Origin of the sequence: Akkermansia sp. N21116 (assembly GCF_029854705.2) — a bacterium.
In the GTDB taxonomy this organism is placed as follows: Bacteria; Verrucomicrobiota; Verrucomicrobiia; order Verrucomicrobiales; family Akkermansiaceae; genus Akkermansia.
Genome location: NZ_CP139035.1, coordinates 1,038,085 through 1,095,755, shown reverse-complemented (window position 1 = coordinate 1,095,755; position 57,671 = coordinate 1,038,085). Strand labels below are relative to the sequence as shown.

Sequence of the window (57,671 nt, the reverse complement as noted above, 5' to 3'; positions counted from 1 at the left end):
ACTTCGACGTACCCGTCATCGCCCACGAAGCCGGACAGCGCTGTATGTACCCGAACTTCGACGAAATGAAAAAGTACACGGGAGTCCTCCTGCCACGGAATTTTGAAATCTTCCGCGAACGCCTCGCCGACAACGGCATGCTGGGACAGGCACAGGAATTCTTTGAAGCCACGGGAGCCCACACCGTCCTGCAATACAAGGAAGTCGTGGAAGCCCTTTTGCGCTCCTCGAAATCCGGCGGCTTCCAAATGCTTGGGCTGAACGACTACCCCGGCCAGGGAACGGCTTTCGTCGGCATTCTGGACTCGTTCTGGGAAAGCAAGGGGCTGATATCGCCGGAACAATTCCGCGAATTCTGTGCGCCGAGCGTCCTTCTCTGCCGCATCCCCCAGCGCGTCTATTCCCAGGGAGATACGCTCGAATCGGAACTGGAAGTTTATCACTTCGGCAATACCCCGCTGCCAGCTAACAAACTTGCCTGGCAACTCACAGGACAGGACGGAAAAGCCGTCCGCGAAGGCACTCTGGACATGAAGGAGACGCCCTGCTCGACGGTAGATCCCATCGGTAAACTTTCCATCCCGTTGGAAGGAGTGGCTGCTCCCGGCAAATATACTCTGAATGTCAACCGCGAAGACGGCCTGCGAAACTCGTGGGACATCTGGGTTTATCCCGCCTCACAGAAACAGGAAACAGCCGATAATTTCGTCCTGGCCCGCTTTTGGGACGATTCCGCCAGGCAGGCGCTCGCCGACGGTAAAACAGTCCTTCTCGTACCCAAGGACATCAAGGGACGCAAGACGAAGTTCTCCAGCTTTTTCTGGAATCCAATCATGTTCCGATGGGATCCCTTCATTATCGGAACACTGATTCACAAGGACAACCCAGCCTTCGCCGAATTCCCGACGGAGAAGTACGCAGACTGGCAGTGGTGGGATATCCTCAACAACGCCCACGCCCTTGATCTCACGGATGCCCGTGCCCTGACTCCTGTCATCCAGAGCATCGATACCTATGAATTCAACAGGAAACTCGGTATTGCCTTCGAAGCCAATGTCGGCAAGGGCAAACTATTCGTCTTCTGCGTCGATATCGACAAAGACATGGACAAACGGCCAGCCACGCGCCAATTACTCCATTCCATCCGGCAATACGTCGGCAGCGACCGTTTCTCTCCTGCCTCGGAACTAAGCATCGCCCAGCTCGACTCCATATTCGGAGATCCCCATATCAAACCCGCCGACCAGAAGAACGACGAAACAACCCGCCGTTTCCACAACAAATAAACACTTCTCCTCTTTTGGGTTTTCCTCCCATCCGGCAGAAAAAACAGGCTGGATGGGAGGATTTTGCATTCATGTGAAAATAATTGGAACATACAAACGTAGTCTGTTCATATGAAAGTTCTATGCTCACTCATCACTGCCCTAGCCGCCATTCTCTGCTGCCAGGCTGAAACGGATCGCGTACCCAGCTGGGAACCTGGCGTGTCTATCCCCTTAAACAATCAGGATCTGGAAGAAAACATTGCCTGGGCGGGGGAAGCCGGCTTCAAATGGCTGGAACTTGACATGACTCCCTGCGACATCGACGACCAGGCAACCGTCCGTAAACAAATCGATACCTACGCGAAAGCTGCCAAACAAGCCGGTTTAAAAATCTGGTCAATCCACATTCCGTTCGGTCCCGACTTCGACCCCTCGGAAACGGATCAGGCCAAACTCGAGAAATGCGTCTCCAACATCATCTCCTCTCTGGAACTGGCCCGCCGCATCGGTCCTTACCACAAGGCTATCCTGCATCCCAGTTTTGAACCTATTCCCGCCGATAAGCGGGAAGCCAAACTCCGCCAATTGAAGAAGACCCTGCAAACCCTGGCTCCCCAGGTTGAAAAGGACTATCAGGTACGCCTCGCCATCGAGTGCCTCCCTCGCACCTGCCTGATCAATGACTCCGCAGAAGCAACGAAACTGTTCCAAGACAATCCTTTTATCGATAACTGCTTCGACGTCAACCACCTCTTGAAAGAAAACCAGGAACATTACGCAAAAGTCGTGGGGAAGCGCATTGCCACCCTCCACATCTCCGACTATGACCGGATCAACGAACGCCACTGGATCCCCGGCAAAGGAGTCATTCAATGGGTTCCCCTCATCCGGCAACTTCAGGAGGACGGCTACCAGGGGCCCTTCATGTTCGAGGTCACTACCACTCCGTGGAAAGACAATATGAGGCAGTTCTACATCGACCTCATCCAATCCTGGGAAAAGATCAAAAGCGATTGTAAAAACGCAGACTAGGATTTGGCTTGCCTCGGAATCGGCATTCCCTCTATTCCGGGCTTGACCACGACTTGTTCTCAACAATGGAAAAGCCCCGTCAGCCATTAGACTGACGGGGCTTTATAAATGGTACTTGGACCGGGACTCGAACCCGGGACCAATAGATTAAAAGTCTACTGCTCTACCAACTGAGCTACCCAAGCACTGGTGCCAGAAGCGGGAGAAAATAAATACCGGAATGGGCTATTTGGCAAGCATTAATTGTTCCAAACCAAAAAAAATCCGGTCATTCGTCTATCAGTCCGCACTTTTCCCGCCATTCCGCAGGGATGCGAGTCGGTCGTCCGGCAGGCATACGGACAAGGGCAAGTTTCTGGTGAGCTTTGACAAGCAGAGCCCCATCGGAGGTTCGTCTCATCTCGAAATCGCACCAGAAGGACGCTTTTTCCATAGCACTAACCCAGCCTTTGGTCTCAATGGTATCTCCCATGACTCCGGGACGGATGTAATCAATCTCATGCCGGACAACGACGGTAAAAGTTTGTTCCTCCCCCAAGTCACGGTAATTCATACCAAGAAGGCTCCCCAGCTTGGTCCGGCATTCTTCGATCATGCGCAGGTAGGCGAGATTGTGAACGACCCCTCCACAGTCGGTATCGTAAAACATGACTTCATTCCGCGTCGTCAGGTTAAGAGGTTCCCTGTTCATCTATTCATCATGACCTTCAGAGTCCGGTGCGTCAATGCAAAGTCATGTGTTAACCGTCCGGGCAACAGTCAAGACGCCGACGCAACGGGCACGGCCTTCTTTTTTCAATACGCGGGAACACACGTCCACGGTACTCCCGGTCGTCATGATATCGTCGATCAAGAGGACAGCGCGGTCTTTGACGAGTTCCTTGCGCAGGACGGACGGGCGCATGTGATAGAGCTCCTGAACGTGACGGAGGCGCTCCTTCCTGCCGAGGCTCGCCTGACTGACGTTATCTTTCCCTCGCATCAGGGCATCCAAAACCGGCAGTTTACGAAGGCGGGACAAGATCAAGGCCAATTCTTCCGCCTGGTTATAACCGCGTTTTTTCAATTTCCTGCGGTGAAGGGGCACAGGCACCAAAAGCCAGTCTTCCCCTGCCAGACGGTCGTCGCATGTGTGCCATAGATCGTCAATCAATCCTGCCAAGGTTCCGGCAAAATGAATTTTCCCGGCGTATTTGAAGTCGTGAAGGAGGCTCCTGAGGTGATCCTTGTTCAGGCAAGCGGATCTGGCAAAATCGTAGTGGACTTTGCCGCCTCCGCAATACGGACAGTTGCCGACCTCTCCCACGGCCCCGGCAAGAGGCTCCCCGCAACGAGGACAAATCGGAGCCTCGACCATAGACAGGGAAGCTCGGCAGGAAGAACACAGACACGTCCGATGCAGAGGACCGTCGCCGCATATGGCACAAACCGAAGGAAAAAACCAACCGCAGACATCCTGCCAAATCCCGTCCGCCCATTGCATGAATACGCCCTGAGGCATCATTCCAGACTGCCGAAAAGCTAATATTCGTCGTCTTCCACGGCAGCAATCCCGGTGCTATCGTGCGTGCCGGGCATGTCTTCGAGAAGTTTGTCGATCTTCTCGATAAATTCCCAGGGACAACGTTTGCGCTGGTATTTTCGCCATAGAATATCACGCAGGGTCTCCCAATGTTCCCGGGTCATTTCTACGGGAACCCACTCGACGTCGTCGCGCAGGGAGCGACCGACTTTCGGAGAACATTCCAGCGTCCATTTCCCGGCGTGGTGGCAGGCACGGTAAACAAATACGCCGTCTTCCGTCCTATCTTTCCATGTGTGGGCTTCCATGCAGACACTTTGCGTAGCAAATGCCGTTTGGTAAAGAGGAATTTTTGCTGGGCAACGGCAACGGTTCACGGCAGGATACATTCCGCCATGACAGATGATGAAATGATTTCCTGCAAGGAACCCGCCAGGCAACTTGAACGCCTGCGCTCCATCATGAAACGTTTACGCGAGCCCGGAGGATGCCCCTGGGATGCGGAACAGACCCACGAATCCATCATCGGTGAGATGATTGAAGAATCTTACGAAGTCGTCGATGCCATCCAGCAAGGTGACTGGAATCACCTAAGGGAAGAATTGGGAGACGTCCTTCTCCAGGTGGTTTTCCACGCACAAATCGCCCGGGAGGACGGATTGTACGATCTGGATGACATCGCCTGTGAATTGAATGACAAGCTCGTCAGACGCCATCCCCACGTTTTTGCCGCCAGCCAGGTCCGCGACACGGATGGAGTGTTAACGCAGTGGGACCAGATCAAGCGCCAGGAGCGCAAGGCGGAGAAAGCACACTTCCTCGACAGCGTCGGCAAGGGACTTCCCTCCCTTCTGAAGGCGAAAAAGCTGCAAAAGAAAGCCGCCAAAGCCGGATTCGACTGGCCGGACACCGACGGTGTCATCGCTAAAATCCGGGAGGAGCTGGCCGAAAGCGAAGAAACCCTCGCCTATCCCGACGATGACCCCCGCGTTCAGGAAGAACTGGGAGACCTTCTCTTCTCAGTCGTCAACCTGTGCCGCAAGCGCGGTGTCGATCCGGAAATCGCCCTGACATCCACCAATCGTAAATTCGAGACCCGCTTCAACCTCATGGAGGATGTACTCAACGAACAGGGAACGCCTCTCGGAGAGGCGGACCTCGACACTATGGAAGCCTGCTGGCAACAGGTTAAGAAAAGCCTGCGTTCCTGAAATACCGGGAACATTCGGGGTTGCCGCAACGCGTGCGACACCCCATGGAAAAGAGTGGACTCAGCCCTTCAGTTCATCGTTCGGATCCTGCCAGACCGGATCATAGCCTTTGGCATAGTTGAAGAGATGCTTATGCATGTATTCCATGAACTCCTCCTTCTGAGCCGCAGAAAGACGAGACCAAATAGCCACGTTCAGGGCGCGTGTCACCTTCTGCATCATCTTGAGGGTCAATTGGCGGCCTTGACGGGCACGTTGCACCTGCTTATGAGTCAGCTGCTCAATGGAAGCCGTCACAAGATCGTGATTGTCGAGCCCCCACTGCTGCATGAGCAGGAGCAAGGGCTGGTCTCCATGGTTACGTTCCACCTCATTCATTTCGTCTTCCATGCCCGCTAAGTGCCTGAAACCGCACGAATGATCAATCCCGAATACGAACGTGAACGCAATTTTTTCCGCCAGAGACCCCGTCAGCAATTCAACAAGCCGCAACGGATATTTGACTTACCAACAAGACATCGTTACCCATAGCCAGTGTAATTGCCTATGACGCAGGACCCTTCCACACCCCAACCGGCCCGTTTCCCATCCTTTCCGAGAGGAATTTGGGCAGATGTTCCCGATGTGCAGTGGAATGATGCTACATGGCAACTGCGTCACAGCATCCGCACCCTCCGCCAACTGGAGGAACTCCTGCCGCTGACGGACGACGAACGTGCGGGCATCCTGTTTGCCACCCACTCGCGCCTGGCATTGTCCATTACGCCGTACTTCTTTACCCTCATCGACCGGAATGATCCGGAGTGCCCCATCAGGAGGCAGGTTATCCCCCGCGTGGATGAAGCCATCGCCGATCCTTCTGAAATGGAGGATCCCTGCGGCGAGGACGATGACATGGTCGTACCGGGACTCGTTCACCGCTATCCGGACCGCGCCCTGATGATCGTCACTGACCGTTGTGCGTCCTACTGCCGCCACTGCACCCGTTCCCGCGGAGTCTCGGGAGTAGGTCCCGACCACCTCTCTCTGGATCTTTCCGCAGCACTGGATTATCTACGCAGGACTCCCCAAGTACGCGACGTCCTGCTTTCCGGAGGGGACCCCCTCCTTTTGCCGGAAGAAAAACTCGATGCCATCCTGACGGAACTTCGTGCCATCCCTCACATTGAGTTTCTGCGCATCGGTTCCCGCGTTCCGATTTTCCTGCCCCAGAGGATTACGCCATCCCTGTGTTCCATGTTCAAGAAACATGCACCGCTGTTTATCTCCATCCACACCAACCACCCGCGCGAATTGACGGCGGAATCGCGCCGGGCAACCGGCATGCTCGCAGATGCCGGCATCCCTCTGGGCAACCAAAGCGTCCTTCTACGCGGCATCAACGACACGCCGGAAATCCAGATGGAGCTCGTCCACAAACTCCTGATGTGCCGAGTCAAGCCTTACTATCTCTACCAGTGCGACCTGATCAAGGGATCCTCCCATTTCAGGACTTCCCTTCAGACCGGCATCGATATCATTTCCCGGCTGCGCGGTTACACAACGGGTTACGCCGTTCCGCAATATGTCATCGACGGTCCCGGCGGGGGGGGAAAAATCCCCATCAACCCCGACTACATCCTTGACCGAGATGCCCGGGGCATCTCCCTGCGCAACTACAAGGGAGATCCATTTTCGTACCCCGAGCCAATGCCCCACTCCAAAGATGAACGGCAAAAGCTCATCCGCAACATTCTCTCCTCTGCAACCGCAAGTCTCGACCCGGAATAACACCCCATCCCAACTTCCGGGAATTTCCTTATTGATCATGGAGGCGGGACGTGATTGAATGCGCCTTTGTACGGAACAATGATCGTTGACAAGGAAGCGCTATTAGAATGGAAAGAACGAGCCCTCCAGCAGCCTGACGGCAAGGTGGCTCTTGACCTTGAGGCTGACAGCCTCCATCGCTATCACGAGAAACTCTGCCTGATTCAGTATGCGGACAGTTCCTACTCGTGTATGATCGACCCCCTATCGATCGAAGACATGCTTCCCTTCTCCAACTGGCTGAAGGAAACTACCGTCTGGATGCATGGAGCCGACTACGACATGTCTCTCTTTCTCCAGGCCTGGAACACGCTTCCAGCCATGATCCTGGATACCCAGACTGCAGCCCGGCTGCTCGGTTTCCGCCAGTTCGGCCTTGCCGCCCTCGTGGAACATTTTTACAACGTCAAACTCAGCAAGTCCTCGCAAAAAGCCGACTGGGGCAAACGTCCGCTCCCCCAGAACATGCTCGATTACGCCCTCAACGACGTCAACTACATGCTCGACATGGCAGGCAAGCTCACTGCAGCCCTTCAGGCAAAAGGACGCTACGAATGGTTTTTGGAAACATGCCGCCACGATATGGATCGTGCTTTGGAACGCTTCAAAAGCGGCAACCCGGAACCCTGGCGCATCCAGGGATGCGGAAAACTCAACCGTCGCGGTCTCGCCGCTCTGCGCGAACTCTGGCAGTGGCGCGATGCGGAAGCCTCCGTCTGGGACAAACCCAGCTTCATGGTCTGCTCAAACGCCGACCTGATCCGCTGGAGCCAGGAACTCCAGAATCAAAGCCCCGTCCAGCCACACCCCCGCTTCCACAGCCACAGGAGAGCCCGCTTCATCGACGCCGTTCAAAAGTTTTACCTCCTCGACGAGGATGAATACCCGCAGCGAATCTTTGCCCCCCGACGCCAGAAATGCGAACAATTCGACGCCCGCCTGGAACGCTTGATCGCCAAACGCAACGCCGTTGCTGAAAAACTTGATATCGAGCCGTCCTTCATCGCCTCGCGCTCCATCCTGGAAGCCATGGCGGACAATGAAGACAACGGAAAAAAAGCCTTGCTTAACTGGCAATTGGAAGTCCTGGGATACGCTCCGACTGCCGTCGCAGCCTTATAAAAATTTACATCACAACAGCATAAAAAACTTGACCAACGAACCAGAAAAGGATATGCGGTTCGTCCATTCCCGACCAATCAGTAAAAGGAAGAACTAATCATGCGTGAAGTTACCGTAAGAAAAGGAGAACCTATCGATCGCGCTCTCAAGCGCCTCAAGACCAAGCTCGACGTTGAAGGCATTCTTGACGAGATGCGCCGCCGTCGTGCTTTTGAAACCCCTATGGATGAAAAACGCCGCAAGGCCCGTTCCGCTGCCAAGCGTTACAAAGTGAAATGGCGCTTCAGCAATCGCGAAGAAGCCCCCGCCGAATCCGAAGCTCCTACCACCCCCATCGAAGGTTAAATCCGACTCTGGTCGGGAGAACCATCCCGCCTTACAGGCAAAAATTTTACGAGGATACCGTTTCGGCGGTGTCCTCGTTCTGTTTTTTGTCTCCGCCTCTATAAATCCATCTTTGTCGTCAATATGATGAGTGACAATCCGGCAACCTACACAACACCGCCCGACCACATCCATTTCCTGGCCAAGAGACTTTTCGGAGAACAGGGGGAGATCATTGACGGAGCTATTGCCTATATTTCACCCGGGGGAGGAGGCCCCCATACGCCGCATACACACCTCCACTCCCACCTGTTCATCGTTGTTGACGGCACAGCCACCATCCTCTTGGACGGGAAGGAAACCATCGTCGTCCAGAATTCGTCTTTCACCGTACCGGGGCACATCCCTCACTCCATTTGGAACCGGACCGACCGCCCCCTCTCCATGATCGGCATCTCCATCCGTCAGTAAAACTGAAATATGCTTCCTTTCCACAGAGAAGGGAATCGTTCTTGACTGCCTCGCCCATTCCTTTCACCCTTCTCGGGAATCTTCTTTTCACTGCCATGACCCATTCCGCTCAGCTTTTCCAACGCGCCAAAGCCGTCATTCCCGGCGGCGTCAATTCTCCTGTCCGCGCTTTCCGCAATGTAGACGGAGATCCGTTTTTCGTACGCTCCGCAAAAGGATCCCGCATCACGGATGCCGATGGACGGGATCTCATTGATTACGTGGGCACCTGGGGACCGGCCATTTTGGGCCATGCTCCTCAAGCCGTCCTCGACGCCGTCCACCAAGCTGTCGATCGCGGATTGGGCTACGGTATCCCCACTCCCATCGAAGTGGATATGGCGGAGACCGTTACCCGCTGGTTCCCCTCTGTCAAAAAAGTACGCATGGTCAATAGCGGGACTGAAGCAACCATGTCTGCCATCCGTCTGGCACGCGGCTATACCGGACGCCGTAAAATTCTCAAATTCGAAGGTTGCTACCATGGGCATGTCGATTCCCTTCTGGTTTCCGCCGGTTCCGGCGCCCTCACCTTCGGCGAGCCCGACAGCGCCGGTGTCCCTCGCGAGTTCGCACAGTTGACCCTCACAGTTCCCTACAATGACCGGGAGGCCGTCCGAGACGCCTTTGTCCGGTACGGCGACGACATTGCCGCCATCATCGTCGAACCCTTCCCGGGTAACGCAGGTTTCTACCTGCCTCGACATGGATTTCTGGAATTCCTCCGTACGATCACGGAAGAATACGGTACCGTTCTCATTTTCGACGAGGTGATGACCGGCTTCCGCGTCGCCCCCGGCGGAGCCCAGCAAATCCACGGAATCACGCCCGATCTCACCTGCATGGGCAAAGTCATCGGCGGAGGGCTTCCCGTCGGCGCCTTCGGAGGCCGAGCGGACATCATGGACTGCATTTCCCCACTCGGCCCCGTGTACCAGGCAGGAACGCTCGCCGGTAATCCTGTCGCCATGGCCGCCGGGCTGGCCCAGCTCCACGAACTGGAACGCACGGACGGATATGTGCGCCTGGAACAACTGGGAGCCAGGCTTGAAGCAGGTTTCAAGAAAGCCATGCAGGTAGCCGGACGTTCTTTCACCTTCCATCGTTCCGGCTCCATGTTCTGCCTCTTTTTCACCGACAGACCCGTCCTGAACCTTCAGGATGCCATGATGGCCGACAAAGCCATGTACAAAAAGTACTTCTGGAACATGCTCGAACAAGGGATCTACATGGCCCCTTCCCCTTACGAGACAGGATTCATCTCCCTTGCCCATACGGAAGAAGACATCGACGCCACCTGCCGTGCGGCCGAAATCGCCCTCAAGGCACTCTAATCCTCTAAAAACTTTGCTGTTTCGGCGTATTTCAGTCAAATTTTTTAAAAACGGGCTTGCCTTATCGCCTGAATAAGTGCATCCTGCGCGACCGCAAGACGCGCTTGAATCTGCACGTATCATTTTACAACGACAATATCATGAGAAAGTACGAAGCTCTTATCGTTTTCAATATGAAGGGATCCGAACTCCCGGTTGAAGAACTTATCAAGAACATCGCCAGCGAAATGACTTCCCTGGGGGCTCAAATCACCGATACCCAGAATGTTGGCCGCCGCGAATTCGCTTACGAGTCCGACCACCTCAAGGCCGGTCAGTACGTCACCTATACCTTCGATGCCGAGCCCTCTGCCATTCGCCCCATCCGCGAACACCTCCGCATCAATCCTGTCGTCCATCTTCAGTACTACAAGGCTCTCTGATTTTCAGGGCGAGACCCTGCCGAGGCGCCTTGCCAAGCCTAGCTTTTTAACCGTTCTGTGGTTTGTCCGCAGAACGGTTTTTCTCGTTTACAAACACGCGGCGTTTCAATTCCCCAAATTACAGGTATCCGTCCGGAGTAAATATAAGTACCACGCACCACCATAGCTGGCAGTATCTCCCCTGCCTTATGGCATCCCATGACGGCGTTTCATCCAAATCCCCTTGAACCGGGCCGGCAAAGCCGGTCTTCCCTGCCGACGCCCATGGACAATCAGGATCATCAGATACAATCCTGCCATCACAGCCATGCAAACCGGCATCATAGCATCGGAAAACTGCTCCATCATGGATGACGTCCCCATCGGACCGGCAAGGCTTCCCACCGTGAAACTCAGCAACAAGGTCTGATTCATCGGCACAAGGTATTCCTTGGGAAGACGGTCGCAACCAAGAGTCAGCGTTACCGGATAAAGGGAAAAACTCGCACATCCAAGGATGACCAGCGCTACCCCCAGCCAGATGTCCAGGGCCAAAAGAAGGCACGCCGCAATAATCAACCAGGATTGCAATTTCAACACATAGTACCTGCCCTTGACGTCAGCCATGCGCCCGAAAGGCCATTGTCCGACAATGCCGGCACCAATCAGCAACGCCATCCAGTATCCGACCCACGTGTTGGACATCCCTTTGTGGACGAGAAAGAGCGGCATCAATCCGTAGATCGAACCCAGAACAATACCGGAAATAACGCTTCCCAGTACACTCAGGCGAGGACGCTTGCGAAAAAGCATCGCCCATATCGTAGCGAAAGGCCTCGGAGGATCCGGAGGACCGCAGCGCAACACCACGATAGGTAACAGGGAAGCAACTCCAATCGCAACGATCCACAAAGACGCCCGCATCCGGTCGTCAGGCAGTACCGTTACCAGCAACTGTCCCAATACCGTAGCTATATAGTAAACCACCATGTAAGCGGCCAGAAGACCTCCCCGCGTGCTGTTTGTCCCCAACCGGAGCAACGCGCTTTCTACAACAACCCATACCAAAGCACAGCTAATGCCCGCAATAAAGCGGACTGACATCCAGCCGGCCAGACCGCCAACGGGAATGAGGCACGCCGTCGACCCCAAGCAAAGGAGACAGGAAATCACAAAACTGGTCTTGTAGCCCATCCGGGGTATCATCTCCCCAGCAAGCAGCGTCCCCGCCAAGTTGCCAACAAAAAACGAAGCGCTTACCATACCGATCAGCCAGGTCGGAATGGAATCATGCGATAGCCATAGAGGAACAATCGTGTTCAGCGTCGCAAAAACAGTTGTCAGAAACAACAGCCCCGCCAAAAGCAGCACAACTTGGTGGATCAAAGATTTCATGAAACGGTGCGGGGCAAAGTACTCTGACGCATCAACCTCAGCAAATGCGAATTCCGCCATCATGACACCCTTAGTCATAAGAAAACGTCTTAAATCGTCAAAAGTATAAATTTTGGGCTGTATTCTGCTAAAAAAAGTCTATGATAAATGCCCAGTTTCCATGAAAAAAGCAATTGTTCCCATTCTTGCCCTGATCACCGGTCTTTTTTTAACCGGGGCTTATGCGGAAGCCTCTTCATCCGTCGTCTCCCTGATGAGCTATAATATCCGGAATTGCCGGGGACTCGACAACAAAACGGAACCCTCCCGTATTGCCGAAACAATCAAAAAGGCCAATCCCGACGTCATTGCCATTCAGGAACTGGATTGCAAAACACAGAGGAACGGTCAACGGGACTTTCTGCAGGAATTGGCGGAACAAACCGGTTTGCATCCCACCTACGCCAAAGCCATCGATTACCAGGGAGGAGCCTACGGCATCGGCGTTCTTTCCAAGGAACAACCGCAAGGCGTACGGCGCATCCCGCTGCCTGGACGTGAAGAGAAACGCGTTCTGCTCATCTTGGAATTCAAAGACTTCGTCCAGTTTGCCACGCACCTATCCCTGACGCCGGAAGATCAGAGCACGTCACTCCAGATAATAGCCCGCGAAGCGGCAACGTACGACAAACCCGTCATTTTCTCGGGAGACCTGAATCTGCACCCCGGCTCGCCCCAAGGAAAAGAACTCACCCGCCACTTCACGATCCTCAATTCCACAGAGGTTCCTTCCTTCCCGGCCAACGCCCCTAAAGAGCTTATCGACTACATCTGCTGCTTTACCCACAAAGACGTAACCTGCAAGGTCGAATCGACAGAAGTCATCACCGAACCCGTGGCATCGGATCACCGTCCCGTACTCGTCAAGGCCACTCTTTCCCACACCCAGCCATGAGCGATGGATCAATCCAGGCTTTGGAAATTGTCTTCCATGGAATCGTTCAAGGAGTAGGATTCCGCTACACCTCGTATGAGATAGCGCGTTCATTCCCGGAAATCAGCGGCTGGGTACGCAATGAACCCGACGGCACCGTTCGCATGTTCGTCCAAGGTCCGGAAACGGCCCTGTCACAATATCTGAGGCAGCTGGCAACTGAATCCCGCCTGGCTCGCCTCATTGACGATATCGTCCGTCATCCAGCCATGCCCGATGCCTCACTGACCCACTTTCGCATTGAAAGGTTCTAACTTTTGATTTTACACAACATTCAGGACCTTCATCCCTCCTTGAACCTAACGAACTCTAATCGATCCTATGAACACTGAAGAAAAATTCGACAAGTACGTATTGCACAGCTATGGGAGATTTCCCATGTCCATCGTTCGCGGAGAAGGCTCCCGACTTTGGGACAGTGAGGGCAAATGCTATCTTGATTTTTGTGCCGGGATCGCTGTCTGCGCCCTGGGGCATTGCTACCCAAGTGTCACAAAAGCCCTTCAAAAACAGGCTGAAACCCTCGTTCACTGTTCTAACCTCTACCGTATCCCCCAGCAGGCCGATCTCGCTGAATTCATTGTCAACAAGTGCACGCAAACTCCGGGCAAGGTCTTCTTTTCCAACAGCGGCGCCGAAGCCAACGACGGACTAATCAAAACTGCACGCCGGTATGGCCATCGCAAACCTGCGGACGACGGCTCGCCCCGGTATGAGGTCCTCACCTTCCACCAATCCTTCCACGGGAGGACTCTCGGCAGCATGGCGGCAACTGGACAAGCAAAAATCCAGAAGGAATTCGACCCGATGCTCGCCGGTTTCCGCTACCTGCCCTTCAACGATCTCGAAGCCGCCCGCAATGCCATCCGCAAGGAAACCGTCGCCATCCTGCTGGAACCCGTCCAGGGAGAAGGCGGAGTCAACCCTTGCACCCCCGAGTTCCTCGAAGGGATTTCCGACCTCTGCCGGGAACATGACCTGCTCCTACTCATAGACGAAGTCCAGTGCGGCTTCGGACGCTGCGGAGACATCATGGCTTGGCGGGCCGTCAACCCCGATGTCCGACCGGACGGAGTCTCCTGGGCCAAGGCTCTTGGGGGGGGTGTCCCCATCGGCGCATTCTGGATCAGTGACCGCATCATGGACGGAAAAGGCACGGAACTCTCCTCCATCATGGATCCCGGTTCCCATGGTTCCACTTATGGAGGCAATCCCCTTTGTTCCACGGTGGCTCTTACCGTGCTGAAAGAAATCATCGGGCAAAACCTGCCCGAACGGGCTAAAAAGCTCGGAGATGAAATCCGCCATGAAATCGAATCCTGGAACTTGCCCATTATCACGGAAAGCCGGGGGCTCGGACTACTCATCGGCATCGGCTTGAACACGGATATTATCCCCGCCGAAGAAGGCAAAACACCTGCGGCCATCGTTGTCGAAGCCTTGCGAAAAGAAGGACTCCTCTCCGTTCCGGCCGGTCCCAGTACCGTACGCCTTCTACCGCCTCTCAACGTCACCGACGACGAAGTGGAGCAAGCTCTATCCATCATCCGGAGAACACTCAAACAATTCGGTATCTGATCTCATCTAAACTCAACGCCCCAACCCTCCATGATTGACGATCCTATGGTTCAACTCCCCGGAAATCCCGTCCGCCAGTTCTCAGTCATGCTCGACAACAGGGCTGGCACGTTTTCCGCCCTGCTCTGCCTGCTGGAATCCCACGGTATCCTCTGCCTGGGATGCAGCACGGTAGACAGCCAGGAAGTCACGATCATCCGCATGATCCTCAGCGATCCGGAACATGCCGTTGCCCTGTTTCTGGAACGTGGAATCGGTTTCACCTCCTGCGAAATGATTGTCGTGGCTCTCCGCCGGGGAGCAATCGATCTCCGTAACTGCCTCGAATCCCTGTTCCGGGCGGAAACAAACGTCGATTTCCTCTATCCTTTACTCCCCTTCAGGGACGGAACTTCCATGGTTGCCATCCATGTAGAAGACCCCGTCTTCGCCCGTTCCACGCTTAATACAAGCGGTATCCGAGTCCTCTACCAGGAAGATCTTTCCCGCTGAATGTCTGAAAGGCCGTTCAAGAATAAACATTGACCCATGAACACAGACATCATCCATATTCCTTCCCGCCATCGATTCGAGCTCCATCAGGAAGATACCACTGCCTTCGTGGAATACGAAATCGGCCATGGCTATCTGGACATTGTCCACACATTGGTTCCTCCCCCCCTGGAAGGCAGGGGCATCGCCGCCGACCTCGTTAAAGCGGCATACGACTATGCCCTGGATCAAGGACTTCTTCCCTACGGTTCCTGTTCCTATGCAGCCATATGGCTGAAACGCCATCCGGAATATATCGCAAGCCGGTAAACTTCCTTTAAAAAATTACCCGTATAAAGTTACGGTATCTTGCAAGGTACCACGGTGAATGTACGTATTATTACTTACATTTTACCCTTCTCTGGAACCCCGCCGTAACTATGAAATTTTTCCCATCCGTCCTTGCCATCATCACCTCTTGCACCCTTTTGCTTCCGGCACAGGCAGAATCCGCTCCTTCCCAGTGGACGCTCGACGGAGACTCTATAAGCCTCGCACCGGAACCCGGTCGAAAAGACCACTTTGCCATGTCCGGCAGGTCTGTCGATCTCATTCTGGAATGGTCTGTCGGAGAAGACGGTTCGTTCAATTCCGTTCAATGGATCCGCTGGCCTATGCTCCGAACCATTCCCAACAACACGCATGCTTCCTTCAATATGCGATTCAAGGAAGCTCCGGAGGCGCGTCCGCTCATTGACGGCAAAACACTCAGTCCCGGCAAAGTCAGCCAAACGCGTATCGACGGTATCTTTTCCGTCACATCCAGCCATCCGGAAGGTATTGCTTCGACACGCACAATTCTCCCCGCTTCTTCCGCTCCCGCCGTCATTGAGATCATCGAATTGCGTAACACGACCAACCGCAACATCCTCCTCAGCATCCCTGCCTGGCGTAAATCCCAGGACAGTCAACCGGGAACACGCGGCATTTACAAAGTTGAAGAATCCCTCCTGGGAGAAGGAGAGTTCACTCTGGCGCCCGGAGGGAAACGCATCTACACACTGGTTCGGGCGGCACGACTGGCAGAAGAAGCCCCCTACTGCGACAATCCCGAATCGGAACTGGCCGCCCGCCGCGCTTTCCTGGATGAAATGAGAAAATCCCTCGTCCTCAAGACTCCGGAACCCATCCTTGACGGCATGTTTCAATTTGCCAAAATCCGTGCCACGGAGAGTATCTTCAGCACACGCGGCGGCCTCATGCACGGTCCCGGAGGATATAACAAATTTCTGGCCGCCATCTGGACCAACGATCAAGCGGAATACGTCAACCCGTTCTTCCCCTTTCTGGGCAATATGCTAGGCAATGAAAGCGCCATGACGTGCTACCGCATGTTCGCTCAATACATGAATCCGGAATTCAAAAGCATTCCCTCCTCCATCATCGCCGAGGGAGACGGCACTTGGAACGGAGCCGGAGACCGTGGAGACCAGGCTATGCTCGCCTATGGAGCGTCCAGGTTCGCCCTGGCTTCCGGCAACAAAGGCTGGGGGAAGGAACTCCTCCCCCTAATCGACTGGAGCCTGGAATACTGCCGCCGCCATAAAACACCGGAAGGAGTCGTTACTTCCGACAGCGACGAACTGGAAGGCCGTTTTCCCAGCGGCAAGGCCAACCTTTGCACCAATATCCTCTACTACGACGCCCTCATCACCGCAGCCAACCTTTGGAAAGCCATCGCCCCATCCTCTCCCAAACCGGAAGAATACAACCGGGAAGCAGCCGAACTCAAACAAGCCATCAAAAAATACTTTGAAGATACCGTAGAAGGATTTGCAACCTACAAATACTACGAGACAAACGATGTTCTACGAAGTTGGATCTGCATGCCTCTCGTCATCGGCATGGATGACAGAGCCGAGGCAACTGTCGATGCCCTCTTCTCCCCGCGCCTCTGGTTCGGCAACGGCATGCTGACCGCCTCCGGCACCACAACCTACTGGGATCGCTCCGCCCTATACGCGTTCCGAGGGATTTTCGCCGTCGGCCTACAGGATCGGGCTCTGCCCAAACTCCTCGACTATTCGCGCGAACGACTTCTCGGTAAACACGTTCCCTACGCCATTGAGGCTTGGCCGGAAGCCAACCAAAGCCACCTCTCCGCGGAAAGCGGCCTCTACTGCCGTATCTTTACGGAAGGACTCTTCGGCATAACTCCGACAGGATTCCGGAGTTTCTCCTCCCTGCCTCGCCTGCCCAAAACCTGGAATAAAGCTGCATTGAGCAACATCAAAGCCTTCGGCTCATCCTTCAATATCGCTCTGGAACGCACCAAGGACGGCATCCGAGTTCTTGTTTCAGATATGAACGGTACCAGTCTCTACGATCAAACCAGGAAGGAAGGAATCCCTCACTCCATCACCCTCCCCTAGGACATTACACACGATGTCCTCCTCTATTCCGCTCTCCGATAGAAAACTCCACGCCGGCATGAACGACAAAAATACGCAACAGACATCCAGTCAACAACGTCTTCTTTCACTAGATGCCTTACGCGGACTCGACATGATGTGCATCATCGGTCTGGACGCCATTGTGCACGCATTGGCCCCCGTTTTTCACGGAGCCTCCGCCATGACTACATTGGCTACGCAATTCCGGCACTGCCACTGGGAGGGTATCCATGCCTACGACCTGATTTTCCCACTATTCCTATTCATATCCGGCATCTCCATGGCCTTCTCCATCCGGAAAATGCACCAAAACGGAGCCTCGCGAAAAAAGGCCTCATGGCACCTCATCAAACGTGCCCTCATCCTGGCCTGTCTCGGCATCATCGTCAACGGTCCTCTTGAACTTCCCTGTTCAGACTGGAGATTTGCCTCCGTCCTCGGCCTCATCGGCATTGCCGGAGCATGCGCCGGACTCCTTGCCCTGTGGGTGAAAAAAATACCGTGGCTTGCAGGCATTCTCGCCGGCATCCTCGTCCTCATCGGTTGCCTCCAACTCAACATAGGCACCCTTGACCGCGAAGGAAGCATCAACGCCATCATCGACCGGGCTATTCTTCCCGGCTCCCTCCACGGCGGAGTCATGGATCCCGAAGGCATCCTGTGCATTGTCTCCGCCATCGCCGTAGCCCTGGGTGGCTACCTCGTAGGCAACTTCCTGGTCAACTCCTCAGCAAAGCCCGGTAAGAAAGCATGGAGCCTCCTCGGAGCCGGAGCCGTCTGCCTGATCGCCGGTTACGCCATGCATTGGAGCTTCTACCCGGCGATCAAATCCATCTGGTCTTCCAGCTTCGACCTAATCGCCAGCGGCTGGAGCCTTCTTGCCTTCGCCACAGCCTATTTCCTCTTCGACATCCTGAAATGGCACAAACTAGCCTACCCCTTCAAAGTCGTCGGCATGAACGCCCTCTTCATCTACCTGGCCCAGTCTCTTGTCAACTTCAACTCCATCGCCAACCATCTATTCATCGGCATTGCCGATATCTGGCCCGCAATGAAATGGCCCATCCTCTCTCTCGCCACCTTCCTCATCAAGTGGCTCATTCTCGCCTGGATGGACAAAAGGAAGATCTACATCAAAATCTGATCATCTCCATATTTCAATAGCTACTGTTTACTTTGCCCATCTTTTCAGCCGCGGAAAATACTTTCTCATTTCAGCAATAGCCTCGTCTTTTGAGAGTTGAGTACCACTGGAAGCGTTAAACTCATCAAGATACTTGATGCAATGTTCGATCATGCCTTCCATGGAACAATCCTGCACAAACTCTCCGTCTTTGTAGCAATAGCAGCAATAGTCCCGATTGGCGGAACTGTCTTTATCCGTTCCGAACTGGTCGGCAGAATGCATGGGCATTCCGCAACTCTGGCAGAACAGATTCAAATACTTCTGCCCCTTCATAAACACATTATCAATCCAGTACGTCGTTGCTTCCGGCGTAAATTTAAGCACGCAATACTCAGGATCTTCCACACCACGGGGGAAATGCTCAAGCATCCAGTCCCCCCAAAGCGAACGCTTCACAGCCTCATCCGCCACAATCTCCATCCTGCCCGTATAAACGATACTGTCGCCGCCATGCACAATCGAAATCCCGGCCTTGGGATTAGCCTTGAAGTGAGCCGTTTTTGCAGAACTGGCTCCCGTTGACACATAAATCGCTCCATCCTCAACCTTCAGTTTCACCATGGCAACCGGACGCGGATAGCCATTTTCGTCAATAGATGCCACCGTAATAATCTGAGCCGCCGCAACGATCTGAACCGCCTTTTCTTCAATATTCATAATGGGATGAGGGTAACAGTTCTCACCAACTCATGGCAACCACGAATTGGTGTATAGTTTGTCGACCATAAAAAAAATTGGCATTTAACAGTAAGTTATCGAATTAGAAAAATCTTGTTTTTACAATCGATATTTTTTAAGTTCGCTTGTCTATACAATCGATGAAATTAAATTTCTTCTAATCCTATTGATTTCAAGTATTTATACGTCGAGTCGTAATATTCTGGTTTGCGCGTGTGATCTTCCAGATCGCCATGTGGCACTACGATAACCATCCCTTGCCGAGCACGAGTCAGCAGAACTCGATAGGCATTCTTTAGGTACATCTTGCGATCCTCTTTCTTAATATTTTGCCATTTGTTACCCACAAATGAATATGTCCCCCAATCACCATGCTTAAAGCGAAAATCTCCGTCCCATACGACACAAGTATAGTCCAATTCCAAACCTTGAATATCAAATTCCGTTACAACATCTTCCATGCAATATGATGAACGGATGTCTTCTCTATCAGATAGGAACCAGTGCACAGGATCAGGCTTCACACGTACATCAATTGCCAATGGCCGCAAACGATAAGCCTGTGACGAAACGATAATACCATAACGTTCATTTCCTCGAGCACGCTCCTTGATCCATCGTTTGGCTTTTTTGACATCACGTGTCAACACTATCGGATATTTAGTTAGCTCTTTGAGTGTCTCCGAAGCCCCCTCCTTGTCCATATCCAAAAGCTGATGTACAAACAGCGATAGCTTTTCGGCTCTAAAACTGCGTAGCGAAACGGCTAGATGTAGTTCATCAGTTATATATACATTTGGATGATCAGCAAGTAGATTCAACGATTCGCCTTCCGCATACTCTTTGTCCGTCAAACGTGAAGAGATATGCACGTGCCAATCTTTGAAGTGATTATTTATTGATGCTATCCACTCGCTAATACCTGCCTCACCTGTGTTGATCTCCTGACCGCCACCAACAAGGCAAACAATCAACGCCCAATCTTTGTGGCGATCCATACACGAAATCAAGAACTCCGGCTCGGAATATGGGAAGCCCAGACGATTCTTTTTACGGCGCATAAAGTCAGCCGTCATATCTTTGGTCCAAGCACGTTGCGCCTCATCGAAAATCGCTATGTGGTCAATCGGAGCGTATGATTTATCTCTATTTTTCTCGCTCCGAAAATACTCCAAATCGGCAACAATCTCACCATTCTTAATAATTGTACCCTCCAAACAAGCATCACGGAAGTGGTGGACATTCTGAATAAAAGATTTTACCTCTTGCTCTACCTCTTTTTTTGTACACTTCTCACCTTTCTCTTTGAGTTGACGAATCTTATCACGAGTCAATGCCTCAACCAAAATTTTCACTAATGGGCCATTACCCGACAGATAGACCGCATTTACACCCTCTTTACTTGCACTTTGAGTCGATATGTTGAGCCCAACAAGTGTTTTGCCTGCTCCGGGCACCCCCGTAACAAAGCATATAACCTTATTATGTTCGGCCTTAGCCCGCTCAATTACCTTAAAAATATAATCACTCGTATCAGTGAGATTATCTGCATCGGAGCGTGAAATATCCTTCACTGAGTGGTTTTTATAGAGAGCCTGTGCTGCCTCAATAATTGTTGGCGTTGGTGCATAACGACTAATACTCCACAAATAGTTGTCTATGTATGTCGGAGGGAAAACCAATTGCGACTGTCGAATAATGGTTGCTATATTGTCGCCATTACTCAATATTGGACGTACTATTTGGTCATCATACTGAAAGAGTAAAATATCGTTCTCCTTAGCATTTGTAGAAACAAGAATCGGAATAATTGGTAGGTGATGACTCTCCTCGTGAAAGTATTTCAAATCGAGTGCATAGTCCCAAACCTGATTAATATCTGCCCCAGTAAACTCCTCGGATCCAACCTTAAATTCCACCACAAACACAATCCCATCAATCAGCAGCACGGCGTCGATACGTTTCCCCATACGAGGAATTGAATATTCAAAGAATATATCACCTGTGAATCCGGTAAGATGCGTTTTAAGTATTTTTATCTGCTCCGCCCAGGCTTGCTTTTGAGTATTGAGCAAATCTCCACGCCCAACAGCAGTCAATTGTAACCAAATCGCATCAAGCGGTTGATTAAGGAATGCTGTTATTGTATTGTGGTAGTAGTGACGCATATATTATTAATTTTCTAATCTTTAAGCGATGAAAAAGCTACTAGCATTATTGGCACTATCGTGTTAATGTCTCACTTCTGAAGCTGAATATATTTTGCGAAAAGTGCAGTACTTAACTTTACCTAAACATCCTCGTGTATTGCTAATCGCGTTTACTTGAATCCTTTTTCTTCTATGTCTTCTTATTATCCTATCCATCTTCATTATAAACAAGCTTACACACCAAGGCACACGATAGGAAGTTGTTATTGTAGCGAGACAGAAGGGTGATAATGGATCACTTCCCGATGCAGAAGGAGGAGAAAATGGCGCCTAGGATATCTTCGGTATCGACGCGACCAGTAAGTTCGCCGAGGGAATCGAGGGCATCGCGCAGTTCGACGGCTGTGAATTCGGGGCTGTCTCCGGCCAACAGGGAGGATTCGGCGCGGGCGAGGGCTTCGGCACTGCGTTTCAGGGCGCTTTGGTGGCGGGCATTGATGGAGGCCAGGCCTGCGCCTTCAGATGATGGGAAACGGTCGGCGAAGGCTTGCCAGAGGGCTTGTTCCAAGTCGTCGCGGCCCATGCCGGAGGTGCAGGAGAAACGGACGCCCGGCACGCCGGACCATGCCGGATCTTCCGGAAGGTCGCACTTGTTGAGGACGAGGATGCGGGGGATGCCTTCTCCGCCTTGCACGATATCAGCTGTGCTTGCAGGACGGGAGGAATCGACGACTTCCAGAATCAAATCTGCCCCAGACACGGCGCGTCCCGTGCGCTCGATACCGGCGCGTTCGATGGCGTCGGTGGATTCGCGGACGCCAGCGGTGTCGATGAGCCGCAGGGCAAGGCCGCCGACCTGAATGGATTCTTCGACGGTGTCGCGCGTTGTCCCCGGCACATCGCTGACGATGGCGCGTTCGTAGCCCAGCAGGGCATTCAAGAGGCTGGATTTGCCGACATTCGGTTCGCCGACGATGGCAGTGCGGACTCCTTCACGGAAAAGCCGCCCCTGATCGGCGGTGCGGAGCAGGCGTTCCATGCCTTCGCGGATTTCCTTCAGGCTGCCCGTCAGGGAATCAACGGTATCGGGGGATATATCTTCGTCCGGGAAGTCGATGTAGGCTTCGACGTGGGCGGTCACGTGGATCAATTTGTCCATCATCGCTGTAGCAGCGAGCCCGATGGCTCCATCCAACTGCTCGCGAGCCGCCTTGAGGGCCAGGTCACTCCCGGCGGAGATTACATCCATGACGGCTTCCGCCTGCGTAAGATCCATCTTGCCGTTCATGAAGGCACGGCGGGTGAATTCTCCCGGTTCGGCGGGAATGGCTCCACAGGAGTACAGGCGTTCCAGCACGCGGCGCGTTACCAGCATGCCGCCGTGGCAGGAGATTTCAACGAGGTCTTCTCCGGTGTAACTGGCAGGCCCACGAAACCAGACGGCCAGCACCTGATCGATAGAATCGCCCTGTTCATCGCGAATATCCGTCAGCATCACGCGGCGGGCTTCCACCTGTTCCGGCAGGCGGGCACAGCGGCGCAATACGGCAAGGCTATCGCCTCCGCTCATGCGGATCACGGACAGGGCTCCCTGCCCAACGGGGCTTGCCAGTGAGGCAATCGTCGATTCTCCGATCATGATTCAGGATTCTACGGATTCAAAGAAACCACCGCCCAGTACGCGGCCTCCGTCGTAGAAGGCGCATACCTGTCCAATGGCAAGGGCTCGCAACGGGTGGTCAAAGGTCAATTCTACACGGCCTTCTCCGATGTACACGCAAGTGCAGGGTTCGGCTTTGGCGCGGTATCTCGGCTGGGCAAGAACGCGTCCGGGCAGAGGCTCCCGCGTGTTTTCGATGCCGCTGACGATGGCCTTCCGCGCGTACAATCCCTGCGTGGCTACGTCTTCGTAGCCGACAATCAGGCGATTGTTGGCGACATCCTTCCCCACGACAACATAGGCCACGCCTTCCCTGGGTGAAGCAACGCCATGGCCCTTGCGCTGGCCAATCGTGAACAAATGGAGCCCGCGATGGCGCCCCATCTTCTTGCCCTGCGTATCGACAATGTCGCCGGGCTTGTCCGGCACATAGTGTTGCAGGAAGTCGCTCATCTTCACCTGGCCAATGAAGCAAATGCCCTGGCTGTCCTTCTTGCGGGCAGTCGGCAGACCGTACTTGAGGGCCAGTTCCCGCACCTGAGGCTTGAGGAGATCTCCCAAGGGGAGGCAGGCCCGTTCAATCTGCTCCGGACGCATCAAAGAAAGGAAGTAGGATTGATCCTTGTTGGGATCCCGACCGCGCAGCAAATCAACCCTGCCGTCGGAACGGACGGCACGGCGGGCATAATGACCGGTCCCTATCATTTCAAAGCCCTGTTCGAGAGCATAGTCCAGAAAGACCCCGAACTTCATTTCCCGATTGCACAAAACATCCGGATTGGGAGTATAACCCGCCCGGTAGCCTTCAATCAGATAATTGACGATACGGGAACGATATTCGTCCACTAAATCGACGATGCGAAATTCAATGCCGAGTGTACGCGCCACGGCAAGAGCATCTTCGATATCGCTCTCCCAAGGGCATTCTCCGGGAATTTCCTCGGAGTTCACCCAGTTTTTCATGTAAGCCCCGACAACATCGTGGCCCTGCTCTTTGAGCAGGGCCGCGGCTACGGAGCTATCGACTCCGCCGGAGAGACCTACCAGGATTCTTGACACCTTGGGGACCTCCTTTTTTGAAAAAAATACATGGATTACATCCCTCCGTAGGGAATCACCCAGGACGGACTCACAACCTTCAGCACTTTGGCGACCGGAGAATCGCTCTCTTTGGAATCAACCTGCTGAAGCGTCAGAACACATTCGATGGGGTTGTTACCAGATTCTATCAACTGGCGGGCAAACTCGCGCTGATCAAAGTCGGTCAAATCCAGATAGGCAAACATGGTCTTGTCGGAGTCCATTGTCTTCACCTTGAGGCAAAGGTAGTGGGTATTATCGTTAAAGGGAGCCTTGTACTCTTTGTCGACCACAGCATACACACGGAAATCTCCGGCTTCCTTACTCTTGTCGGCAAGCCACTTGTCCCAGTCGAAGGAACAATAACGCACCTCGCTTTCCCAGTCGATCTTGGGCTCCTTGTCAATGATACGCATCGCAACAAAGCCGACGGTACCATCATTCAGGAGCACCCGAGTGCGCCAGTAGGACAAACCGCCGAGGGCAAATGCCGTAGGAGGTTCCACCGATTTGGCACCAGGATTTTTGATAGTATGCTCTTCGTAATACTTTTCCATTTTTGGAAGCATCGTATCGGCTTCCAGCACGAACTTGGCCTTTTCCTGAGGAGTTTTGGCGGAATAGTAACCATTCACCGCCAGAGCTACTCTACCGAGAACGGATTCCGGATCAATTGTCTGCTGTTGCTGTCCGGTTGCAGTACCGGAAGCAGCCGGAGCATTCGCAGAAGCGGTAGTGGCGCCAGGCAAGGCCGGTGTCTGGGACTGCGTTGCCGAAGCGGTAGGAACAGACGGAGCAGCCACAGTATCAGCATCTTTGCGGACGATAAGGACAATACAGATAACCAAGGCCAAAGCCAGAAGGGCAATGACAATCAAATACGGTCCGGAATTTGGTCTTCTTTTCGAGTTTTCCATAATATTGGTATGTAAAATAGCTCTTTCAAAAAAGCCTTAAGAACTGATGGCGCAGTTCCTCAACTACCGCCATTCCGAATAAAGCTTTCTAGGAGGTATTTTACGTCAGCCGCAAGGCTAAAGGAAGAAGAATTTTCGGATGCAAACAGTTTCTGCAACCATGTCTCACGCCTCAACCAGGTCCTTTGCCGTTTGGCATATTGCCGGGTAGCCAGGACAACAGCCTGGATGCATTCTTCAATCCCCATGTTCCCACGCAATAATTCACGGATTTGCGGTAGCCCCAGCGTACGCTCCGCCGTCAAGGAACAAGAACCCAGCGCGGCAGCTTCATCCACCGCTCCTTCTGCAAACATTTGCCGGGTTCGTTCCTGGATACGATGTTCCAAATCCTCGGGCTCTCGTGAAATTACATAACCGGGACCGGCAGGAGGACGTTGCCAGTTCTCTTTCCAAAACCGGAGAGGCTTGCCTCCCAAAATCACAATTTCCAAATTCCTCTCAACATACCGTCTGTTTTCCAGACTGGTCATAGCAGCGCCTTCGGGATCGCGCCGCTTCAATTCGTCAACCAAATCCGCCAATTCGCGGGAGGCAAACCCCTTGCGGAGCATCTCATCCGCAGGAGGAGCATCGGAAATACCGTGTGACAGGAATTTCAAGTAAAGCCCGGATCCTCCGACCACAATCGCCCTCTTCCCCCGTTCATGAATGTCTCGAATACACTCCATGGCCCGCCGGTAATGAGAGGAAGCATCCCAAGACTCCGAAGGATCGAGGAACTCCACCATGTGGTGAGGCACTTTCTTCTTGTCTTCCGCAGTTGGAGCCGCCGTTAGAACAGACATGCCGCGATACACCTGATAGGCATCGGCACTCACGATCTCGGCATCCAGCAGCCGAGCCAATTCCAATGCCAGGGCTGATTTTCCCGAAGCGGTCGTGCCCGTTATGAAGATGAGGCGCAAGGCATCATTCATGATTATTCTCAGGGATTTCTATGCGTGCCTCTTCATCCAGGCGCTCTGCCAACCATTGCTTCATCATGCTCTGGTAGTTCAGATACCGGCTTCTTGCTACGCGTTTGATGCGGGCCAGCATGCGGGGATCGAACCTGAGTGTAATGGAACTGGACTCCCTGCCGTCACTGGACAACAGGGCAGCTTCCATCAATCGGGGAGCCAATTCATGTTCTTCCCAAAACCGGGCCTCCTCCTGGGGAGATGAAAAAACGGGAACCTGCTGCCAAGAAGAAAGAATATCCATAAATAATTAATCAAGTAAGAAAAAGACCGTTAAACCGTTCAGTTGAGCGTCGCGTATTTACGATTGTAGTACATGGATTCCCCATCCGTCATATCCCGGACGGAAACAATACGGGCAATTTTACCGTCACTCCAGAATACAAGAAACAACCCTCGTCCCTCCAATGTACGCCCCAGACAAAAGTACCGGGCCTCTGCCGTCCATTCCACCTCATCAGGCAACAGGCGAATGCCAAACGGATCTTCCAGGCATTCCTCAATTTCCCTCGGTTTATACCGGGTCGGGTCAAACACTAATTGTCTCAAATCCAGTTCCATTTACTTATGCCAGATATAGAGAAAAGATCTTTCAAAGGGAAGAATATTTTCCCCATGCAATGCTGGAGCGAGGGGGCGTCACTTCCGGAAACCCTGCTCGATACAAGCAGGGGACCTCAGAACGAGCCAACAACTCAAGCCTTGTTTTCAATTGCCTGGCCTGAGATTTCTTGTTAAGAGAACTAAAATGATAAGGAAACTGTTTCTGGTGTTGGTGGGAATATTCGGTCTCGTCAGCTTATCGTTGACAATGTGTACTCAGCTCCGCCAGCCCCATGGAACGGGCAGCATTCCGGATACGGTTTCCATCCAGGCTCATTTAAAACGCCATGTGACCATACTCGCCACAACAATCGGAGAACGCAACCTCTACCGGGAGGATAACATGAAGATGGTTGTCGATTACATCAGACACGAGTTGCAAACCATGGGTTATACCCCTGTCTTCCAACCCGTATCCGTCCCTCGAAAAACCAGCTTCGGTTCAGCTGCCGGAAAGACCGCATACAACATTGAAGTGCGGAAACCCGGTACAACCCCGAATGCTCCCTGGCTTATTATCGGAGCCCACTACGATACCCGGGCCGGGATGGAAACATGGAATTCCCACGGTCCGGTCATCCCTGCCAAAACCGGGACGCCGGGAGCCAATGATAACGGTTCGGGAGTTGCCACCGTTTTGGAACTGGCTCGGATCTTCCGCCATCTTCCTACACAACACGGAATCATCTTCGTTCTTTACGCCAACGAAGAGGCCCCTTTCTTCCAAACCGATGCCATGGGTTCCCGAGTCCATGCCCGGAGCATTGCAAAAAATCCAGGCAAGGAACATATCATGGGCATGTTCACGCCGGAAACGCTGGGATGCTACTCCCCCAGGGTCAACAAAAAACGGGCCAGTGCCGTCGTAGCCGGATTGGCGGGACTCCCGGACCGTTGCGACTATGTGGCTTTTATGTCCACCAACACGGGAAAGGATTTCTCCCGATCCTGCTCAGAGATTTTTACAAGCGAATGCCGATTTCCGGTCCGTGCCGTATCCTTTCCGTACTATACCAAGGCCGTCGCCTGGTCAGATGACTGGTCATACATGAAAGAAGGCATTCCCTCATTCGCCGTCACGGATACGGCCTTTCTGCGGTGCGACGACTACCATGAAACGAGCGATAGGGCAGAAAAGCTGGATTATCGTGAATTCGCCGAAGTTGTCGACGGCCTGGCACGCATGACAGCACGGTTGCTCAATCCCGAATCAACAGCATTTTAGGTTCCATTCAGGCCAGCGTACCGACAGTCGTGCCGAGCTGTTCCAACAAGTCCAGAGAGGAAGCCAGAGACGACGCTGCAACCTCGCCGGAAATCAAACGCCCGTATTCCCGGAGTAACAAAGACGCCTTGCGGGGAGAATCGTCCAGCAATTCAACCCGGTAATGCACAAGCCCGGCATCCCGGAAAGCCGGGAAAAAACACGCCCCGGTCTGAGCCCGTCCGTTGAACAAGGTATTGCGGCACCCCGTATCGGCAAACAGGGGATGCAACTGTCCCACCCTGTCCTTCAAATGGACACTGTAGCGTTCGCATGGCCGCCCGCAGTCCCTGTCATTATGGCCGCCGCCGGACAGGAAAGTACAAAATACGCAATGCTCCATATGGAACATGGGCATATGCTGGTGAAGCGTCAACTCCAGCCTGTCTCCTGGCATCCCGGCAAGGAGGTCGAGTACCTGCGACGCATTTAAATCATAGGAAATTGTCAATCTCTCAAACCGTCCAAATTCCAGCAACACATCAGCCGACCACGGATTGGCGACATTGAGGGAAAAATCCCCTACAAGCCTCAACCCCGAATCATGGAAATATTCCGCAGCTCCCCAATTGCGGATCAAAATCCCGTCCGGAGCCTGACGCTCCATCAGCTTGAAGTACCCTTCCTCCTTCGGTTTCTGGATACGGGGAGTAGCCAGGAATACGGAAACATCCGGAGCCATGGACCGAATCTTCTCCAGAGAATCTCCATACCTCCTCATATCCTCATAATCCAGATACAGAGTCTTGATGCTGCTCCGGAGGCAGGGTTCGACCTGTTCTTCACGCCGGCATAAAACGGAAAGTTCCGCCGGTGCCGTCTCCGGACATACACGCGTTTTGACCATGATTTCCGGTATGGAAAAAGGAGAAGAAGCCCTTTGGACGGGTTTATCCAGTCTGTTCAATTGTTCTACCAAATCCCGGCGGGCCTTGTTCAATGAGCTCAGGGGAAGCATCAATCCTTCCGGCAAATCCACCGTACAAGCCCTGAGTATGAAGCCGGAACCACCCAGCCTTCCCAGTTGTTCCCGAAGTGTAGAGGAAGTCAACGGACGATTGACTGCGGGCACCAGAGCAACATCCGTCCGGACGGAAACACCCCACGCCGGGCAATTCACAACCAAAGGTTCCCCGACTCTCCCGGTACAATGCAATTCCAGAGGGACGGTTCCCTCCGCGCGTTCATGCACCCATGACTGACGCAGACGGGTGTTCAACGCCGGATCATCCGTCTTCCAAACCTTCTGCCCGGGACGCACGCGCGTCCAGTCCACCCGGCTTGCCTTGCCATGGAAAAACAAGCGGTTCCTCTGCACTTTCCAGATACGGCCGCCCTGTTCTTCATTACGGTCTTCTCCGGCATCAAACACAAAGCCATCACCGGGAGCCAGGGGGACATTTCCCTCCAAATTGACATCTACCCAGCCATTGCCGCCCCCCGATACAACACCCACAAAAGCCCCGCGTTTCTTGCCGTGCCGCCCGTGCGTCAGCGTCGGGTGGTCGGAACCATGAAGCCATCCATGGGAAAAACCTCGGGAAAACACCATCTGCAACGCATACCGGTCCGCATCCGTCACGAGGGAATCCGCCTCCATTCCTCCTACTGCAGCATCCAAAGCCTTACGATAGGCCGATGTCACGGCAGCTACATACTCCGGACTCTTGAGCCGGCCTTCGATCTTGTAGCTTTTCACTCCCATGCGTACAAGCTCCGGTATATCGTCCAGAGCGCACAAATCCTGAGGGCTCAGCAAGTATCGTCTCTCACCCATAGGTTTCAGCCGTCCGTCTACAACCAAAGCATAGGGAAGGCGGCACGCTTGAGCGCATTCTCCCCTGTTGGCGCTTCGCTGGCCGAGGCTCTCCGACGTCAGGCATTGGCCGGAATACGACACACATAACGCTCCATGGACAAAAACCTCCAGCGGCACGGACGATTCCCGGGCACAACATTCGATATCCTTCAAGCTTAACTCCCGTGCCAGAACGGCACGCTCCAAATCCAAAAATCGTTCCGTGAAACGAATGCCATCCGGCGACGACAATGTCATCTGAGTCGATGCATGCAATTCCAATGCCACTTCAGGACGCTCCCGCTTCCAGAGAGTCAGGATACGGGCCAATCCCATGTCCTGGACGATTACTCCATCCACTCCTGCATCGTTCAGAGATGCCAGATAGGAAAACGCGGCCGGCATCTCCCCCGTAAACACCAGCGTATTCATCGTCACAAATCCCTTGACTCCATGCCCGTGCAAATAGTTCATCAGCCCGGGGAGATCCTCCAGCGTAAAATTGTCGGCCCGCAGACGGGCATTGAATTGCTCCAGACCGAAATAGATGGCGTCCGCCCCATTGCACACGGCCGCACGGGCACACTCCCAGTTTCCGGCAGGAGCCAACAATTCCGGGCTCAAATCGCCTCGGGACAAAGGAGGGCAACAGGACGGATCGGGCTTCATGTCCGTACACTCGCCAAGAGACCATCTCCCGTCAAGGGCAAAACCAGACCGAAAAAATACACCCACCCACAGAATCAAACGGGAAAATCGTTAGAATCGAGTTAAAGAACAAATAATAACCATTTCACATTGAATCACTTTATCCAGGATCATATTTTAATCATGATCCATGCTGATGGATAGATACCCCATCCGATTTCATGGTTGAAACGCCCTTCTCCCCACTCCCTCAACACCAATGAGCCTTCATATTGGAATGACCGATGAAGCCGACAAGGCTCTCCAGAAAGCCAAGACGCGCAACTTCCTGGCCGCGTTGGCAACAGCCATTTTGTCAACGGCTCTGGCCGGACTCCTTCTGTACACCGCTGTCATCGTTGTCTCAAAAACGGAAAAACCGGAAATCGTGGCCTATGTCGCCAACAATACGGATGCCCCGCCCCAGGATTCCCCAGTAACGCCGGAACGCATCACAACACGCCCCACCGCCTCCGTCCAAAACCACGCCAGCATCATCACATCCAATGCCGTCAGCGATGTCGCCATCGCTTCGGTTGACCTGGAAACCCCGGACATTTCCGATCTTGGGCAAAGCCTGGAACTGGGAGTAGATTTCGGTGCCGGAGTCGGAGAAGATCTCGGGGAGGGAGGAACCGGATTCGGCTCCGACCAACCGGGAGGCAGCGCTCTGGAGGGAACGTTCTACGATTTAAAGCAAACCCCCGCAGGGAAAAGTACGAACATGACCTATGCGGAATACATCAATGTCTTCAATCAATTCATCAAAAACTGGAACAGATCCATCCTCAACAAATACTTCAAATCTCCAACGAAGCTCTACGCATCCCAGTTCTATATCCCGAATTCCCCATCGGAAGATGCCCCCAAAGCCTATCAATGTGGCGACCGCGTCCAGGGAAGCTTCTGGGCAGCCGTGTACAAAGGTAATGTCGTCGCCCCCAAGTCCGGCAAATTCCGGTTTGTGGGAGCCGCAGACGATGTTCTCGTCGTCAACTTCAACGGGAAAAACGTTTTTGACTTTGGATGGTCTCAAGTCTCCATCAACCAGAGTTATGCCGTTGGAAAAGCCTGGCACGATGCCCTGCAAAATGTCAAGGGAGCCGATGAAGTCCTGGTCAGGAAACTCAGGCAATCCAAAATCAATGTCCCTCCCGTTACTCTGTATAAATACGAAAACACAGAACACTGGAACCAAAACACGGGGGGATATGCGGCTGGAGTCGTCTTCACTGTAGAAGCCGGAAAAACCTACCCTATCCAGATCCTTCTGGGCGATAATGGAGGTCAGTTCGGTGAATCCCTGATGATCGAAGAAGTAGATGCCCCCGTCGTGCATAAAGATCAAAAATACGGTTCTCCCATCTTCCCGTTATTCAGGACAAATTACTCTCTTCCCGATCCCGCGACAATCAAAGGACAAGTAGCTCCCTTTGACCCTGTCGGCATCGTATGGCCTGTCGTCAGATGATTTCCGGGAAATCCGCACCGTCAAAGCATTAACCCGGTAGGAATGAATTTTAGCGAGTCTCTTGACAATTCACCTCCATCATCTAAGTTGCCAGTATGAAATGCTTCTTTTCTATTGCAGCGGCCATTGTCCTCGGCATGGCTTCCATCGAAATATCATCCGGGCTGGAACACCCCAAGGGAGTTAAAGTCACATTCCCCCAATTCCCCGCCTCCGCACACCTGTACGGACCGAAAATCAAGGCTTCCGACCTGAAAGGAAAAGTCGTTTTCTTCGAATACTGGGGTATCAACTGCCCGCCGTGCATCGCCAGTTTCCCCCACCTCGTTAAATTGTACGACCAGTATAAATCCAAAGGGCTTGTCATTGTAGCCAGCCACAGTCAAAGGCCATCGGATAAAATCGAACCTTTCCTGAAAAAGTCTAAAGTGACCTTTCCGGTGTACCAGTTCGTCTCCCTGCCGGAAGCTCGTTGTCCCGGAGGCTTGCCCTTTGCCGTCCTCGTCGGAGCCAATGGCAAAGTCGTCGCCCAGGGATACCCCGGCGAACTGTATGACCTGATCAAAAAAGAACTCCGCAACGTCGGCAAGGGAACCCCGATCCTGGACGGGCTTGAACTCGACAAATACAAGGCACTTGCCAAGGATCTCGTCTCCGACGGTACCAACATCGAAGCCAAAATCAAACCACTGCGCAATAAGCAGGATGATGAAGAAGCCCAAAAAGTTTGCAGTACATACGATGCATGGCTTGACAACGAAAAAGCCTCCATTGAAGAAGTCTTCGGAGAAGACCCGCTCAACGCCCTTCCCATGATGCTGCGGCTGAAAAAGGCCGTTCCGTCCGTCAAGGAATTTGACGAGCAAATAACCGCCCTCAAAGCCAACAAGGACATCCCCCGCCTCCTCGGCATCAAAAAGAAGATTGAAGCCTTGGAACAGAAGAAAAAGCCCCAGCAGAGCGAAGTCAAATCCCTGATAGATGCCGTTGAAAAACTGGAACAGTCCCCGGATGAAATCACGCAAAAAATTGCCGGGCAGCTCAAACAGCTCCTTTCTCCCCTGATCGTGCCGGAAGAAGCAAAGGAAGATAAATAAACCTTCCGGCGTCACCCCATCGAAGCTTTTTCCTCTCCCCCTGTTTTTCCCGTAAAAATCCGGGGGGAGAAGGGGAATCATTGAACAGTCGCTCTGCGGCCTTCCCCGGCGAACAGCCCCAGGACATCACCCAGTAAAAACAGGGACCCCGTCACCAGGACGCGGCATCCACTGTTCCGGGCGGCCTTCAAACCGGTTTCAAGACTGTCATGGCAGACAACCGGAACCGACGAAAAGGCCTCAACCAGGCATTTCATGTCGCCCACTCCCAAAATCCTGGGTGACGTACACGGGACCAGGTGCCATTCTCCTGCCAAAGGAGCAATCAGTTCCAGAACACCGTGAATGTTCTTGTCTGCGGATGCGGCAAACACAAGAGCAGCCTTGTCATCGCCGAAACGCTCCCTCCAGGTCTCTGCAAGCACCCGGGCGGCATGCGGATTGTGGGCGCCATCCAGCACCATGAGTCCTCCTTCCAGTTCCTGAAATCTACCCGGCCAGGACAAGGAGGACAACGCCGCCTCCGCCACACTACGGGAAGGCAGAAGATGGAGCGTTTTCATCGCCAGGAGAGCCAGGGCGGCATTCCTCCTCTGGTGGGCACCGGGTAAAGAAGGCTGGGGAACCCCATCCGTATGCCCGGCAATGGCCAGAGGAGAGCCCAGTTCCGCCGCGCGGCGGGCAATCACGCCGGCAACCTCCGGTTCCTGAACGGCGGAAACAACAGGCCGCCCTGCGGTAATGATTCCGGCTTTCTCCGCAGCAATCAATTCCAGCGTATCGCCGAGGTACTGCTGGTGATCCATGCCGATGGGAGCCAGCACGGCCAGATCCTTGGGAACGGCATTCGTCGCATCCAGGCGCCCCCCCAGGCCTGTTTCCAAAACCAGAAACTTAACTCCGCATTCCTTGAAGTATTTCAACGCAACAGCCAGAGCCAATTCGAAAAACGTCGGATGAGGATCCCACTCCGCCACCAAATCCCGCACCTCCACCAAAAGCCTCAGCAACGCATCCTCGGGAATCATGACTCCGTTCACCCGGATTCTTTCCCTGAAATCTACTAAATGAGGAGACGTAAACATCCCAGTCTTCAAGCCCGAACTCCTCCCCAAAGCCTCCAGCATGGCACAGACAGATCCCTTGCCATTGGTTCCTGCCACATGTACGACGCACACATCCTCCGACGGATAGGCGTCCGCTGCCTCCAACAGCCTGCGGGTACCCTCAAGCCCCAGCTTGATTCCGAACAACTGCGTCGAGTACAACCAGTCCAGTGCCGACTTCAAATTCATGCGCTCATCTATAATTCATTTTTTCCGGGACGCAATCATAACTGCCGCCAGCCCCCGCCTTTCCCAGCCGGCAGGGAGGAAAGCTTCCAGAAAAAGGACTTCCGGGCTCTCGCCAGGAACGAACCATGGAGTATTCCGATTCTCCCTAGATGCTTTTCTCTTCACAAACTACCAATTTTTAGAAAGATCCCCCAATTGTATGCGTATCCTGTACGATATGAAAATTCCTTTTCTTTGTTCCCTAATGCCACTGGCATTGCTCGCCTTGTCCCCCTTTGTGGAAGCACAGGAAGAGCTGCATGCCGCGGCATCTCCATCGCAACCCGTCACGGCAGACCATCAAATCCGTGTAGCCACAGAACTAATCAACCGTGTTCTGCCGGGATATTCCGGGCAATTCACACTGGAGATCATCCCCCGGGATCAGGATCGGGATGTATTTGAAATCGATACCCGTGACGGCAAAATCGTCCTGAGGGGCAATAACCCCGTCTCGCTGGCCATGGCATTCAACCAATACATCAAATATACGGCCAAAGGACACTTCTCCTGGTTCGGAGATCAATTGAACCTGCCCCAAACCCTCCCTCTTCCCGACAAAAAAGAACGCAAGGTCATCGACCAGAAGTTCCGCGCCTACCTCAATTACTGCACCGTCAGCTACTCCGCCGCCTGGTGGGACTGGAAACGCTGGGAGCGAGAACTCGACTTCATGGCGATGAACGGCATCAACATGCCGCTGTCTCCTGTGGGACTGGAAGCCGTGTGGTACAACACCCTCCTCAAGTTCAAGTTCTCCGATGAGGAAGCCCGCCGCTTCCTTTCCGGCCCCGGACACTTCGCCTGGCAATGGATGCAAAACCTTCAGGGAGTAGGAGGGCCCCTGCCCAAGTCCTGGATCGACAGCCACATCACCCTCGGAAAACAGATCATGGAACGCCAGCTGGAACTTGGCATGCAACCTATCCAGCAAGGGTTCACCGGCTTCGTCCCCCGCGAACTCAAGGACAAATATCCGGAAGCCAAAATCAGCCTCCAGGGCAGATGGTGCGGATTCCCCGGTGCCGCCCAGCTCGATCCCCTGGATCCGCTTTTCGCCCAGATCGGACGCACCTTCCTGGAAGAACAGAAAAAACTTTTCGGAGCCCACGGCGTCTATGCCGCCGACCCCTTCCATGAAAGCAGTCCTCCCGTCCATACCCCGGAATACCTGCCCGCCGTCGGCAAGGCCATTCACGAACTCTTTCAGTCCTTCCACCCCGGCTCCGTCTGGGCCATGCAATGCTGGAGCATGTACAAGCCCATCGTCGACGCTGTCCCGGTCAACAACCTCATCATGCTCGACCTCAACGGCTCCAAACGCAAACAACATCAGAATTTCTGGGGGCACCCCTTCATCGCCGGCAACCTCCACAACTTCGGCGGGCGTATCAACATGCACGGAGACCTCCCCCTCATCGCCTCCAATCAATACGCCCAGGCCCGCAAGGAAGCCCCCAACGCCTGCGGTTCCGGTCTCTTCATGGAAGGAATCGAACAAAACCCGGTCTATTACGATCTGACTTTCGAAATGCCTCTCCACGAGGACGCAGTCGATCTCAAAACATGGCTGAAAGACTATGCGGAACGCCGTTACGGCACCCAATCCCCAGCCGCGGAAGAAGCATGGATGCTTCTGCTCGAAGGCCCCTACCGCAAGGGAACCAACGGCACGGAAAACAGCTCCATCATCGCCGCCCGTCCGGCGCTCAAACCCAAAAAGTCAGGCCCTAACGCCGGATTCCATATCCCCTACCCCACCGAATTGCTCTATCGTGCCCAGGAAAACCTCCTGAAGGATGCCGACAAGATGAAGAACTCCAAACCCTACCTCTTCGACATCGTCGACGTCCAGCGCCAGATCCAATCCAACCTCGGGCAGGCCATCCATGCCAAAGCCGCAGAAGCCTTTAAGAACAAAGATAAAGCCGAATTCGTCAAGCACTCGACGCGCTTCCTCGAACTCTTGTCCGACACGGATACCCTTCTGCGCACGCGCCGCGAATTCAACTTCGATCGCTGGCTTACGGAAGCCACCGCCTGGGGCACTACTCCGCAGGAAAAGGAACTTCTGGAACGTGATGCGACATCCCTAGTCACTTCCTGGGGTGAAGGCACCGCCGGGGATCCCATCATCTTCGACTACAGCTGGCGCGAATGGAGCGGCCTGATCGAAGGTTTCTACCGGCACCGCTGGCAGATGTTCTACGATATGCTCCGGAAACACCTCGACGACGGTACCGACTACAACGAGGATAAACTCCCCATGGTTCACGGACGCGAAGCCTGGAGAGCCAATGGTTTCTACAAGGAACTCGCCCAATGGGAAGAAAACTTCGTCAAGACCCCCGGCAAAGCCAGAACCCCGGTCATCCAGGGCGACGAGCTCGAAACCGTCCGGCGCTTGTTCGGCAAATACAAGGAACTCGCCAAGGAATACGGCAATGTCCCTCTGCCCAACACCGACAAAGGCCCCAGAAACGAAAACCTCGGCGAAGCCAAAGTATCCTGATCCTGCCCACGTCCCACAAACACCCACCCCTCACAACAGAAGCTGCCTCATCCCCATGGGGCAGCTTCTCCTATTCATACTACCGAACAACGCAAGACGCACAACATCAACAGGCAGACCAGCCTCACACTGACCAACAGGTTTTCCCTTCTTGCCGGCCTCGCATGGGGAGCCTCCTACAACAGCCAGTAAACCACGATTACAGAGCTCACCTCTAGTATCCAAAGAGCCAACAAGAGTCGGGCAGCTACACTTTGGTATTGAGCCTGCTGTATCATGAGCTAGCATGTACAAAAGTTACTTCCGCGTACTTATTCGGAAGAATTCAGCCCATTTGGATCGTTGACTATCAATACATCTGTTCATGGGATAGAATCTAAAAATCGACTATACACAACCATGGGAAAAAGGAAATTAAACGATCTGATGAATGGTAGATTTTCCGGAAAATACACGTGCGAAAAAAATCCATTGATTATTCCGTGCTATGAATATATTCGCACTGTCTTTTGGAAAACAATTATACTTGCTTTCACATCGTTTATCCTCGCCATCCTTGTAACAATCGTATCTCTGAAGAACCAATGGGTTTCCATGGAGTATATCATCATGGGATTCATCGTTCTATGCGGCATACCGCTGATATTGTACCGTACAAGAAAAATGACGTCAATACCTTGCCCATTGTGCGGCAACAGACATACCTATTACTATTATACAAAAAATAATAATTTCGATATGTCCGAAGAAGAAAAATTGGAAATCGAATGCAGGAACTGCCACCAACGTTTTGAGACAGATTGTGAATTCGCCTTGTTGATGGGCATACCGCAAAAAAGATGTACCAAGATGCCAGCCTCTGAGGAATAGGACTAGATATGATTTGAACTATTCTACTTCATTGTTCTTGATCCGAATACCCATGGGCTTGAAATACTTGTCTTCCAGATAATCATAATCCATTTTTTGGTTTGATAGATCGTATATGAAAAATAAAATAATTTTAGGAAGTTCATTATCCAAGTAGAGCTCCGCCATGCTGTATTCACAATTTCCTGTTTTACCCTGGATGAATATTTGAATGTTCTGATTGAAAACGGGGCGTGATCCGAGGTGATTAAAATGGCGAATCATGTTGATGTCTGTCTGATAGAGATCTGTCGCATAATGCAGATCATCAGCCTCTCGACTTTGAGAAATTATTTTTGAAAACACCTCCATTATTTTCATGTATGTCCTGTCATCCAGTTTTTTTGTATGGAGAGAATCTTTGAAGTGCTTTAGCCATGTTTTAAAAAAATCACCTCCTTGACTAATTGCATAGTCTATTGAATCCAGATTGCCTCTCATCCCGGATTTATTGAATTGATCAGAATGAAGGCTGATAATATGACCTTGATTGAGTATCACGAAGACAGGAATGGGACTGTCTCCACGTTTTAGATAAAGACATAGATCCAAGTCGGGAAATTGTGAATACAGGAACGCTTTCCAAACATTTGTTTCCGAAACCTTGTCGCAAAGAAATGTCGGTCTAGTCGGCTTTTCATTCAAACTATAATTTGTATAGTTTTTGAAAACGTCAATCCAAAAAACACGATCTTCCTTCGGCATTAGTGGATAATAATCTTCTTTTCCATCAGGTATGCGATCAAATTGTCTTCCCAATTCATGCGGAATCTTTTCTTCATACGCAATAACTCTTTCTTCAAATTCTCTCTTCCTGTTTTCACGGGAAATCATAGCTACCTTGTCATCACCAAATGAATCAATCGATTCTGTGTGAGATACTATGATCGCCTTATCGGCGTAAGATTTTGTAAGCGAGAAGACACAAAAAACAAATATTTTAATATATATTTTACTACTCATTTTAACAAACCTACGAAATTCTCCACTTTACTCATAATGATTCTATTAAAAATGAAATTCATCCTGAATTACAAATATATTCATGCTTTAAATCTTCAGATATATCATCATTTGGAATATTCATAAAACTTCATCCAATGCTTGTAATACAATATTGGGAATTTATCTTTCGATTAGATTTTAACAATTCCATCAAATTCAATAATTTTCACAAAAACTTTTTAAACTATTTATAAAATACCATTTAGTCCGATAAATGAATTGTGCCTCTAAAATGGATTTAATTTTATCATAGGTATAGAAATTGACTCCACATGGCCATGGACTAGTTTCTGTTGTAGTCGTTCTAACACTCTTGGCTTTGGAATAATCCCACTGTATGATATGATTTCCATATTCATTTTTTTGCACAAATATTTCAGTTACTCCAGAATTGCAACCTTTATAATAAAATATAAATATTGTCGAATAGTGCTTTATTTTATTATCTCTTAATACAAATCGCTGTTTTACATATTTTATTAAGTCTCCTGAATCAAATTTTTCACAATACACACAAACAGAAAAATCATTTGATGAATTAACCGAAACGAGGTCATTATTGATAGACAGACCAAGAACACTAAGACATGAATATAATGCTAAAAACATATTTAGTAAAATATAAATTTAAACCATAGACAGCGAAATTTCTTTAATACACATAAAACAATTGAATCATCACAAGCGATGCATTCCATTTCATCAATTGATTCTGTGTGAGATACTATGATCGTTTTATCGACGTAAGACTTTACAAGCAGGAAGGCACAAGAAACAAATACTGTAATATATCTTTTACTACTCATTGTATCAACATAATAAAAATGTTGAGTGTTAACACACTTTATTTTTTCTAGTCATTATTAATTTGGAATATGCAACCGTAATTTCCTGACCTTTTTATATTATATTAATTTTTAAATGAGGATAATTCATAGGCCGGATAAGGCATATATAGGGCTGGAAGATAATCATTTTTCATGGCGCGTAGGCGCCAACGCCAGGAATGAATGAGATTAATTTTTGTCCCTATTCCGTGGGCATAATAGGCCGATAATTTTAATTGAGCAGCAGGTAATTCTCGAAGTGCTGCCGAATAAAGCCATTCAAAAGATTTCCGATCATCTCGTGGAAGCATTTTCCCTTCATAGTAGGCCCTTGCTAAATGATATTGAGCGAGAAGATTATTATCATCGGCTAACTCTTTGTAGTAACTGATTGCTTTTTCATTCCCTTCCGGAGTTTCTCTAATTTCTTCCATTTGAGCTTTAAGATAAGGGTCATAAGGTGTTTTGTTCATCCAATAGTACGCTTGTTGCAAGTCGCGTTTCATTCCTACACCCATGGCCGAATAATAAAACATCAAATATTGAGCCCTCTGGTCACCCATTTTCGCCATTTCCAAAGCATTTTTATGTTGTTTATCAATAGTCAACATAAGTTGTCTTTTCACTTCCTGAAAATCCAATGGCGGATATTGTAGGTTATCGTCAGCGATAACTTTTCCCTCAATGGAAAAGGGCCAATTGATAATTTTATCTCCCTCAAGACGAGCTATTACACAATCCAGTGATGGATTAGATGGAAGAAAAGAGCGGGGAAAATCTTCAACTTTGTCTAAAAGTCCAAATGACGGTGATTGAGGCCATCGCGAAATTTCAAGAAAAAATAAATATTTTTTATCTTCTTCAATAATGTAGCAACTCTCATTCTTGAGATCTTTGTATTTTATGATCCCGTCACCATTATAATATTTTCTTCCAGCATTGTAGCAAATAATAGGACAATAAACTTCTGGAATAGTAATTCCCAACCGAATTTCCGGTATATTGATACCATATAATACATCAATGGGTTCTAATAGAACGTAGCTGTTATTCTCTTCAATGTGCACACGACCAACTTTTGCCGTAATAATGAGTTCCGAACTATTCACAAGATCCTCAAATGACTCCGGAGGGACCCAAAATGCTAATGCCGTCGAAATACAACAATATATTATAAATAATACTTTATGTATGCATGATTGCAAACTATTTTTCATATGGATTTATTTTTCATTAATTTAAAGAAATATGTTTCGTAGCCATTAGTATTCCATGACTGTAAATATTAACACCTCGGTATTCGTTGCGACATTTTTTATATTCATACCTTGATTCACAAGATTTCTTACCTGCCGTCAATTTATTGTCTGCCAGAAGATTATCTATATTGGAAGGGATGATAGGTTGTGGTTCTCTGGGTATTAAATCGATCACCAATCCATTATTTTCAAGTTGGAAGATTTCACGATTTCCTCGTTCGCCACAGAATGAAAATGCAGAATTGATATTGAGCTTATCCAAAATATCATTCAATGATTCTATCTTACTCACATCAATAGTAGATATTTTCGTCTTGATTTCCTTGTCGAGAACAACGTCGTTATTGTAACAGGATACCAACAATATAACCAGCAATTGGGAATTTATTTTTGTCACTCTTACTTCAATAAATATTTTTAATGCTGTAAATAGGATATTCTACAAGACATAATGCTCAACGAATCACTTGTTGTCTGGGTTGTATCAATATGTCTTCACCATCTATTATTTTACGATGCAATTTCTGAACTGTCCTCAATTTTGTTTCAAACGACATTCCTTCTGGAGCATTCTATACAATACGAATGACATTGCGAAATTCTAATGTCTGTATCAGTTTGTGATGTTTGTAATACAATTTCTTCATATTAACTAATTGACGACCGGGAACACACAACTTCGAACTAGGGATATATCACAAAAAATTTCGATATATTATTTTCCAATAAATAATTGAAATAGAGAATTTAATTAACTTTTTAATTATTTAATTATATACGAATTGAAACGCGATGTTTCTTTTGCCGGAGTAATCATATTTATATAATCATAACTAATATATTCATTTTTAGGGTAATCTACAATTTGAATCGTTATTTTATTTAATTTTTTTTCAAAAAATATTCTTGTCCATGTGGATTTTATATTGATATTATAAATTCCATAATCATGGAGAATTTTATCAATAATTTTGTATTTATTGTTTTTTATTTTGATCGTTTCACGGTAGGTATAAAAAGAAAGCCAATCTGACATTGCTCTTTTAAAATCATCCATAGAACTATTTACTTGTTGAATGTATGCATCAATATACTCATTTTCACCTTTTGATAATTTCATATTATATACATCAAAAATAGTTTCATGACCATCATTCTCATATTCTTTTTCAATAAGAACCGTGTTTTTTTCAGGGACAACAATCATAATTTTATTATCCAACGGATTATGAGACTTCAAAAATATAAATCTATTGCACTTTTTTTCATCAAAATCAATATATGGTAGTGTTTCGTAGTATTCACTATGGTTGCAATTTATCGAACACATAATTATATATATTATTATTACATAGTTGAACATATTATTACTTTATGGACATTTCATTTCACTCGGATCAGCCTCTAATGTAGGCTTTGGCCATGATCTAGAATTACTAATGTCATCCGGAGGATTATTGTTAATATTTGTTATAAAAGAGGAATCATTCACCGGAGGAACAGGCTGTTTATTTTTCAATCCATGTTTATGATTTATTTCAGCAATTAACCATTCATTAATTTTTCCTTGATAATCGCTTTCAATTTTTTTAGCATATTCACAAGTTTCATTTTCTGTTTTAAATTGTTTTATATCCTCTTTTTTCAATACTTCTTCGATTTGCTCCATAAATTTAATACTATTAACCATATGTTGTTGCTCATGCCCAAATATATTTTGCAATATAGATAGATCAAATACAAATATTATATTTCCTCCTTCCTTTTCTTGTTTCATTGCCTGATCTAGCGATAGAATCATTGTCGCATCGAAATATAAGCGACAGGATATTTTACATTTTTTATTTGATGTATTATTATTTGTGCAACAACATTTAATTTTAAGCTTAATCTTCGTATTGCTCCCAGATTCCCATTTAGATGTAACCCAAGGTATTATATCTTTAGGTTCAATAAATTTCTTAAATGACACATCAATTTTATATGCACCATAACGGTCAATTATATAAGTTGGACAATTATTAGAAAATAAATATTGATTTAATTGCATTAATTCCGAAATTAAGTCCTTACTAATCCACCTGCCATCTAGCGGATTGAGATGACGGTAGTTGTAATACACCAGGCCTAATTCCCGATCCATCACTTCACTCGAATAGCCAATCACGTTCAGGCTTGCATCTCCTGTTTCCGATACGACTTCACCGTAGGGGGTATAGTCGAAACTGGCACTTATTTCTCCCTGTTCGTTGATCCATTCCGTGATATTTTTGACGAAATCGTGTGTACTGTAGTAGATGTTGCTACCTCGCACCAAAGCCAACGGACGGGTGGCTACGGATTCGAGAGGATTCCACAAGATGGCATGGAGCACTTCGTTGTTCGCCAACAAATCGACTGCCGCTACCTGGACATAATCCAGATAATGGTAGCCTTCATGCTGCGTCACGATTCCACCGACACTGACTTTTTTCGTGACGCGACGCCCCATGTGGTCGTAACGGCACTCAATCACAGTCTCATTGTCTTCGCTTGCAAAGCGAATGGGACGGTTGTTGGCATTGTAGATTACATTCCAGATGCCGCTCGTGGTCCGGATGCGTGTCTGGTTCCCATCCGCATCGAAAGTCGGTGTAAATGCCGGCGCGTATGACGGGGTAATAAGCGAGTACTGGTTAAGCTCGTTGCTCTCGTAATCTGTCTGTGTTGCCCGTACCTGGAACTGTTCCCTGTTGCCGATGTTATCGTATGCATACTCGAACACCGGGCCTCCTCCGAACATGGCCCCGGTCAGTTCGTTCCGCGAATTGTAGCTGAAATAATCGTCGTGTGTTTCTCCAAGACGCGTTCTGAGACCCTTTTCCGGACGTCCCAAGGGATCAAGTTCCCTCGTTTTCTCGGCGATTGTATAGGTCTTGTCTGAGGTTCCGCATCGGATCCCCGTCAGGATGTCACGCCACGATTGGTAGGTGTATTCCAGGCAAAGGCCGTTGCTCCAGTCGATTCTTGAAACGAGACTACTTCCCGGCAGATAACTGAACTGGAAAGTCTTTTCCTCGAATCCCCGGGCTTCATTCGCCAAAAGGCGGAAGGAGGAGATACGACCGCATTCGTCATAAATCTGTTCCCATTCAATGGGTGTCTCATTCTGTAATTCAATCCCGGCCGAGGAAGGCCGACCGAATGCGTCGAATGTGCGTTTCACATGGCTTTCCTGCCACCCCATCCAGTAGCCTTCCTCAGCCATGACTCCGTAGTCATTGTACGTCAGCGAATAGGGATGTTCTTCCCCCTGTGTGGTAATGGCGACGATTTGCCCCAAATGATTGAATTCATACGTGAAATCAGGTGTCTCGTCACTGTAATGAACCTGGGTTGTCTCGCCAGTCAAAGGATCGTAAGAATAGCTCGTGACGATACCTCGCGCCAGCGTCCTTGTACTCAGGCGATTCATGGCATCGTATGTGTCGATTACCTCGGAACCATCTGCATACGTTTTTTTCAACTGGCGACCAGTAGCTTCCTCGTAGGTCCATCTGGTCGTATCGCCATCCATGCGTTCACTCGGATCCGTCGTAATCTCTTCATCCGCGATTCTGAAGGTCGTCAATGAAATCATGCGGTCCGCCTCATCATACCCGAAGCAGGCGGGCTGAACGGCAGTACCGTATTCCGCGATCTTACGCCCTCGAATGTCATAAGCGTAACAGGTCGTATCGCCCAGTGCATTGGTGACGCAAGAGGGCAAATCAAACCGCGAGTCATAAACCCTGGCGATCGTCGCCCTTGCGGAATCAGGCTCTTTGATGATGCGCCCGGCCAGGTCGGTTTCCGTGCTTGTCGTATTGCCCCGCCCATCGGTTTGTGTGATCTTCTGACCGCTGGATGTATAACTTCTGCTTTGGGTTGTGGTGATGCCGGTATTGTCTGTCGATTGCTGGACAAAGCCATCGACAACGATGGCAGAAGCAATCAACACCGAGGTTGGAATCCTGGCGTACTGCGTTCTCTTCGTTGGCGCGGTGTATTCCGACCACGATTCGGACACCTGACCATAGATGTCCTGACTCCGGCTCCTGCTTTCCAAGATTGCACTCAGGGAAGAAACGAGTGTCTCCGTCATCTGGACGAGGGGTTGACCAGAGGCATTGTAGGCAATTGTCATTTGAATCTGATAGATTCCATCTTCCCGTACGGCGTAGGATTGAGACTTTTCCGTGATCCGGGAGTTGAGCGGCGTGGGGGTATCCGACAGGGCAAGCGTTTGTTTCACCATATTTCCCATCTCATCGTATTCGTACAGGGTGGGAGCCATTTGCTCCGTCTGTGAACGGGTGCGCTGCCCCTTGCCGTTGTAGGTATGATGGGTTGAGATGAAGCCTCCCAGTGTGTTGGGCGTGTCTTCCCGCAGGGTTTCTCCGAATCCGTTGGACAATTGACGGGAGAGAATGACATTGCCCGTGAGGCGCGTTGTCAGAATACCTTCCGGGGTCAATTCCATCCGCGTTTCTATCTCCCTCTGCCCTGTGCCGGATTGCAACACGGTAGTACCGTCATAATAGACCTCGGTAATGAAAGTGGCGCCCGAGGGGGAGGTAACGGTCGTCACGAGTAGATCCTCGCTGTAATCTGTATATGTGGTGCGGCCCAAAACATCCGTGGTACTGGTGACCCGTCCGATGGAGTCGTAGAATGAGGATTCGACGGTCGTCATCGGGCCGACGTCCCGGCGCATTTCGAGCACGCGGTCTTCGGCATCACGCACATAGGAGACGATGGTTTCCGGCATAGTTTCGGTCGCCGAGCGTATACTTTCAACGAGTTGTTTGGCCGTGTCATAGCCGTAGGAAACCGTAATGCCGTCCTCGTCGGTTTCCCGCAGAGGACCGCAGCACATCCATTCCGTCGTGCTCACCCGTCCGTTGGCACGGGTAACCCGGGTACGCTTGAGCTCGACATTATATTCGTAATCTTCCGCCGCTACCAGCGACCACCCTTCCCCGGTGTGGACGTAGCGTTCGTTCCGCGTGACGGTTCCGTTGTCGGCGATATATTCCACTTCACGGGAACTTTGTCCGGAGACGATGTCTCCGTTGACCATACTGGTTCTTGTCACCATATGGATGGCTCCATGGGAATCTGCCGGGGCGTATTCAATCAGCGTCTGGCGACCGTCAACCCCCTGGATGAAGCGTTCGCGTCCGCGGGCATACGGATAGACGGCTGCCGGGCCGTTGGTTTCCGAGACGGACGTATGGACATTGACGGAGCCGAGGGCGGTTTCCGTCACGGTCGTACGGTTCACTTCGTCCGAGTCTTCGTAGGTATAAACGCGGCGAGCCAGGACGGTTTCTTCGCCGTCTTCATCGATGATGAGATCCGTTTCCAAGGCGGGACGGAAGTCGTTGAAGCGGAGGTCGGCGTAGGTTGTACGCATCGCCTGTTCTCCCCCTCCGGCCCACGGCCTTGCTTCCAGGGTGGTTCTCCCGCGTTCGTCGTATTCGTATCGCGTGTAGCTGCCATTGGGTTCGATGACGAGGGTGCGGCGGAATTGTTCGTTGTAGGTGTAGAGGGTGGTCTGGGCTTCGGGCGTGCCATACCCGACCGTTCTGCTCAGGGTGAGCCATCCGCCCTCCGTGTTTTTCTTGACGGTGCGGACGCAGGAGGCGGGGGGATCGTCCGAGATGTTGCCGTCGGCATCCATGCGGCGGTAGGTCTCGATCGTTTCCCATTTGTCACCGGGCAGGAATCCGCGTTCGATGGTGCGCACGATGCGTTCGGCGCCTTCTCCGGTAATGATGGTGACGTTATTGCCTTTGACGTAGCGTTCCGAGTGGAAAGCGGGCATGCCTTCCCTTTGTTCGTCGATGAGCATGACGGGGACACCGTCCTTTTCCGTCGTTTCGTAGGTAACGGTTTTCCATGGAAGTCCCATGCCGGAGAGGAGGCCGAGAGAATTCCGTCGGACTTGCCCGGGAGCAAACCACGCGAGGGTGAGTTTGTTACCCGCAGGAATGGTTTGCAGGAGGCCCTGAGACTTCGACCAGACACTTTCGACAGCGCCCGTCTCCGGATTCCGCGTTACTTGCAGCTGGGCAGCGTATTGTTCCGCAGTGGTTTCGACACCGGACGGAGAGATGAGGGAGGAAACCCGCCCGGTTGAAGCGGAAAAGCGCAGGATGCGTCCGTTACTTTGCACCATGTCCAGGAAAGCGGGGGAACCCGAGGGACACGGCTGTCCGTCCTCCGAGACCAGCCGGACGCGGTAGTTGAGCTTACGGGAGGCACCGACGGGAACGGCTTCCGCGCTGCCGGTGCCTGCATGAAAGCTGATGGCGCTGCCGGTGGGCCGCATGACGGTCACGTTCCGCTCCGAGGCATTCCAGACTGATGTCCATTCCAGAGGGTGCTTGTAACGGACACCGATGGTACTTTCCGGTACGGCCCGGAAGCTAAAGGTTGCGAAAGCATTCCTATCGCCTCCGGAGTTGTTGCCTTCACCACCGACGCCCAATTCCCCTTCGCAATCATCGGGATCGTCCGGATTGGATCCGATGGGGAAGTTACCGGCGGAATTACCACCTCCATTTTTGTTGCAGTCGTCGGGGTCGGGTTCTTCATCGCAGTCGCAAGAACAGGGGCAAGGACAACCTTCCTCAATAGGGCCGCTTGAAGACGAAGCCGATGTGGAACTGCTGGATGAAGAAGAACTACTGGATGAGGAGCTGGAACCACTTCCCGAGCTTGATTGTGACAAAGAACTGCTACTCAGTACCGAGGAACTTGCAGAACTGCTTTCCGAACTGGATGGCATATCACTAAAAAGCTTGAGCATGTCTTCTGCCTGGGAATGGAATAAAAAATAAGGCGATCATTCGAGCACCTTTTCCTTTCCTTCTTAAGATAGGATAGATTGTCAGAAAATAAATCAAATTCGTCCCATTTTTGAAAAAAAGAATGCCAGCCCCACGGTTATCATCGGGACTGGCATTGTGATTGGTCGTTGTGGACGGATATTTACCGGAATTTTACGGTGTAGGAACCGTCCTTGTCCGCTTGACGGCCTTTCAGGACAAGGCGGTATACGGCATCGCCCCAGACGCGGGTCAATGCCTTGTCCGTCAACGAAACCTTCTCGACGGAAGCCTCCAGCTGCGAAGGATCGTAAGTCATGGTCACCTTGCGGCCTTCCTTGTCCAAAACCACTTTTCCCGGTATCGACAGATCGGGCTCCGCCCAAGTCATGTAATGAAGACTGGGAGCCGTCACGGTTTCTTCCAGAGAAAAGGTATCCGTCACATCCAACCCGTCTTTACCTAGGGTACATGTACGAATCCAGTTCTTTACCTTCGCTTCGGCAGGATAAGCCCCGGCAATATCTGTCGAAAAAGTCTTACGACCGACATCACATGCAGTCTTGGAGGCGCGGTATTTTCCCCCCGGATTCTGGGAAACTCCATTGATTGCCGGCAGGTTGTGGTAATCGCTCTGCATCGTCCAGATGGAATAACGCTCGTTGCTGAAGGTCTGGCGCGTATAAGTACCTACGCCGACATCAATGATGACGGGCATGTTCCGCACATAGAGGGAGAAGGTGCCTACATCATTGTGGTTGTGGCTTTCTCCATTGTTGCCTCCTTTCGTTGCAACGAAGAATCCATTCCCCTTGTCATAGAGGTAGCAGAATTCCGTCTCCGGGTACCAGGACACATCGTTGCGGACTATAGACGGCTCCTCTGCCATCAACTCTTTGTGAGAAGCAAACCACTCCAGCGTCCGGAACATGTCCATACCCCGTGGAGCTCCGGCTTTCTTGCCGGCTTTCCCCATGAGGGATGCCGCGTACCCCGTCATCACCGGACTATTCACTGCCTTTCCGTATCTGTACACCAAGTCGGGGTCTCCGCCTCCCTTTGCCGAAGCATCGGCAAAATTGACAACCCAGCCGTCACCGACATAGGAATCGGCAAGGTATTCCCCCATGCGACGTACCAGGGGCTTATCGAACAATTTGACCTTGCCCTGGGTTGCCATGGAAATAAGTGTCAGATAATCATACAATTTCCCGGCTGCATGGGTCCAGTAGGACGGACCTTCTTCACAAGCTCCATCGCCTTTGACATAATTCATAAAGCAATCCACCGACAACATTGTCCGGCGTACTCCTTCGCACATTTCGGCAGGATCATCGCTCATCAATAGCATCGTCTGAAGCACGTTGGTATTGCACCATGGATTCCAGTTATTGACAAAACAACCTTTGGGGCGGTTCAGGGCGCTCCAATGGTAAGAACGGGTTAAATAGGGTTCAATCGTCCGTTTGTAGAGTTCACGTTTCAATCTGGACGCCAGGAGGGGATGGATTTTATCCAACTCATCCTTCAAGAAATAGTGAGTCCAGGAGAGAATGGAGGAGATTTCCCCCGATGTCAGGTCAATGATCTGCTCCTGGTCATCCGGCAGGGGACGGTGATTCTTCTGTGCCGTCAGGTGGGCGGAGAGAGACCACGCTGTCATTTCGCTAAAATAAAAAACTCCGTTGGCGATCTGGTTCATGAATCGTCCCTTGCCTTCGGCCAGTTCCGCCAGTACAAGATCCTTCAAGGCGTTGCAATTGGCCGCATGAGGACGCTGCATCACCTCGCGGTTGCCGCTGCGTTCAAACTCGAGGTAGTCCGTCGCTTTGATCACCTGCCACGGATAATCAAGCATTTTCTCCCCACGCCGGATTAATTCCTCGCGGCTGTCACCCATTAATTTTTCCCAGCCGCTGCGGTCAGCGTAGGCGGGATAGGGTACCCAGGAACGATCCGTTTTCAATATTTCCCTGAGACCGGAGGCATCAACCGAACGTTCCAAATACGCACGTTCCTCATAACCGGATGCTGTCATTACAGAGTACGAACCAGTCAAAAAACAAATTCCAATTAAAAGAGCTTTCATCATTCAGAATACGTCGTCTCGAAGGCAAAAAAATCATCCAACTGAATTTTTTTATATTTTGTACATCTTGTCCAAAAAACAAGATGATACATGAAAGGATGCCCGCGGCACTTTCGTAATTTTACCATGTCTTTGATTGCTCACTTCTTATCCCGCTATTCCTGTCGAATCGCGTGCCTCCTCTCTTTCTTGGGGATATCGGCTTCCGGAACACAATCGCCAGGAGTTTCCCCATCCATTCCACGCTATGACCGCTTCCGGGAGATTTCCCCTACATGCATCAAGCCCGAAGGATGGCTGAAAGAATATCTCGTCCGCCAGCAAAAAGGCCTAACCAGCCATCCGAAAGAACATGGATTCCCGTTTAACACTCAACTCTGGGAAGGTGAAATTAACAATAAAAGCAACAGCTGGTGGCCCTACGAGCAAACTGCCTACTATCTGGACGGAATGGTGAGACTGGGGCTTTTGTTGAATGACCAGGCCAAAATCGACACGTTCAAACGTAACATCCAGTGGGTGGTGACACATCCTAACTCCAGGGGACTGATCGGTACAAGCCTCAGGAAAAACGAATCCCTCTGGCCCAATGGCGTCTTCTTCAAGGCCGTCATCCCCTACTACATGGCAACGGGCGACAAGCAAATCGTCGATGCGTTCCATAAGCATTTCTCCCTGACGACGGCCAAGGATATCGGTCTGGGATTCCGCAACGCAACCAACATAGAAGGACTGTTGAAAACTTATGAATGGACTGGCGATACCGCACTGAAGGACAAAGCCGTCGATGCCTACAAGATCTTCAACACCCAACCGGCTACCGAAGAACGCCTTACCATGACCGCCACAGCTGGAAACAACAAAATCGTCATGCATGGCGTTACCTTCAGCGAGGAACTGAAACTCCCCGCCATCCTCTATATTTATACCGGTGACCCCTCCTATCTCCAGGCTGCCGAAAACGCCATACGCGTTCTGGAACGCGATCACATGGGCCCCAGCGGAGTCCCGTCCAGCACGGAATATCTATCCACCCGCGATCCTTCCCAACCCCATGAAACCTGCGTCAGTTCCGACTTCACGTGGACTCTCGGCTACTTCCTCATGGCAACCGGCAATGCCAAATACGCCGACATGATCGAAAAAGCCTGTTTCAATGCCGGTCCTGGAGCTGTTTCCAAGGATTTCACCAACCTTCAATACATGTCCGGCGACAACCAGTTCATCGCCACCGACAATTCCACACACTCCAAGTTTCACCGGGGTACACGCTGGATGAGTTACAGTCCCCACCATGAACCGGCATGTTGTCCCGGCAATGTCCACAGGCTGATGCCCAACTTCGCTTCCCGCATGTGGATGACCGATTCCGACGGTATTCTCACCGCCGTCCTGTATGGTCCCTCCACGATCTCCGGCCCTCTCGGCCAAAGCGGACGGACGGTCACTGTTCATGAAAAAACGGACTACCCCTTCTCGGACACCGTTGAGTTCAAATTCGAAACGGATGAACAAACGACCGTTCCCTTCCGTTTCCGCATCCCGGCCTGGTGTGCCAGCCCGGAAATAGCCGTCAACGGACAAACCGTCACAGGCGACTTCCGCTCCGGCTCCTTTGCCCAGCTGAACCGTACCTTCAAGAATGGAGATGTCGTCACTCTGCGATTCCCCATGCCCCTGCACCTCAATCGCTATCAAAATTCTCTAAGTCTGGAGCGCGGTCCCCTGCTCTATTCCTACGCCATTCCTGAGCAAGTCGACATCAACTCCAGAGAAACCGGCAATTCTCAGTTCCCTACTCTCTCATTGAAAGCGGCCGCTCCATGGAATTACGCTCTCGCTCTGGATGAATCGAACTTCCGTGAACGCGTCCGGGTTCTTCCCAAAAAGAATGATGCCTACCCCTTTGACGGAGGGGACGGGGCTCCCGCCCTTCAGGTGCCCGTCCAGCGCATCCCCGGCTGGAAATTGGAAGGAAACCGCTTCACCCCGTTGATCCCCATCGCCTATACGACGGACGGCAAGGAAGAAACAATCACCCTCACCCCCTACGGAGCTACACGGCTGCGTCTGACTCACTTCCCCGAATGCGTCAACCGGACACTCCTGCCCGTCTCGGACTGGCAGCTTTCCCCCGCCTATCCGTACGACATCCGCAAACCGATCCAAGACCAAATTTACTCACCGGAAACCGGAGAAACGACAAGCTGGAAAGATATCGCACCGGAACCCTCCGGACTGGTCAACATGGATCGCCTCCTGGGGGGCAACGGCAAACTGGCCTACGCCCGCGCTTCCATCAAGTCAGACAGCGAAGGTTCCGCCTACCTCGCCGTCAACGCCAAAGATGCATGCGAAATATGGTTCAACGGCAGGAAAATCCACACCATCCAACAACCGAATGATGTCGAATATCAAGGGGCGGACCTTATTCCCGTCACTCTTAAAAAGGGAAATAACACCGTTCTGTTAAAAGCCGGACGCTTCGGTCGGGTTGGCCAATATCCCGATGGATGGGGGATCAAACTTCAATGTGTCCGTTAAAAATCGGTGACATTCAGGCATTACATAACGCCGGGATCTTGTGTAATTTGCAGGAAGTGATATTTTCATTTGAGTAACTTTGGAACAAGCGTTGCTTCTTTCCTCAAGACTCCCATGAACACGATCACTTCATTCCTGCTCTCAACGGGGCTATGCTGCCTTGCGGCATGGACTGGCATAGCCGCCGACACATCCCCGGAATATCCCGCCAACGGTGCCAACTACCGCCTGTATCCCGATGCGGCTCCCCCCCTCGTCCCCAAACCACAGGAATTAACCTGGCGGGGCAAAGCCATCCCACTGTCAGCCGTCCGTATCGACCTTCCCCCGGCCACCGGTACCGATGACAAATCCCGGCAGAAATTGATCGAGGGGGAATTAACATCATTCCTTCGCAAACACAACGTTACCGTCACCCCGGAGGCCTCCTTTCGCATCACCTTCGTCCGGGAAAAAACATGGTCCGATAAACTACGGGAGCATATGAGATCCCCTGAAATAGCGGAAGAAGCCTACCATGTCCAGGCTACGGAACAAGGGATCTCCATCAGGGCCACCCATGTCCGAGGGTTCTTTTACGGCATGAAAACCCTGGAACAGCTCATCATCCGGCGCAATGGAAAAACAACCCTGGCTCTTTGTTCCATCTCCGACTGGCCGGACTTCCCCATCCGCGGGTTTACCAACGATGTAGGGCGCAATTTCATGCCCGTTCCCATGATCAAGCGAGTCATCGACTCCATGGCCGACATGAAGCTCAACGTATACCACTTCCACTTCACGGAAAATGAAGGGTGGAGACTGGAAAGCAAATTGTTTCCCCAACTAAACGACCCAAAAAACTTCACTCGCCGACCCGGAGAATTCTATTCCCAAGACGACTTCCGCGATCTGGTCAATTACTGCCGCCAACGCAACATCACGCTCGTTCCGGAAATGGACATGCCGGGCCACTCGCGTTGTTTCCGCAAAGCCATGGGTATCGAATCCATGAACGATCCCCGTGCCACAGAAACCCTCGGCAAACTTATCGAGGAAATGTACAACCTCGTACCCAAAGGCCATCTCCCCTACATCCATATCGGTACCGACGAAGCCAGGGAAAAGGAAACACACGTAGACGACAACACGCTCAAGCAATATTTTCAATTCGTCGAAAAGCTGGGAGCCACCCCCATCCGTTGGCAACCCGGTCTCTCACCAAAAGGCTACAACGGAGCCGTCCAGCAACTCTGGTCCGGGCGCCAGGCCCGCGGAGCCTGGCCCACCAAAGGAGCCTCGTACATCGATTCCCTGGAAACCTACCTGAACCACATCGACCCATTCGAGGCAGCCATGACACTCTACTTTCGTCGGCCGTGCCCATTCCAGGAAGCCAACGGCCTGGGCATGTTCCTCTGTTCGTGGCCGGATCTTCCGATCGAAGATCCCCTGACCCAGGAATCCGTCTCTCCCATTTATTCCGGCATTGCCTTTGTCAGCGAACCTCTCTGGAACAACCCTCACCAGCCCGTTCAGGGTAACCCGAACTCTGACGAATACATGAAATACTTCTCCAACCTCCCCGTTCAGGGAGATCCATTGCTTCAGGGCTTCTCTGAATATGAAAACCGCATCCTCGCCATCCGGGACCGCTTTTTCACCAAACGCTACTTTCCCTATGTCCGGCAAGCCAACATTCCCTGGAAACTAATCGGTCCATTCCCCAACGAAGGAAAAACAGCCACCGTCTTCCCTCCCGAACAAATCATCAAAACCGGCAAAGCGGCATCTTCCTACTCTTTCCAGGGCAAAACCTACTCATGGGACCCGGAAACCTACTCGGGGGGTACTCTCATCTTCAAGCATTACTGTGACTTCCCCACGCTCTTCAACGGTGGCAAAATGGGAGCTTTCCCCCATAAAAACAGTACATGGTACGCCCTCACCTATATCTATTCCCCCAAAACGCAAAGCGTTCCCTTCTGGATCAGCGGCCAGACATGGGCGTCCTCCGACTGGCGAAACGGCCCCGTCAGCGTCCCTGGCAAATGGTTCCATTGCGACCCTCAATTCTGGGTCAACGGTCAGGAAATAGCTCCTCCCAAATGGCAAAAGCCCGGTAACAATGGAGCTGTGAAGGATGAAAACTACTACATCCGAAAACCCGTCGACATCCGTCTCAACAAGGGCTGGAATACCGTTCTTGTCAAAAGCCCCGTCAACAACTCGGCACGCCGGTGGATGTTCACTTTCGTTCCCATCCAGTGGAGCGATAAAACGGGCATCATCAAAGTTCGTGAATTTCCGGGATTGAAATTCTCCGTTAACCCATCCGCGCCAACCCGGTCATAAGTGCCCTTGCCGCATCCATTTTTTCTCAAAATCCATGTCTCTCCGCATTCCTCTCATTTGCGGCATTCTTGCCTGTTTGTTGGTAGCATGCAGTCCTTGCACCCGAGACATCCCCGGACCGTATAGCTTCGTCACCAGATCTGAATCCCTCGCTATCAGCAGTGCTTACACGGAAATGACATGGAAAGGAAAGGCCGACAACATCCGCCATGGACTGGATCCTGATGGCATCCGCATCGACACACCTGATGCCGTCTCACCCAATCCTCTCCGGGGTAGCTGGTGGCGCCCCGGTACCCTCTCCCGGGGAATGCCGTACAAATGGGGAGGCTTTGACACCCCCCGCCAATTTGCCGAACGACTGACCCAATCTGTTCCCTCCGGCAGCATTCCCACCGCTGCAGGAGACATGGGTACTGCTGACAAACAGAAAGCCGGAGACAATGCCGTCAGCCGCTTTGCCGCCGGCATTGATTGTTCCGGTTTCATCTCACGCTGCTGGAGACTGGACCGCCCTTATTCCACCCGGGAACTCCCCAAGCTCTGTAATCCCCTCTCCTCATGGGAAGAGCTGCAACCCGGCGACATCCTGATCATCCCCGGCCAACACGTTCTCATGTTTATTGCCTGGGACACCAAAGACCACTCCGGCTTCACAGCCCGCGAAGCCGGCCCCCTGCCCGTCTGGAAATGCGCCGAACACTCTCTCAATACCTCTTACCTCCAATCCCTCGGCTACCGCCCCATGCGATACCGCAACATGGTCAACACCAGCCCGTCCATCTAACCTATCCCAACGGTTTTCGCTGAACTCCCCCTCCAGTCACAGACAGGACACTCCCCTGTTTCCTTGTTGCCTATATGGAAGCCGTCTATTAACAGAAATTCATTTACAAAACCAGTTCATCGCCGGTACTGATGTAGCGAATCCTGTTGGGCATGAGGGAGCATAGAGATTCGTACGCCTCTTGGCCTGTGCAATGACAGGTATAGTATGTGGAAGGCCAGCGTGACAGTTGGACGGACAAATCCCGCAAGAGGGATATGTCGGCACTCTTGCCCGTCCGGGGGTTGTACAAATGGAAGCCTCCGATCACAGTTTTCGGGATAATGCCCGTTACACGCTCACATTGTTCCATGATATTGACAATACCGCCGTGAGAACAACCTGTCAAAAGCACATGGCTTCCACCGGATGAAATCAGAAGATTCTGTTCGTGAGGAAAATTGTCCCGTACATAACCTCCCTCCTCCCGGCGCACAAGCAGTGTAGCATTCGTTTCGGGGATCCATTCCTTCCTGCCACGGCCATCGGTAAAAAGCCTGAGTTCACCATCCAGCATGTAATCTCCACGGAGTTTAATCACGCGGGAATCGGCTTCCAGATTTTTATCAAGCCCGATGTAGGCATAACCTTGTTGTGTTCTGGAATAATGATCGCCGAACGCTTCTTCCTGAACATAAACGGGAGCGTTGTCATTGACTTCCAGAAAAGCACGGAGTCCACCTCCGTGATCGTAATGTCCATGGGAAAGGATTGCCACATCTACGGACGATAGATCAATTCCCAAACGCCTGGCATTTTCCAGAGCCCCTGTTCCGAGCCCCATGTCGAATAAAACTTTACGCGACTCGGTTTCCACATAGAAACTAAGACCAAATTCACACTGTAGTCCATCCCGGGTAGATGTATTCTCAATCAAACAGACAATTTTCATCGTTCCCCGCCGGTTTTGGTGTTGAGCTACCCTCTTTAGCTTCAGATTTTTTACCTAAAAAAACACCAACTCATAGAAAGCCAGTGTTTTAAAAAAAGAAATTGGTACCGGCTGTGGGACTCGAACCCACACTCTTTTGGAACTCGATTTTGAGTCGAGCGCGTCTACCATTCCGCCAAGCCGGCCTTGGAAGGTTTGCCACGTGAGTAAGCACGGATTGAGGCTTTTTGTCAAGTTGAAATGAATGAACCTGGTTGATTTAGACGACATGGGCTTCGTCCCAACTGATTTTCACAGAAATGAAAAAGCAGAGAGAGAGCCTTTGGCTGTAAGAAAATTCCGTCTTACACGAGTTGCCCCTTGACTCGAAGGCCATATTCGTAGTCCATCAGAACCAAGACATGACGATACCAGCTTTACTTGAAAAGAAATTGACGGATGCCTTGGTCACAGTTCTCGGCGACAAGATCCCCGCCGGCTTCCAACCGACCGTCACCGCAGCCGCCGACTTGCGTTTCGGAGACTACCAAAGCAATGCAGCCATGGTGCTCGCCAAACAGGCCCGCACGAATCCGCGCGCCCTGGCACAGCAGATTGTCGATGAAATCGGCAATCAGGATATCTGTACCACGGATATCGCCGGTCCGGGTTTCATCAATTTCAAAATTCGCCCCGAATTCTTCGCTTCCGGAGTTTTGGACATGTTGGCGGATGACCGCCTCGGTGTAGAAGCAACAGCTTCCCCAAAAACCATCGTCATTGACTTTTCGGCTCCCAATGTGGCCAAGCCCATGCACGTCGGCCATATCCGTTCGACAATTATAGGCGATTCCCTGGCTCGGATCTCCCGCTTTCTAGGTCACCAGGTCATCACCGACAATCACATCGGTGACTGGGGCACCCAGTTCGGCATGATCCTCTGGGGCTGGAAAAACATCCTCGACCAGCAGGCGCTGGAGGCCAATCCGATTGACGAACTCCTGCGCGTGTACAAGGACGTCAATGCCATGTGCAAGGAAAAGCCGGAACTCCTCGATGTCTGTAAAGCTGAACTCGTCAAACTGCAGAGCGGAGACCAAGAAAACCTGGATATCTGGCAACGTTGCGTTGCAGTATCCAAATCCGGCTTGGAAAAGATCTACAACAGGCTCGACATCCACTTCGATCACTGGCTGGGTGAAAGTTTCTACAACGATGCCCTCGCCCCTCTCGTCGACGATATGCTCGCATCGGGTATTGCCCGCGAGAGCGATGGCGCCATTTGCGTATT

General features: G+C 51.4%; 46 protein-coding genes, 2 tRNA genes and 1 pseudogene (2 of these 49 only partly in view). 24 read left to right on the top strand and 25 right to left on the bottom strand.

Annotation, left to right across the window (positions count from 1 at the left end; translation table 11 throughout):
• Together QET93_RS04000 and QET93_RS03995 are read left to right on the top strand one after the other, a co-directional pair.
• Positions 1–1,286: the final stretch of a sugar-binding domain-containing protein gene (locus QET93_RS04000; RefSeq protein ID WP_280132021.1), read on the top strand. 1,483 nt of this gene lie to the left of the window's left edge; the window shows 1,286 of its 2,769 coding nt (coding positions 1,484–2,769); the start codon falls outside the window, past its left edge; it ends in the stop codon at positions 1,284–1,286.
• A gap of 111 nt (positions 1,287–1,397) precedes the next feature.
• Positions 1,398–2,300 carry a sugar phosphate isomerase/epimerase family protein gene (locus QET93_RS03995; RefSeq protein ID WP_280132022.1) on the top strand — a complete coding sequence of 301 codons (903 nt, stop codon included), beginning with the start codon at positions 1,398–1,400 and terminating at the stop codon, positions 2,298–2,300.
• 109 nt (positions 2,301–2,409) lie between these two features.
• Here the strand turns inward: QET93_RS03995 and QET93_RS03990 are convergent.
• The 4 genes from QET93_RS03990 to QET93_RS03975 form a co-directional block, all read right to left on the bottom strand.
• Positions 2,410–2,485: transfer RNA gene (locus tag QET93_RS03990), tRNA-Lys, on the bottom strand.
• An 83-nt stretch (positions 2,486–2,568) separates the two neighbouring features.
• A complete protein-coding gene (locus QET93_RS03985; protein WP_280126981.1) occupies positions 2,569–2,991 on the bottom strand; it encodes a thioesterase family protein in 423 nt (140 codons plus the stop codon).
• Positions 2,992–3,033: 42 nt separating this feature from the next.
• Entirely contained in the window at positions 3,034–3,783 is a 750-nt protein-coding gene (locus QET93_RS03980; RefSeq protein ID WP_280132023.1) for a ComF family protein, read from the bottom strand.
• Positions 3,784–3,821: 38 nt separating this feature from the next.
• Complete coding sequence (locus tag QET93_RS03975; protein WP_280132024.1) at positions 3,822–4,130, bottom strand: hypothetical protein; 309 nt, start codon at positions 4,128–4,130, stop codon at positions 3,822–3,824.
• Between the two features lie 87 nt (positions 4,131–4,217).
• Between QET93_RS03975 and mazG the strand changes: the two genes are divergently transcribed.
• Positions 4,218–5,033 (top strand): nucleoside triphosphate pyrophosphohydrolase, encoded by an 816-nt coding sequence (gene mazG, locus QET93_RS03970; RefSeq protein ID WP_280132025.1) that lies wholly within the window; start codon positions 4,218–4,220, stop codon positions 5,031–5,033.
• Positions 5,034–5,093: 60 nt separating this feature from the next.
• Here mazG and QET93_RS03965 read toward each other — a convergent pair whose 3' ends face one another.
• The gene (locus tag QET93_RS03965; RefSeq protein ID WP_280126977.1) at positions 5,094–5,423 is read right to left on the bottom strand and encodes a hypothetical protein; all 330 of its coding nucleotides are present in this window, start codon (positions 5,421–5,423) and stop codon (positions 5,094–5,096) included.
• Between the two features lie 156 nt (positions 5,424–5,579).
• On the opposite strand from QET93_RS03965, the gene QET93_RS03960 reads away from it, so the two are divergent.
• The 6 genes from QET93_RS03960 to rpsF all read left to right on the top strand — a co-directional run bounded on the left by QET93_RS03960 (position 5,580) and on the right by rpsF (position 10,554).
• On the top strand, positions 5,580–6,803 hold the full coding sequence (locus QET93_RS03960; RefSeq protein WP_280126976.1) for a KamA family radical SAM protein: 1,224 nt from the start codon (positions 5,580–5,582) through the stop codon (positions 6,801–6,803).
• A gap of 78 nt (positions 6,804–6,881) precedes the next feature.
• Positions 6,882–7,964 (top strand): hypothetical protein, encoded by a 1,083-nt coding sequence (locus QET93_RS03955; RefSeq protein WP_280126975.1) that lies wholly within the window; start codon positions 6,882–6,884, stop codon positions 7,962–7,964.
• A 99-nt stretch (positions 7,965–8,063) separates the two neighbouring features.
• Positions 8,064–8,309, top strand: a complete 246-nt coding sequence (gene rpsU / locus QET93_RS03950) for a 30S ribosomal protein S21 (protein WP_280126974.1) — start codon at positions 8,064–8,066, stop codon at positions 8,307–8,309.
• A gap of 123 nt (positions 8,310–8,432) precedes the next feature.
• Entirely contained in the window at positions 8,433–8,759 is a 327-nt protein-coding gene (locus tag QET93_RS03945; protein WP_280132026.1) for a cupin domain-containing protein, read from the top strand.
• A 95-nt stretch (positions 8,760–8,854) separates the two neighbouring features.
• Positions 8,855–10,132 (top strand): glutamate-1-semialdehyde 2,1-aminomutase, encoded by a 1,278-nt coding sequence (gene hemL, locus QET93_RS03940; protein WP_280126972.1) that lies wholly within the window; start codon positions 8,855–8,857, stop codon positions 10,130–10,132.
• A 56-nt stretch (positions 10,133–10,188) separates the two neighbouring features.
• The gene (gene rpsF, locus QET93_RS03935) at positions 10,189–10,554 is read left to right on the top strand and encodes a 30S ribosomal protein S6 (RefSeq protein ID WP_280126971.1); all 366 of its coding nucleotides are present in this window, start codon (positions 10,189–10,191) and stop codon (positions 10,552–10,554) included.
• 186 nt (positions 10,555–10,740) lie between these two features.
• Here rpsF and QET93_RS03930 read toward each other — a convergent pair whose 3' ends face one another.
• Complete coding sequence (locus QET93_RS03930) at positions 10,741–11,928, bottom strand: MFS transporter (protein ID WP_280132027.1); 1,188 nt, start codon at positions 11,926–11,928, stop codon at positions 10,741–10,743.
• A 160-nt stretch (positions 11,929–12,088) separates the two neighbouring features.
• On the opposite strand from QET93_RS03930, the gene QET93_RS03925 reads away from it, so the two are divergent.
• The 7 genes from QET93_RS03925 (at position 12,089) to QET93_RS03895 (ending at position 18,547) form a co-directional block, all read left to right on the top strand.
• Positions 12,089–12,862 (top strand): endonuclease/exonuclease/phosphatase family protein, encoded by a 774-nt coding sequence (locus QET93_RS03925; protein WP_280126969.1) that lies wholly within the window; start codon positions 12,089–12,091, stop codon positions 12,860–12,862.
• A complete protein-coding gene (locus QET93_RS03920) occupies positions 12,859–13,155 on the top strand; it encodes an acylphosphatase (RefSeq protein WP_280126968.1) in 297 nt (98 codons plus the stop codon). Before QET93_RS03925 ends, QET93_RS03920 begins: the two co-directional genes overlap by 4 nt.
• Before the next feature lie 67 nt (positions 13,156–13,222).
• Positions 13,223–14,479: an acetylornithine/succinylornithine family transaminase gene (locus tag QET93_RS03915; protein WP_280126967.1), complete on the top strand. Its 1,257-nt coding sequence runs from the start codon at positions 13,223–13,225 to the stop codon at positions 14,477–14,479.
• 30 nt (positions 14,480–14,509) lie between these two features.
• Positions 14,510–14,971, top strand: a complete 462-nt coding sequence (locus tag QET93_RS03910) for a hypothetical protein (RefSeq protein WP_280126966.1) — start codon at positions 14,510–14,512, stop codon at positions 14,969–14,971.
• A gap of 36 nt (positions 14,972–15,007) precedes the next feature.
• Complete coding sequence (locus QET93_RS03905) at positions 15,008–15,280, top strand: GNAT family N-acetyltransferase (protein WP_280126965.1); 273 nt, start codon at positions 15,008–15,010, stop codon at positions 15,278–15,280.
• A gap of 110 nt (positions 15,281–15,390) precedes the next feature.
• Positions 15,391–17,382 carry a hypothetical protein gene (locus QET93_RS03900; protein WP_280132028.1) on the top strand — a complete coding sequence of 664 codons (1,992 nt, stop codon included), beginning with the start codon at positions 15,391–15,393 and terminating at the stop codon, positions 17,380–17,382.
• A gap of 13 nt (positions 17,383–17,395) precedes the next feature.
• Positions 17,396–18,547 (top strand): DUF5009 domain-containing protein, encoded by a 1,152-nt coding sequence (locus tag QET93_RS03895; protein ID WP_280132029.1) that lies wholly within the window; start codon positions 17,396–17,398, stop codon positions 18,545–18,547.
• Between the two features lie 27 nt (positions 18,548–18,574).
• On the opposite strand, the gene QET93_RS13230 is transcribed toward QET93_RS03895, so the two are convergent.
• From QET93_RS13230 to QET93_RS03855, 9 genes and pseudogenes are all read right to left on the bottom strand, one after another.
• Positions 18,575–18,862: a zinc ribbon domain-containing protein gene (locus QET93_RS13230; protein ID WP_345786071.1), complete on the bottom strand. Its 288-nt coding sequence runs from the start codon at positions 18,860–18,862 to the stop codon at positions 18,575–18,577.
• Between the two features lie 21 nt (positions 18,863–18,883).
• A pseudogene (locus QET93_RS13225) lies at positions 18,884–19,246 on the bottom strand (pyridoxamine 5'-phosphate oxidase family protein); the annotation flags it as partial.
• 167 nt (positions 19,247–19,413) lie between these two features.
• The gene (locus tag QET93_RS03885) at positions 19,414–21,435 is read right to left on the bottom strand and encodes a DUF2075 domain-containing protein (RefSeq protein ID WP_280132031.1); all 2,022 of its coding nucleotides are present in this window, start codon (positions 21,433–21,435) and stop codon (positions 19,414–19,416) included.
• Between the two features lie 277 nt (positions 21,436–21,712).
• A complete protein-coding gene (mnmE, locus tag QET93_RS03880) occupies positions 21,713–23,056 on the bottom strand; it encodes a tRNA uridine-5-carboxymethylaminomethyl(34) synthesis GTPase MnmE (protein ID WP_280132032.1) in 1,344 nt (447 codons plus the stop codon).
• A 3-nt stretch (positions 23,057–23,059) separates the two neighbouring features.
• A complete protein-coding gene (gene mnmA, locus QET93_RS03875) occupies positions 23,060–24,136 on the bottom strand; it encodes a tRNA 2-thiouridine(34) synthase MnmA (protein ID WP_280132033.1) in 1,077 nt (358 codons plus the stop codon).
• 35 nt (positions 24,137–24,171) lie between these two features.
• The gene (locus QET93_RS03870; protein ID WP_280132034.1) at positions 24,172–25,074 is read right to left on the bottom strand and encodes a hypothetical protein; all 903 of its coding nucleotides are present in this window, start codon (positions 25,072–25,074) and stop codon (positions 24,172–24,174) included.
• 59 nt (positions 25,075–25,133) lie between these two features.
• Complete coding sequence (miaA, locus tag QET93_RS03865) at positions 25,134–26,054, bottom strand: tRNA (adenosine(37)-N6)-dimethylallyltransferase MiaA (protein ID WP_280132035.1); 921 nt, start codon at positions 26,052–26,054, stop codon at positions 25,134–25,136.
• Positions 26,047–26,340, bottom strand: a complete 294-nt coding sequence (locus QET93_RS03860; RefSeq protein ID WP_280126955.1) for a CopG family antitoxin — start codon at positions 26,338–26,340, stop codon at positions 26,047–26,049. Before QET93_RS03860 ends, miaA begins: the two co-directional genes overlap by 8 nt.
• A 38-nt stretch (positions 26,341–26,378) precedes the next feature.
• On the bottom strand, positions 26,379–26,657 hold the full coding sequence (locus tag QET93_RS03855) for a BrnT family toxin (RefSeq protein WP_280126954.1): 279 nt from the start codon (positions 26,655–26,657) through the stop codon (positions 26,379–26,381).
• A gap of 250 nt (positions 26,658–26,907) precedes the next feature.
• Here QET93_RS03855 and QET93_RS03850 point away from each other — a divergent pair, with 250 nt between their 5' ends.
• Positions 26,908–27,924, top strand: coding sequence for a M28 family peptidase (locus QET93_RS03850; protein WP_280132036.1), 1,017 nt, complete (start codon positions 26,908–26,910; stop codon positions 27,922–27,924).
• A gap of 7 nt (positions 27,925–27,931) precedes the next feature.
• Here the strand turns inward: QET93_RS03850 and QET93_RS03845 are convergent, their stop codons facing one another.
• Positions 27,932–30,430 carry a U32 family peptidase gene (locus QET93_RS03845; RefSeq protein WP_280132037.1) on the bottom strand — a complete coding sequence of 833 codons (2,499 nt, stop codon included), beginning with the start codon at positions 30,428–30,430 and terminating at the stop codon, positions 27,932–27,934.
• A 238-nt stretch (positions 30,431–30,668) separates the two neighbouring features.
• Between QET93_RS03845 and QET93_RS03840 the strand changes: the two genes are divergently transcribed.
• Both QET93_RS03840 and QET93_RS03835 read left to right on the top strand, forming a co-directional pair.
• A complete protein-coding gene (locus QET93_RS03840; RefSeq protein WP_280132038.1) occupies positions 30,669–31,919 on the top strand; it encodes a hypothetical protein in 1,251 nt (416 codons plus the stop codon).
• 95 nt (positions 31,920–32,014) lie between these two features.
• The gene (locus QET93_RS03835; RefSeq protein ID WP_280132039.1) at positions 32,015–33,016 is read left to right on the top strand and encodes a TlpA disulfide reductase family protein; all 1,002 of its coding nucleotides are present in this window, start codon (positions 32,015–32,017) and stop codon (positions 33,014–33,016) included.
• Between the two features lie 77 nt (positions 33,017–33,093).
• On the opposite strand, the gene QET93_RS03830 is transcribed toward QET93_RS03835, so the two are convergent.
• Complete coding sequence (locus QET93_RS03830) at positions 33,094–34,311, bottom strand: folylpolyglutamate synthase/dihydrofolate synthase family protein (protein WP_280132040.1); 1,218 nt, start codon at positions 34,309–34,311, stop codon at positions 33,094–33,096.
• A 244-nt stretch (positions 34,312–34,555) separates the two neighbouring features.
• Between QET93_RS03830 and QET93_RS03825 the strand changes: the two genes are divergently transcribed.
• Complete coding sequence (locus QET93_RS03825; RefSeq protein ID WP_345786070.1) at positions 34,556–36,862, top strand: alpha-N-acetylglucosaminidase; 2,307 nt, start codon at positions 34,556–34,558, stop codon at positions 36,860–36,862.
• An 888-nt stretch (positions 36,863–37,750) separates the two neighbouring features.
• On the opposite strand, the gene QET93_RS03820 is transcribed toward QET93_RS03825, so the two are convergent.
• The 6 genes from QET93_RS03820 to QET93_RS03795 form a co-directional block, all read right to left on the bottom strand.
• On the bottom strand, positions 37,751–38,734 hold the full coding sequence (locus QET93_RS03820; protein WP_280132042.1) for a hypothetical protein: 984 nt from the start codon (positions 38,732–38,734) through the stop codon (positions 37,751–37,753).
• A 952-nt stretch (positions 38,735–39,686) separates the two neighbouring features.
• Positions 39,687–40,712, bottom strand: coding sequence for a tetratricopeptide repeat protein (locus QET93_RS03815; RefSeq protein WP_280132044.1), 1,026 nt, complete (start codon positions 40,710–40,712; stop codon positions 39,687–39,689).
• A 124-nt stretch (positions 40,713–40,836) separates the two neighbouring features.
• Positions 40,837–41,154, bottom strand: coding sequence for a hypothetical protein (locus tag QET93_RS03810; protein ID WP_280132045.1), 318 nt, complete (start codon positions 41,152–41,154; stop codon positions 40,837–40,839).
• A gap of 471 nt (positions 41,155–41,625) precedes the next feature.
• Positions 41,626–42,069 (bottom strand): hypothetical protein, encoded by a 444-nt coding sequence (locus QET93_RS03805; RefSeq protein ID WP_280132046.1) that lies wholly within the window; start codon positions 42,067–42,069, stop codon positions 41,626–41,628.
• A gap of 165 nt (positions 42,070–42,234) precedes the next feature.
• Entirely contained in the window at positions 42,235–47,676 is a 5,442-nt protein-coding gene (locus QET93_RS03800) for an RHS repeat-associated core domain-containing protein (protein WP_322190113.1), read from the bottom strand.
• Positions 47,677–47,879: 203 nt separating this feature from the next.
• Positions 47,880–49,754 (bottom strand): heparinase II/III family protein, encoded by a 1,875-nt coding sequence (locus QET93_RS03795; protein WP_280132048.1) that lies wholly within the window; start codon positions 49,752–49,754, stop codon positions 47,880–47,882.
• Between the two features lie 177 nt (positions 49,755–49,931).
• Between QET93_RS03795 and QET93_RS03790 the strand changes: the two genes are divergently transcribed.
• The 3 genes from QET93_RS03790 (at position 49,932) to QET93_RS03780 (ending at position 55,470) form a co-directional block, all read left to right on the top strand.
• Positions 49,932–52,349, top strand: coding sequence for a beta-L-arabinofuranosidase domain-containing protein (locus QET93_RS03790; RefSeq protein WP_280132049.1), 2,418 nt, complete (start codon positions 49,932–49,934; stop codon positions 52,347–52,349).
• 114 nt (positions 52,350–52,463) lie between these two features.
• Positions 52,464–54,683: a family 20 glycosylhydrolase gene (locus tag QET93_RS03785; RefSeq protein WP_280132050.1), complete on the top strand. Its 2,220-nt coding sequence runs from the start codon at positions 52,464–52,466 to the stop codon at positions 54,681–54,683.
• 34 nt (positions 54,684–54,717) lie between these two features.
• Complete coding sequence (locus tag QET93_RS03780; protein WP_280132051.1) at positions 54,718–55,470, top strand: hypothetical protein; 753 nt, start codon at positions 54,718–54,720, stop codon at positions 55,468–55,470.
• 103 nt (positions 55,471–55,573) lie between these two features.
• Here QET93_RS03780 and QET93_RS03775 read toward each other — a convergent pair whose 3' ends face one another.
• The gene (locus QET93_RS03775) at positions 55,574–56,401 is read right to left on the bottom strand and encodes an MBL fold metallo-hydrolase (RefSeq protein ID WP_280132052.1); all 828 of its coding nucleotides are present in this window, start codon (positions 56,399–56,401) and stop codon (positions 55,574–55,576) included.
• 102 nt (positions 56,402–56,503) lie between these two features.
• Positions 56,504–56,586, bottom strand: a tRNA-Leu gene (locus tag QET93_RS03770).
• 216 nt (positions 56,587–56,802) lie between these two features.
• On the opposite strand from QET93_RS03770, the gene argS reads away from it, so the two are divergent.
• Positions 56,803–57,671: the beginning of an arginine--tRNA ligase gene (argS, locus tag QET93_RS03765; protein WP_280132053.1), read on the top strand. Its footprint extends 892 nt past the window's final position; 869 of the gene's 1,761 nt are visible here — the first part of the coding sequence; it begins with the start codon at positions 56,803–56,805; the stop codon falls past the right edge of the window.

Excerpts from the sequence above, each read along its gene's own strand:
- QET93_RS03995 (WP_280132022.1), top strand. The coding sequence starts at position 1,398 with ATGAAAGTTCTATGCTCACTCATCACTGCCCTAGCCGCCATTCTCTGC.
- QET93_RS03985 (WP_280126981.1), bottom strand. The coding sequence starts at position 2,991 with ATGAACAGGGAACCTCTTAACCTGACGACGCGGAATGAAGTCATGTTT.
- QET93_RS03980 (WP_280132023.1), bottom strand. The coding sequence starts at position 3,783 with ATGCAATGGGCGGACGGGATTTGGCAGGATGTCTGCGGTTGGTTTTTT.
- QET93_RS03975 (WP_280132024.1), bottom strand. The coding sequence starts at position 4,130 with ATGGAAGCCCACACATGGAAAGATAGGACGGAAGACGGCGTATTTGTT.
- mazG (WP_280132025.1), top strand. The coding sequence starts at position 4,218 with ATGACAGATGATGAAATGATTTCCTGCAAGGAACCCGCCAGGCAACTT.
- QET93_RS03965 (WP_280126977.1), bottom strand. The coding sequence starts at position 5,423 with ATGGAAGACGAAATGAATGAGGTGGAACGTAACCATGGAGACCAGCCC.
- QET93_RS03960 (WP_280126976.1), top strand. The coding sequence starts at position 5,580 with ATGACGCAGGACCCTTCCACACCCCAACCGGCCCGTTTCCCATCCTTT.
- QET93_RS03955 (WP_280126975.1), top strand. The coding sequence starts at position 6,882 with ATGATCGTTGACAAGGAAGCGCTATTAGAATGGAAAGAACGAGCCCTC.
- rpsU (WP_280126974.1), top strand. The coding sequence starts at position 8,064 with ATGCGTGAAGTTACCGTAAGAAAAGGAGAACCTATCGATCGCGCTCTC.
- QET93_RS03945 (WP_280132026.1), top strand. The coding sequence starts at position 8,433 with ATGATGAGTGACAATCCGGCAACCTACACAACACCGCCCGACCACATC.
- hemL (WP_280126972.1), top strand. The coding sequence starts at position 8,855 with ATGACCCATTCCGCTCAGCTTTTCCAACGCGCCAAAGCCGTCATTCCC.
- QET93_RS03930 (WP_280132027.1), bottom strand. The coding sequence starts at position 11,928 with ATGAAATCTTTGATCCACCAAGTTGTGCTGCTTTTGGCGGGGCTGTTG.
- QET93_RS03925 (WP_280126969.1), top strand. The coding sequence starts at position 12,089 with ATGAAAAAAGCAATTGTTCCCATTCTTGCCCTGATCACCGGTCTTTTT.
- QET93_RS03920 (WP_280126968.1), top strand. The coding sequence starts at position 12,859 with ATGAGCGATGGATCAATCCAGGCTTTGGAAATTGTCTTCCATGGAATC.
- QET93_RS03915 (WP_280126967.1), top strand. The coding sequence starts at position 13,223 with ATGAACACTGAAGAAAAATTCGACAAGTACGTATTGCACAGCTATGGG.
- QET93_RS03910 (WP_280126966.1), top strand. The coding sequence starts at position 14,510 with ATGATTGACGATCCTATGGTTCAACTCCCCGGAAATCCCGTCCGCCAG.
- QET93_RS03905 (WP_280126965.1), top strand. The coding sequence starts at position 15,008 with ATGAACACAGACATCATCCATATTCCTTCCCGCCATCGATTCGAGCTC.
- QET93_RS03900 (WP_280132028.1), top strand. The coding sequence starts at position 15,391 with ATGAAATTTTTCCCATCCGTCCTTGCCATCATCACCTCTTGCACCCTT.
- QET93_RS03895 (WP_280132029.1), top strand. The coding sequence starts at position 17,396 with ATGTCCTCCTCTATTCCGCTCTCCGATAGAAAACTCCACGCCGGCATG.
- QET93_RS13230 (WP_345786071.1), bottom strand. The coding sequence starts at position 18,862 with ATGAAGGGGCAGAAGTATTTGAATCTGTTCTGCCAGAGTTGCGGAATG.
- QET93_RS03885 (WP_280132031.1), bottom strand. The coding sequence starts at position 21,435 with ATGCGTCACTACTACCACAATACAATAACAGCATTCCTTAATCAACCG.
- mnmE (WP_280132032.1), bottom strand. The coding sequence starts at position 23,056 with ATGATCGGAGAATCGACGATTGCCTCACTGGCAAGCCCCGTTGGGCAG.
- QET93_RS03870 (WP_280132034.1), bottom strand. The coding sequence starts at position 25,074 with ATGGAAAACTCGAAAAGAAGACCAAATTCCGGACCGTATTTGATTGTC.
- miaA (WP_280132035.1), bottom strand. The coding sequence starts at position 26,054 with ATGAATGATGCCTTGCGCCTCATCTTCATAACGGGCACGACCGCTTCG.
- QET93_RS03860 (WP_280126955.1), bottom strand. The coding sequence starts at position 26,340 with ATGGATATTCTTTCTTCTTGGCAGCAGGTTCCCGTTTTTTCATCTCCC.
- QET93_RS03855 (WP_280126954.1), bottom strand. The coding sequence starts at position 26,657 with ATGGAACTGGATTTGAGACAATTAGTGTTTGACCCGACCCGGTATAAA.
- QET93_RS03850 (WP_280132036.1), top strand. The coding sequence starts at position 26,908 with ATGTGTACTCAGCTCCGCCAGCCCCATGGAACGGGCAGCATTCCGGAT.
- QET93_RS03845 (WP_280132037.1), bottom strand. The coding sequence starts at position 30,430 with ATGAAGCCCGATCCGTCCTGTTGCCCTCCTTTGTCCCGAGGCGATTTG.
- QET93_RS03840 (WP_280132038.1), top strand. The coding sequence starts at position 30,669 with ATGAGCCTTCATATTGGAATGACCGATGAAGCCGACAAGGCTCTCCAG.
- QET93_RS03835 (WP_280132039.1), top strand. The coding sequence starts at position 32,015 with ATGAAATGCTTCTTTTCTATTGCAGCGGCCATTGTCCTCGGCATGGCT.
- QET93_RS03830 (WP_280132040.1), bottom strand. The coding sequence starts at position 34,311 with ATGAATTTGAAGTCGGCACTGGACTGGTTGTACTCGACGCAGTTGTTC.
- QET93_RS03825 (WP_345786070.1), top strand. The coding sequence starts at position 34,556 with ATGCCACTGGCATTGCTCGCCTTGTCCCCCTTTGTGGAAGCACAGGAA.
- QET93_RS03820 (WP_280132042.1), bottom strand. The coding sequence starts at position 38,734 with ATGAGTAGTAAAATATATATTAAAATATTTGTTTTTTGTGTCTTCTCG.
- QET93_RS03805 (WP_280132046.1), bottom strand. The coding sequence starts at position 42,069 with ATGATTGTTGTCCCTGAAAAAAACACGGTTCTTATTGAAAAAGAATAT.
- QET93_RS03800 (WP_322190113.1), bottom strand. The coding sequence starts at position 47,676 with ATGCCATCCAGTTCGGAAAGCAGTTCTGCAAGTTCCTCGGTACTGAGT.
- QET93_RS03795 (WP_280132048.1), bottom strand. The coding sequence starts at position 49,754 with ATGACAGCATCCGGTTATGAGGAACGTGCGTATTTGGAACGTTCGGTT.
- QET93_RS03790 (WP_280132049.1), top strand. The coding sequence starts at position 49,932 with ATGTCTTTGATTGCTCACTTCTTATCCCGCTATTCCTGTCGAATCGCG.
- QET93_RS03785 (WP_280132050.1), top strand. The coding sequence starts at position 52,464 with ATGAACACGATCACTTCATTCCTGCTCTCAACGGGGCTATGCTGCCTT.
- QET93_RS03780 (WP_280132051.1), top strand. The coding sequence starts at position 54,718 with ATGTCTCTCCGCATTCCTCTCATTTGCGGCATTCTTGCCTGTTTGTTG.
- QET93_RS03775 (WP_280132052.1), bottom strand. The coding sequence starts at position 56,401 with ATGAAAATTGTCTGTTTGATTGAGAATACATCTACCCGGGATGGACTA.